The organism is Pseudomonas urethralis, assembly GCF_021602465.1.
Lineage (GTDB): Bacteria > Pseudomonadota > Gammaproteobacteria > Pseudomonadales > Pseudomonadaceae > Aquipseudomonas > Aquipseudomonas vlassakiae.
The window spans coordinates 225,412-281,450 of record NZ_BQIJ01000003.1 but is presented as its reverse complement, the minus strand read 5'-3'; the positions used below and the strand labels follow the sequence as shown (position 1 = coordinate 281,450).

Genomic DNA, 56,039 nt, shown 5'->3' with positions numbered 1-56,039 from the left:
CGCGACCAGCGCCAGCTCCGGCAGATAGTTGCGCACTGTCTGGTCCGGGTCGATGTCGATGCGCAGCAAGCTGCCGGGAATCTTGAAACCGCCCTTGAAGGTGACGTCATAGTCGGTCTCGGCCAGCTCGGTACCAATCGCCAGCACCACATCAGCTTCTTCCACCAGCTCACGGGTAGCCACCAGCGATTGGGTCGAACCGATCTGCAACGGGTGGCTGGCCGGCAGCAGGCCCTTGGCATTGATGGTCAGCGCCACCGGTGCCTGCAAGTGCTCCGCCAGCAGCGCCAGTGGCGCTCCGGCAGCCAGTGCACCGCCACCCGCCAGGATCAACGGGCGGCGGGCCATGGCCAGGCGCTCGGCCATGGCGGCTACGGCCTGGGGCGCGGCACCTGCGCGGGCACTGCGCACAGGACGGCCAGGCAGCAGATGGTCGGCGGGCTCGACCAGCACGTCCAGCGGGATCTCGATATGCACCGGCCGTGGGCGGGCGCCATCGAACACGGCAAAGGCCCTCGCCAGCACCTGGGGCAGGTCATCGGCGCTCATCAGCGTCTGCGAGAACGCCGCCACGCCCGCCACCAGCGCGGCCTGGTTCGGCAGTTCATGCAACTTGCCACGGCCCCCGCCCAGTTGATCGCGCGACTGTACGCTGGAGATCACCAGCATCGGGATCGAGTCGGCATAGGCCTGGCCCATCGCGGTGGTGATGTTGGTCATGCCCGGGCCGGTGATGATGAAGCACACGCCTGGTTTGCCGCGAGTACGCGCATAGCCATCAGCCATGAACCCGGCGCCCTGCTCATGGCGCGGGGTGATGTGGCGGATCGACGAGCCCGCCAGGCCGCGGTAGAGCTCCACGGTATGCACGCCGGGAATGCCGAAGACATGGTCCACACCATAGCCTTCAAGGAGTTTGACCAGTACTTCGCCGCAGGTTGCCATCGGGTTTCACCTAAGATCTTGTTGGGGAGAATCTTGTTGCAATCTATGCCCATTGGACCCAAGCCAGTGCTACCGCCACAAGGCAAAAAAACACATACTAGCCATGTCCTGTAATCATGGCTCAGCGCAATGAAACGGCTACCGCCCCTGCCCGCCCTCTACACCTTTCTGGTCACCGCCCAGCATTGCAATTTCACCCGCGCCGCGCAGCAGCTACACATCACCCAGGGCGCCGTGAGCCGGCAGATCGCTGGGCTTGAGGAACACCTGGGCTACGCCTTGTTCCAGCGTCAGGCGCGAGGCCTGAGCCTGACCCGCGAGGGCCAGGACTGGCTGCCACGGGTCCAGCAGATCTTCAGCCTTGTCGAACAGGGCGTGCGTGAAGTGGGTGGGCGCAGCGCTACCTTGCAGCTCAAGGCACCGACCTGCGTGATGCGCTGGCTATTGCCACGGCTGATGGAGTGGCAAGCGCTGCGGCCGGACGTGCCGGTCGAGCTGACCACCACGGTGCAGCACGGTGTGGACTTGCGCCGTGAGGGGTTCGATGCCGCTGTAGTCTATGGCGATGCGCCAAACCACGGGCTGCGGGTGCGCAAGCTGTTCGATGAACAACTGACCCCGGTGTGCGCGCCTTCGCTGTTGAAGGGGCCCGTTGCGCTGCAACGGATCCAGGACCTCGCCCGCCACATGCTGTTGCATCCATCACGGGATGAGCATGACTGGCGGCTGTGGCTACAGGCAGCAGGCGTGGACCTGCAGGCGCAGGGGCCGAAACAGCATTTCGAGACGCTGGACATGGCGATGGCCATGGCTTCGCAGGGAACCGGGGTGGCGATTGGTGACTGGGCGCTGATTGCTGATGACTTGCACGGTGGGCGGCTGTGCACGCCGTTTGCGCTGAAAGTACAGACCGGCAAGGGGTATTACCTGGTGAGTCAGGCAAAGGGCTTGCCGCCAGGCTTGTTGGAGTTGCTCGATTGGCTGGAAAACCGAGCCCGCCTTTGATGGCCTCTTCGCGGGCACGCCCGCTCCCAACGCAAAGTCTTCAAGACATGTGCCGAACCTGTGGGAGCGGGCGCGCCCGCGAAACAGACAACTCAGTAGCCGACGGTGAAACGCTGGCGTGAGTGCGCAGGCTTTTCCAGCTCATCGAGCATGGCAATGGCGAAGTCGGCAAAGGTGATCGTGCTTTTGCCATCCGCACCGATCAGCAGATGGTCCTTGCCCAGCTTGTAGTGCCCGCTGCGCTCGCCTTCGACGAACTCCGCCGATGGCGACAGGAAAGTCCAGTCAAGCGTCGTCTCCTGGCGCAGCACGTCGAGAAAGCGCACGCCGGCACTGGCTTCAGCCTTGTAGGCTTCGGGGAAGTCCGGGCTGTCGATTACACGGTGCCCGGAAGGCAACAGCAGGCTGCCCGCCCCTCCCACGACCAGCAGGCGCTTGACCCCGGCACGTTTGACCGGTTCGATGATGGCGTGAGGTTCGAGGGTGGAAAAGTGTGCTGCACTGAGCACCGCATCGGCCCCCGCAACCGCCTGCTGCAAGGCCGCGCTGTCCTTGGCATCCAGCGCCTGGATGGTGACACCCTCACGCCCCTGCAACTTCGACGGGTCCCGGGCGATAGCCACCACGCTATGGCCACGGCGCAGGGCTTCTTCAAGCAATTGGCTGCCGGCACGGCCGGTGGCTCCGATGATTGCGATTTTGCTCATGGATCGATTCTCCAGCAGTTGAACAACGAGTGCACACAGCTTAGTTGCCCGATCCGTGACAAAAAATGCGATGCTCAGACATAGTTTGTTTCTGAAATCGGGCAAATCATGGACCGTCTCAACGCCATGCGCGTTTTCGTCACCGTTGTCGACCTGGGCAGCCAGTCGGCAGCGGCAGAGCACCTGCAGCTGTCGCGGCCAGTGGTGTCGCGCTACCTGGCCGAACTGGAGGACTGGGTTGGCGCACGGCTGATGCAGCGCACCACGCGCAAGCTCAGCCTGACCGCCGCCGGCCAGGAAACCCTGCCCCGCTGCCGACAGTTGCTGGAACTGGCGGGCGACCTGCAGGCCGCTGTGCAACAACCGGAAGATGCGCCAAAGGGTGCCCTGCGCATCAGCGTCAGTACGTCGTTTGGCCAGGCACAGCTGGTGAATGCGGTTGCCGATTATGTTCGGCGCTACCCAGCCGTGAAGGTTGAACTGCAAATGCTCGACCGCACGGTCAACCTGGTGGACGAGCGGATCGACCTGGCGATCCGCACCAGCAACGATCTGGACCCGAACCTGATTGCCCGGCGCCTGACCGTGTGTCGCTCGGTGATCTGCGCATCGCCCGCCTACCTGCGCGAGCATGGCACGCCGCAACGGGTCGAAGAACTGAGCCAGCACAACTGCCTGACCCATGCCTATTTCGGCCACAGCCTGTGGCATTTCGAGGTGGGCGGCCAGCAGATCGCGGTGCCGGTGCAAGGCAACATCAGCGCCAACGAGGTCATGACCCTGCAGAACGCGACCCTGGCAGGCGCCGGTATTGCCATGCTGCCTACCTACCAGGCGGCCACCGCCCTGCGCAGTGGCGCACTGCAACGCCTGCTGCCCGAAGCACGGCCACGGGAGCTGAACCTGAACGCGGTATACACCTCGCGCAAGCATATGCCGGCAACCTTGCGCAGCATGCTGGATTTTCTGGTGCATCGGTTCAAGGACGAACCGGAGTGGGACCGCGACCTGTACTGACCTTCTCGCAGGTTCAGCTGCCGCCCGTCACTTGAGCGGCGCCACGCCGATCATTCCTCGACGCTCATGTACTCCTTGGCCCAGCGAATATAGTCCTCAGGCTGGGTGTAGGTGTGCGAAAGCTCTGTGGCGCTCAGGTTCTCGGACTTGTTCTGCTGGCCGCGCTGCAGGCGCAGGCAGTCATAGGTGGCCTTGATCGCGGCAAAGTAGGCGGCATGGCCATCGACCACGATACGCACGCCCAGGCGAGCGAGGCGCTCGTCGTCGCGCAGGGCAGGGTTGGCGTAGGTCACCAGCATCAGCGGCACGGTCAGGTGTTCGGCAATCTGCTCCAGCTGCTCGAAATCCTTCACACCGACCATGCAGATACCGTCGGCACCCGCCTTCTGGTAGCTCTGGGTGCGGACGATGATTTCCTCGGTGGAGAGCACCCCGGCGTTGGTCCGGGCGATGACCGACAGCGACGAGTCGACACGCGCTTCCAGGGCCGCACGGATCTTGCCCACCCCCTCCTCGACCGAGATCAGGTCAGTGGACTTGCGCCCGAACTGGGCAGGCAACAAGGTGTCTTCGATGGTCAGCGCAGCTACACCGGCGCGCTCCAGTTCGATGACCGTGCGCATGACGTTGAGTGCATTGCCGTAACCGTGGTCGGCATCGGCAAGCACCGGCAGTTGTGCCACGCGGCCAATGCGGGTGGCCTGCTCGACGAACTCGCTCAAGGTGATCAAGGCGAAGTCCGGTGCGGCCAGCACCTGCAATGAAGCCACCGAACCGCCGAGGATGCCGACTTCGAAGCCCAGGTCGGCAGCGATGCGCGCCGACATCGGGTCGAATACGGAGGCGGTGTGGTAGCAGGCCCCTGAAGCGAGCAGCTCGCGGAAGGCAAAACGCAGATCTTGATGGGAAGCCTTGGGCATGATCACTCCGCTTATATATGTAGAAATTGAACGGTTGCTACCGACCCCTGAATCGGGTCTACCTGACCTGTTCCAACCGTCGCCATCTGGGCGGTCATGCTCGACATGCAGGCAGAGGAATAAAAGGTGTGGGAGACAGTGGCCTGACAACCTGCGACAAATTGCTGCACCAAGCTGGTGCAGGCCGCGGCTTTCAGCCCCTGTGGCATACCAACGATATCACGCAGCCATGCTGCTCTGGATGAATGCGCCAATGCCGATCTTGCATAGGCGATGCAGATAGTACATAGGAAGCTACCTAACTCGGGTTACAATCGCCCTATCGCGTCACCCTTCCAGACAAGGTACTCCCGTGACAGCCGCCCTGCCCCCGACCGTCCTGCGCAACGTGCTGACCGCCCTGATGCTGGCGATCTTCCTTGGTGCCCTTGACCAGACCATCGTCGCCGTGTCGCTGCCGGCCATCTCGGCCCGGTTCAACGACGTCGGCCTGCTTGCCTGGGTGATTTCCGGCTACATGGTGGCGATGACCGTAGCCGTGCCGATCTACGGCAAGCTGGGTGACCTGTATGGCCGGCGGCGGATGATCCTTACAGGCATCAGCCTGTTCACCCTGGCCTCGATCGCCTGCGCCCTGGCTCAGGACATGCAGCAGCTGGTCATGGCGCGCGTGCTGCAAGGCATCGGTGCCGGCGGCATGGTGTCGGTGAGCCAGGCGATCATCGGGGATTTCGTGCCACCGCGTGAGAGGGGCCGTTATCAGGGCTACTTCAGCAGCATGTACGCCGTGGCCAGCGTGGCCGGGCCTGTGCTGGGCGGCTGGCTGACCGAATACCTGTCCTGGCGCTGGGTTTTCTGGATCAACCTGCCGCTGGGCCTGCTCGCGCTGTGGGCGATTCGTCGCGCCCTGGCCGGCATGCCAGCGCAGCACCGCCAGGCCCGGGTGGATTACCTCGGCGCCGTGCTGCTGATTCTCGGCCTGGGCAGTTTGTTGCTGGGCATTACCCTGGTCGGCCAAGGGCAGCCCTGGACCGCCCCTCCCGTGTTGGCATTGTTCGCCTGCGCGGTGCTTGGACTGGCCTTGTTCGTCGGCCACGAGCGTCGCTACGATGAACCGCTGCTGCCCATGGACCTGTTCGGCAACCGGGTGGCCGTGCTGTGCTGGGGGGTGATCTTCTTCGCCAGTTTCCAATCGATCTCGCTGACCATGCTGATGCCGCTGCGCTACCAGGGCATCACTGGCGCCGGTGCCGACAGCGCAGCATTGCACCTGCTGCCTCTGGCCATGGGCTTGCCCCTGGGCGCCTTCACCGGTGGCCGCATGACCAGCCGCACCGGGCGCTTCAAGCCACAGATTCTGGCCGGTGCCGTGCTGATGCCCATGGCAATCTTCGCCATGGCCATCACGCCCCCTCAGTCTGCCTTGCTCAGTGCCGTGTTCATGCTGCTGACCGGTATCGCCTGCGGCTTGCAGTTCCCAACCTCGCTGGTGGGCACGCAAAGCGCGGTGCAAAGCAAGGATATCGGCGTGGCCACCAGCACCACCAACCTGTTCCGCTCGCTCGGCGGGGCCATGGGCGTGGCCTGCATGTCCAGCCTGTTGCTGGCGCTGCTGCAGCAAGGTGGTTTTGAATTGCTGGGCAACCCGCTGCTGGGGAGCCTCAAGGCCGGTGAGGCGGACCCGCTGACGCAGTTGAAGCTGCTGGAGACGTTCCGTCACCTGCTGCTGGGCAGTGCGGGGATCGCGCTGCTGGGGCTGCTGGCCGCCCTGGCGCTGCCGGACCGGCAATTGCGCGGCCGTTGAGGGCGGCGTAGCGGCTAAAAAAGTATTAATACCCACTTAATAGGCAGGGGAAACACTTCCTCACAATCCTTAACAAAGTGTCATTTGCGCAACGCAGGGCTCAAGCGCAGCATATCCAGCCCGGCATCGACCCATTTTTCCGCGTCGGGCAGCAGTTCGAAACTGTCCGGCAGCAGCAACCAGCGCCCGATCAGGCCATCGACATAGGCGAACAAGGCCACGGCTGCTCGCTCTATATCCAGCTCCGTGGGTAGCTGGCCACGGCGCACGGCATTGGCCAATGCCAGCTTGATGCCCACATGGCAATCCAGTACCGCGCCTTGGCGCTGCTGGCGAATTTCACACATGTCGTCGGTGAACTCGCACTTGTGATGCAGGATTTCATTGATACGCCGGGTACGGGCGTCCAGTACCAGCTCGTTGAGTACCTGCAGCAACAGCTTGCGCATGCAGCCGAGCGGGTCCAGTTCGTCTTCACTTTCGCTGGCCCGCGCCAGATGGTCATGGGTTTCATGCAGGCTGTCGAGCAGCGCCTGCACCAACTCCGCCTTGTTGTTGAAATGCCAGTAGATCGCCCCTCGGGTCACGCCCGCCAGTTCGGCGATGTCGGCCAATGTGGTGCGCGCGACGCCGCGCTTGTAGAAGGCCCTTTCCGCTGCCTCGATAATCTGGGCGCGGGTCTCCTGGGCTTCTTCTTTGGTTCGACGGACCATGGCAGTGCAACCTCATCTGGGCCCGCTGCGCTGTGCAGGCGGGGAAAACCGCCGGGGTCACCTCTGCAGGGTGACTCTCGGATGGGCTAATCAAGGGCTGCGGTAGTAGCCAAGTACTACCCAGCGGTATTTACAAACAACCGTGAATGTAAGTATATTCGTTAGTAAGCTATTTATCCACTGGATAGTTTTTTTCTGACAAGACTCTTCCATTACTCTTGAGCGTCTCCCTGCTCTTGCGACCCGAGGATCCTATGCAATTCAAGCCAGCCGTTACCGCTCTGGTTTCCGCCGTCGCCCTGGCAACCCTGCTAAGTGGCTGTAAGAAAGAAGAAGCCCCGCCCGCAGCGCAGGCTCCTCAGGTCGGCGTCGTGACCATCCAGCCACAACCCTTCACCCTGACCTCGGAACTGCCGGGGCGCACCAGCGCCTACCGCGTCGCCGAAGTGCGCCCGCAGGTCAATGGCATCATCCTCAAGCGCCTGTTCAAGGAAGGCAGCGAGGTCAAGGAAGGCCAACAGCTGTACCAGATCGACCCGGCCGTGTACGAAGCCAACCTGGCCAATGCCCAGGCCAACCTGCAGTCCACCAAGTCGCTGGCCGAGCGCTACAAGCAGCTGGTCAACGAGCAGGCGGTGTCGAAACAGGAATACGACGACGCCAATGCCAAACGATTGCAAGCCGAAGCTTCGCTGAAAAGCGCGCAGATCGACCTGCGCTATACCAAGGTCCTCGCACCGATCAGCGGTCGCATCGGCCGTTCCGCGTTCACCGAAGGCGCCCTGGTAAGCAATGGCCAGACCAACGCCATGGCCACCATCCAGCAGCTCGACCCGATCTACGTCGACGTCACCCAGTCCACTGCCGAGCTGCTCAAGCTGCGCCGTGACCTGGAACGCGGCCAGCTGCAGAAGGCCGGCGACAACGCCGCCTCGGTGCAGCTGGTACTGGAAGACGGCAGCCTGTTCAAGCAGGAAGGTCGCCTCGAATTCTCCGAAGTCTCGGTCGACGAGACCACCGGCTCGGTGACCCTGCGTGCGCTGTTCCCCAACCCCGACCACACCCTGCTGCCTGGCATGTTCGTGCACGCGCGGCTCAAGGCCGGGGTCAATGCCAACGCCATCCTGGCCCCGCAACAGGGCGTGACCCGCGACCTCAAGGGCGCGCCGACCGCACTGGTGGTCAACCAGGAGAACAAGGTCGAACTGCGCCAGCTCAAGGCCAGCCGTACCCTGGGCAGCGACTGGCTGATCGAGGAAGGCTTGAACCCGGGCGACCGCCTGATCACCGAAGGCCTGCAATACGTGCGCCCAGGTGTCGAGGTCAAGGTCAGCGACGCCACCAACGTCAAGCAGCCAGGCAAACCTGATCAGGCCAGCGCGGCCAAAGCAGACGCCAAAGCGGAGTAAACCATGTCGAAGTTCTTTATCGATCGCCCGATCTTCGCCTGGGTGATCGCCTTGGTGATCATGCTGGTCGGCGCCTTGTCGATCCTGAAGCTGCCGATCAACCAGTACCCAAGCATCGCGCCGCCGGCCATCGCCATCGCCGTGACCTACCCGGGCGCCTCGGCGCAGACCGTGCAGGACACTGTGGTGCAGGTCATCGAGCAGCAGCTCAACGGTATCGACAACCTGCGTTACGTGTCGTCGGAAAGTAACTCCGACGGCAGCATGACCATTACCGCTACCTTCGAGCAGGGCACCAACCCTGACACCGCCCAGGTCCAGGTGCAGAACAAGCTGAACCTGGCCACCCCGTTGCTGCCGCAGGAAGTGCAGCAGCAAGGTATCCGCGTCACCAAGGCAGTGAAGAACTTCCTGCTGGTGATCGGCCTGGTGTCCGAAGATGGCAGCATGACCAAGGACGACTTGGCCAACTACATCGTTTCCAACATGCAGGACCCGATTTCGCGGACTGCCGGCGTGGGTGACTTCCAGGTGTTCGGTGCGCAGTACGCCATGCGTATCTGGCTCGACCCAGCCAAGCTGAACAAATTCCAGCTGACTCCGGTCGACGTCAAGACCGCGGTGGCTGCGCAGAACGTGCAGGTGTCCTCCGGCCAGCTCGGCGGGCTCCCGGCCATGCCTGGCACACAGCTGAACGCCACCATCATCGGCAAGACCCGTCTGCAGACCGCCGAGCAGTTCGAAAAGATCCTGCTCAAGGTCAACAGCGACGGTTCGCAGGTGCGCCTGGGTGATGTTGCCCAGGTCGGCCTGGGCGGTGAAAACTATGCGGTCAGTGCCCAGTTCAACGGCAAGCCGGCTTCCGGCCTTGCAGTCAAACTGGCCACCGGCGCCAACGCCCTGGACACCGCCAAGGCCCTGCGCAAGACCATTGCCGACCTGGAACCGTTCTTCCCGCCTGGGGTGAAAGCGGTGTTCCCGTATGACACCACCCCGGTCGTCACCGAATCGATCAGCGGCGTGATTCACACCCTGATCGAAGCGGTGGTCCTGGTGTTCCTGGTGATGTACCTGTTCCTGCAGAACTTCCGCGCCACCATCATCACCACCATGACCGTACCGGTGGTGCTGCTGGGCACCTTCGGCATCCTTGCCGCTGCGGGCTTCAGCATCAACACCCTGACCATGTTCGCCATGGTCCTGGCCATCGGCTTGCTGGTGGACGATGCCATCGTCGTGGTGGAAAACGTCGAGCGGGTGATGTCCGAGGAAGGCCTGCCACCCAAGGAGGCAACCAAGCGCTCCATGGAGCAGATCCAGGGCGCCCTGGTGGGTATCGCCCTGGTGTTGTCGGCGGTACTGCTGCCCATGGCGTTCTTCGGCGGCTCCACCGGTGTGATCTACCGGCAGTTCTCCATCACCATCGTATCGGCCATGGGCCTGTCGGTGCTGGTGGCGCTGATCTTCACCCCGGCCTTGTGCGCAACCATGCTCAAGCCGCTGAAGAAAGGCGAGCACCACACCGCCAAAGGTGGCTTCTTCGGCTGGTTCAACCGCAACTTCGACCGCAGCGTCAACGGTTATGAGCGCAGTGTCGGCGCGATCCTGCGCAACAAGGTGCCGTTCCTGCTGGCCTATGCGCTGATCGTGGTCGGCATGATCTGGCTGTTCGCCCGCATCCCTACCGCGTTCCTGCCTGAAGAAGACCAGGGCGTACTGTTCGCCCAGGTGCAGACACCGGCTGGCTCCAGTGCCGAGCGCACCCAGGTGGTGGTCGACCAGATGCGTGAGTACCTGCTCAAGGACGAAGCCGATACCGTATCCTCGGTCTTCACCGTGAACGGCTTCAACTTCGCCGGTCGCGGCCAGAGTTCGGGCATGGCGTTCATCATGCTCAAGCCTTGGGATGAACGTTCCAAGGAGAACAGCGTGTTCGCCCTGGCCCAGCGTGCCCAGCAGCACTTCTTTACCTTCCGTGACGCGATGGTGTTCGCCTTTGCCCCGCCTGCGGTGCTGGAGCTGGGTAACGCCACCGGCTTCGACGTGTTCCTGCAGGACCGCGGCGGCGTCGGCCATGCCAAGCTGATGGAAGCGCGCAACCAGTTCCTGGCCAAGGCCGCACAGAGCAAGATCCTCAGCGCCGTGCGCCCGAACGGCCTGAACGACGAACCGCAATACCAGCTGACCATCGATGACGAACGTGCCAGCGCCCTCGGCGTGACCATCTCCGACATCAACAACACCCTGTCGATTGCCCTGGGTGCCAGCTACGTCAACGACTTCATCGACCGTGGCCGGGTCAAGAAGGTGTACATCCAGGGTCAACCCAACTCGCGGATGAGCCCGGAAGACCTGCAGAAATGGTACGTGCGCAACGGCGCCGGCGAGATGGTACCGTTCTCGTCCTTCGCCAAGGGCGAATGGACCTACGGTTCGCCGAAGCTGTCGCGTTACAACGGCGTCGAGGCCATGGAAATTCTGGGTGCCCCGGCCCCAGGCTACAGTACCGGCGACGCCATGGCCGAGGTCGAGCGCATTGCCAGTGAACTGCCAAGCGGCGTCGGCTTCTCCTGGACCGGCACGTCCTACGAGGAAAAACTCTCCGGTTCGCAGATGCCGGCGCTGTTCGCCCTCTCGGTACTGTTCGTGTTCCTCTGCCTGGCAGCGCTGTATGAAAGCTGGTCGATCCCGATCGCCGTGGTGCTGGTCGTACCGCTGGGTATCATCGGTGCACTGATCGCCACCAGCCTGCGCGGGTTGTCCAACGATGTGTACTTCCTGGTCGGCCTGTTGACCACCATCGGCCTGGCGGCGAAGAACGCGATCCTGATCGTCGAATTCGCCAAGGAACTGCATGAGCAGGGCCGCAGCCTGTACGACTCGGCCATCGAAGCGTGCCGCATGCGTCTGCGCCCGATCATCATGACCTCGCTGGCGTTCATCCTCGGCGTGGTACCGTTGACCATCGCCAGCGGCGCCGGCGCCGGCAGCCAGCACGCCATCGGCACGGGTGTGATCGGCGGCATGATCAGTGCGACCGTGCTGGCAATCTTCTGGGTACCGCTATTCTTCGTCGCAGTGTCGTCGCTGTTCGGCAGCAAAGAGCCGGAAAAGGACGCCACCCCTGAAACTCCACGTTATGAGGCTGGGCAATGACCAAGTCTTTGTTGTCCCTGGCGGTAACCGCTTTCATTCTCGGCGGCTGCTCGCTGATTCCTGACTACCAGACCCCGGAATCGCCGGTGGCTGCGCAGTGGCCGCAAGGCCCTGCGTACTCGCCGACCCAGTCGGCCGAAGTCGCCGCCGCCGAACAGGGCTGGCGCCAGTTCTTCCACGACCCGGCACTGCAGCAGCTGATCCAGACCTCGCTGGTGAACAACCGTGACCTGCGTGTGGCGGCGTTGAACATCGACGCCTACCGCGCCCAGTACCGCATCCAGCGGGCCGACCTGTTCCCGGCGGTTTCGGCCACCGGCAGCGGCAGCCGCCAGCGCGTGCCGGCGAACATGTCGCAAACCGGTGAATCCGGCATCACCAGCCAGTACTCGGCCACCCTGGGTGTCAGTGCCTATGAGCTGGACCTGTTCGGCCGCGTCCGCAGCCTGACCGAGCAGGCCCTGGAAACCTACCTGTCCAGCGAGCAGGCGCGCCGCTCCACGCAGATCGCCCTGGTGGCCAGCGTGGCCAACGCCTACTACACCTGGCAGGCCGACCAGGCCCTGTTCAAGCTGACCGAAGAGACGCTGAAGACCTACGAGGAAAGCTACAACCTCACCCGTCGCAGCAACGAAGTCGGTGTGGCTTCGGCGCTCGACGTCAGCCAGTCGCGCACCGCCGTGGAAGGCGCACGGGTCAAGTACTCGCAGTACCAGCGCCTGGTGGCGCAGGACGTCAACAGCCTGACCGTACTGCTGGGTACCGGCATTCCAGCCGACCTGGCCAAGCCGCTGGATCTCGATGCCGACCAGCTGGCCGAAGTGCCGGCCGGCCTGCCGTCCGAGATCCTGCAACGTCGCCCGGACATCCAGGAAGCCGAGCACCTGCTCAAAGCCGCCAATGCCAATATCGGTGCGGCCCGTGCTGCGTTCTTCCCGAGCATCAGCCTGACCGCCAACGCCGGCAGCCTGAGCCCCGACATGGGCCACCTGTTCGCCGGCGGCCAGGGCACCTGGCTGTTCCAGCCGCAGATCAACCTGCCGATCTTCAACGCCGGTAGCCTGAAGGCCAGCCTGGACTACTCGAAGATCCAGAAGGACATCAACGTCGCCAAGTACGAAAAAACCATCCAGACGGCCTTCCAGGAAGTCTCCGATGGCCTGGCGGCGCGCAAGACCTTCGAAGAGCAGCTGCAGGCGCAACGCGACCTGGTGCAGGCGAACCAGGACTACTACCGCCTGGCCGAACGCCGCTACCGCATCGGTATCGACAGCAACCTGACCTTCCTCGATGCCCAGCGCAACCTGTACTCGTCCCAGCAGTCGCTGATCACCGACCGACTCTCGCAGCTGACCAGCGAGGTCAATCTGTACAAGGCGCTCGGCGGTGGCTGGTACGAGCAGAGTGGCCAGGCCAACCAGCAGGCTTCGGTGGACACACCGAAGGGCTGATCGACCCGCAACAGCCTCAAGCCCAGCCTCGCGCTGGGCTTTTTGTTGGGCACCATTAACCAACCGGAACATAGCGTTCGATTATCGCCCAATACCGTTTGCGGCGAATTGCCTCACCCCCAGCCAGCCCCGCACCATCCCCCACGCAACGCTTCGCACGTTCATCAAAGACCCGCACCTGCAGGCCGCATCCTGCCGAGTAGCGGGTCGCCCATAAAAACAAGAGATTTACGACAGATGAGCACTTCGCAACCCGCACGCCAGCTGCTGCCCGGCCTGTTGGCCATTTCTTGCGCCTTGCCCGTATACGCCGCCGACAACGGCGGGTTCCTGGAGGACGCCAAGGCCAGCCTCAACCTGCGCAACTTCTACATCAACCGCAACTTCGTCGACCCGGCTCATCCGCAAGGCAAGGCTGAAGAATGGACCCAGAGCTTCATCCTCGATGCCCGCTCCGGTTTCACCCAGGGCACCGTCGGCTTCGGCATTGACGTGCTCGGCCTGTACTCGGTCAAGCTGGACGGCGGCAAGGGAACCACCAACACCCAGCTGCTGCCCGTGCATGACGACGGCCGCCCCGCCGACGACTTCGGCCGCCTGGGCGTGGCCTTGAAAGCCAAGGTCTCGGAGACCGAACTGAAAGTCGGCGAATGGATGCCGGTACTGCCGATCCTGCGCTCGGACGACGGTCGCTCGTTGCCGCAGACGTTCCGTGGTGGCCAGCTGACCTCGAAAGAGATCGAAGGCTTGACCCTGTACGCCGGCCAGTTCCGCGGCAACAGCCCACGCAACGACGCCAGCATGGAAGACATGTCGCTCAATGGCCGCGCGGCCTTCACCTCCGACCGTTTCAACTTTGGCGGCGGTGAATACACCTTCAACGACAAGCGCACCATGATCGGCCTGTGGGACGCCCAGCTCAAGGACATCTACCGCCAGCAGTACCTCAACGTGGTGCACAGCCAACCATTGGGCGAATGGACGCTGGGGGCCAACCTGGGCTATTTCTGGGGCAAGGAAGATGGCGCCGAACGCGCAGGCCAGCTGGACAACAAGACCGCCTCGGCGATGCTGTCGGCACGCTACAAGGGCAACACCTTCTACGTCGGCCTGCAGAAAGTCAGCGGAGACAATGCCTGGCTACGGGTCAACGGCACCAGTGGCGGCACCTTGGCCAACGACAGCTACAACTCAAGCTTCGACAATGCCAAGGAGCGCTCCTGGCAGGTACGCCACGACTTCAATTTCGTCAGCGTCGGTATCCCCGGCCTGACCCTGATGAACCGCTACATCAAGGGCGACAATGTCACCGCCGGTGGCGTGACCGATGGCAAGGAATGGGCACGGGAAAGCGAGCTGGCCTATGTGATCCAGTCCGGCACCTTCAAGGATTTGTCGGTGAAATGGCGTAATTCCACCATGCGCCGGGATTTCAGTACCAACGCGTTCGATGAGAACCGCTTGATCGTGAGCTACCCGCTTAACCTTCTCTGAGCCTGCTGGCCTCTTCGCGGATAAATCCGCTCCTACAGGTACCGCACCGTTTTCAGAACCTGTGCGGTACCTGTAGCAGCGGATTGATCCGCGAAAGGCCAGCAGCCCTCACAAATAACCAGTATGCATAAACAAATCAAAAAACCTTCTTTGACGACATAAGAAACAATCGCTTAAATCGAACCCTGTTCCACCGCAGAGCCTCGACATGGACCTTCGCCAACTGCGCTACTTCATCGCCCTCACCGAATACCGCAGTTTCGTCCGCGCCGCCGAAGCCATGGGCATCACCCAACCCGCCTTCAGCCGGGCCATCCAGAGCCTCGAACAAAATTTCGGCTGCCCTCTGGTCGACCGCGCCAGCAAAGCCCTGCACCCTACTCCCGAGGGCCTGGTGGTGCTGCAGCACGCCCGCCGCCTGGTGCAAGGCGCCAATCAGCTGAGCAATGAAGTGCTGCAGATGACCAAGCTCGACGCAGGTGAACTGCATTTCGGCAGTGGCCCGGCCCTGGCCGTACGCCTGGTCCCACAGGCACTGCAGCATTTCATCGCCAGCCACCCCGGCATCCGCACGGCGCTGATGGTGGACAATGCCGAGCGCCTGGGTCAGGCCCTGCGCCGCGAACAGATCGAGTTCTTCGTCGACGACATCCGCCCCTTCGAAGCCGACCCCAACTTCCATACCGAACCACTCACCCCCCGCCCCGGGCTGTTCTTCTGCCGCCCCGGCCACCCGCTGCTGGCCAAGGACAGCCTGTCGACCAACGACCTGTTCGCCTACCCCTTGGCCAGCGCCCTGCTCGCCCCCGGCGTGCGCAAGCGCCTGGCCAACCTCAGTGGGCGCAGCGACTTCATCCCGCACCTGCAGACCGAGCACCTGGCGGTATTACGCAGCGTGGTGCTGGCCAGCGATGCCGTGGGCACGGCCAGTGAAGAGGCCGTGGCCGAGGACCTCGCCAGCGGGCGCCTGGTGCGCCTGCACTGGCGCAACCTGCCACCGGCACTGGAAGTGCTGAGCGTGAGGTGTGGCGTGGTCAGCCGCAGCGGCTACCGGTTGTCACCGGCGGCACGGGCCATGATCGAGACCTTGGTGGGGCTGGATGCCCCCCTGCGCGCTGCTGCCATTCGCTAAGCTGATGATGGTGGCGGTCACGCCTGTTCTCGGCTATATCGAGGCATCGGCCATCCAGGGAGGCACAACAATGAAAAACCTCGTCGAACACCTGAGCCAGTACGCCAACTATCACCGTGATCCGCGCAACATCGCGACCCACTTCGTCGGCATTCCGCTGATCGTGGTGGCTGTCACGGTCCTGCTGTCGCGCCCCGGCTGGGACGTTGCCGGTATCTGGCTATCACCTGCCCTGCTCGCCGCAGCCGCTGCCGTGCGCTTCTACCTGCGCCTGGACCTGCGCTTCGGCCTGGTCATGGGCCTGCTGCTGGGCCTGTGCCTGTGGCTCGGCCAGGCACTGGCCACGCACACCACCGGCCTGTGGCTCGGCGCCGGGCTGGGTGCGTTCGTGGTGGGCTGGATCATCCAGTTCGTCGGGCATCATTACGAAGGCCGCAAACCGGCATTCGTCGACGATATCAGCGGGCTGATCATCGGCCCGCTGTTCGTGGTGGCTGAAGCGGCATTCATGCTGGGCCTGTGCCCGGCTCTGAAACAGGCTGTGGAAGCCAATGCCGGGCCGGTGGCCGTGCGCGGGGTTTAACCGCGCGACTCTACGCCCAGCTCATCCCACACCGACTCGGCCAGGTGGAAGGTGGCATTGGCTGCCGGGATACCGCAGTAGATCGCGCTTTGCATCAGCACTTCTTTGATCTCGTCGCGGGTCACGCCGTTGTTGGCTGCCGCGCGCAAGTGCAGCTTGAGCTCGTCATTGCGGTTCATGCCGATCAGCATGGCGATGGTGATCAGGCTACGGGTGTGCCGCGGCAGGCCCGGGCGGGTCCAGATGTCACCCCAGGCATGCCGGGTGATCATTTCCTGGAATTCGCCGTTGAAGTCGTTGAGCTTCTCCAGGCTGCGGTCCACATGGGCATCACCCAGCACCGCACGGCGAACCTGCATGCCAGCGTCGTAACGTTGTTTCTCATCCATGGCCAAATCCTCAGCGAGCCAGCAGGAAGTCGAGCACGCGGCGGCTGAATGCCTCGCCGATCTCGACGTTGGACAGGTGCGCGGCCGGGAACTCGGCGTAGGTGGCACCGATGATGCCGGCTTGCAGGAAGCGGCCGTGCTCCGGCGTGGTGACCACGTCTTCGGTACCGGCGACGATCAGCGTCGCCACCTGGATGCGACCCAGTTGCTCGCGGAAGTCGGCGTCACGCACAGCCGCGCAGTTGGCGGCATAACCTTCTGGGCTGGTTTGCGCCAGCATCTGGCAGATGCGCTGGGCTTCTTGCGGCTGGTGTTCGGCAAATGCGGGGGTGAACCAGCGGGCGATGGAAGCATCGCGCAGGCCGACCATCGCTTGCTGGCCACCCTTGAGCACGGTGTCGATGCGGGTGTTCCACACCTCGTCATTGGCGATCTTGGCTGCGGTGTTGCACAGGGTCAGGCTGTGCAGGCGCGCGCCTGCATGGATACCCAGCCACTGGCCGATCAGGCCGCCCATGGACAGGCCGACGAAGTGCGCGTGCTGGATGTCCAGTGCGTCGAGCAGCGCCAGTACATCCCGGCCCAGTTGCTCGATGCTGTACGGGCCCTCGGTGACCTGCGAAGCGCCGTGGCCACGGGTGTCGTAGCGCAGCACGCGGAAGTGTTCGCTCCACAGCGGGATCTGGCTGTCCCACATGCCAAGGTCGGTGCCCAGCGAGTTGGACAGGACCAGCACCGGAGCATCGGCCGGGCCGTCGAGTTGGTAGTTCAGTACGCCATCGGCCAGTTGCAAGTGCGCCACAGCGGTCTCCTTCAGGCAATCAAACGTTGATGTTCGGCCACGGCGCGCGCCACCCAGACGCGCGCCTGGCCGAGGTAATGGGCAGGGTCGAGCAAGCGGTCGAGTTCGTCCGCGCTCAGCTCGGCGCTGACCTGCGGCTCGTCACCCAGTACGGCGCGCAGATGACGCTGTTCGGCCACGGCCCGCTGGCAGCATTGCTCCAGCAAGTGATGGGCGCGGTCACGGCCCAGGCGCTGGGCGAGCACGATGCTGACCGCTTCGGCCAGCACCAGGCCCTGGGTCAGGTCGAGGTTGCGGCGCATGCGCTCGGCATCCACTTGCATGCCTTCGGCGATCACCTGGGCCTGGCGCAGGGCACCAGAGACCAGGCAGCAGATATCCGGCAAGGTTTCCCATTCGGCATGCCACAGGCCGAGGCTGCGCTCATGCTCCTGGGGCATGGCGGCGAACAGCGTCGACAGCAGGCCCGGCACGCGGGTAGCGGCGCCGATCAGCACCGCCGCACCCACAGGGTTGCGCTTGTGCGGCATGGTCGAGGAGCCACCTTTGCCCGGTGCGGAAGGCTCGAACACCTCCCCGGCTTCAGTCTGCATCAACAGGCTGACATCACGGCCGAACTTACCCAGGCTGCCGGCAACCAGGCCCAGTACCGAAGCGAACTCCACCAGCCGATCCCGCTGGGTGTGCCAAGGTTGCTCGGGCAAGCTCAGCTTGAGTTGTTCGGCCAGCGCTTCAGCCACCGGCATGGCCTTGCTACCCAGGGCCGCCAGGCTGCCCGAAGCACCGCCGAACTGCAGCACCAGCAGACGCGGGCGCAGTTCCTGCAGGCGCTGGCGATGGCGAGTCAAGGCCCCGAGCACACCCGCCAGCTTCATGCCCAGCGTCACAGGTGTGGCATGTTGCAGCCAGGTGCGCCCCACCAGTGGCGTGTCGGCATGCAGCAAGGCCTGGCGAGCCAGGGTCTCGGCCAGCTTGCCGAGATCGGCTTCGATCAGCTCCAGTGCAGCGCGCAACTGCAAGACCAGCCCGGTATCCATCGCATCCTGGCTGGTGGCGCCCAGGTGCACGTAGCGTTCGGCTTCGGGCACACCACTGGCGATCACCTTGCCTAGCGCCTTGACCAGCGGGATCGCCGAGTTGCCGGCAGTGGCGATGGCATCGGCCAGGGCCTGCACGTCATAGCGCTCGGCCTGGCAAGCTGCCTCGATGGCCGCCACGGCGCTGTGCGGTACCAACCCGGCGGCGGCCTCGGCACGCGCAAGCGCGGCTTCGAAATCGAGCATGCCCTGCAGCCGGCCACGGTCGGAGAACACATCGCGCATGGCCGGCGCGGTGAAGTAGGCGTCGAACAATTGGTTGCTCATGCAACGTCCTTAATCATCGTGGTGCAGGTACTCCGCCTGCTTGGGCAGGCGCAAGCTGAACAGGAAAGCGATTGCCATCATGGCCGTCACGTACCAGTAGAACGTGTTTTCCATGCCCATGGTCTTCAGGCCCAGGGCCACGTACTCGGCCGAGCCACCAAATGCCGCGTTGGCCACTGCATAAGCCAGGCCCACGCCCAGCGCACGGACCTGCGGCGGGAACATCTCGGCTTTTACCAGGCCACTGATCGAGGTGTAGAAACTGACGATGCACAGCGCCAGGGTGATCAGCACGAAGGCCATGAACGGACTGCTCACGGTCTTCAGCGCCATCAGCAGCGGTACGGTGAAGAGCGTGCCCAGCGCCCCGAACAGCAGCATCGAGTTACGCCGGCCGATGCGGTCGGAGAGCATGCCGAAAAACGGCTGCATCACCATGTACAGGAACAGCGCGCCGGTCATCACGAAACTGGCGGTCTTCGCCGGCATCCCGGCCGTGTTGACCAGGTATTTCTGCATGTAGGTGGTGAAGGTGTAGAAGATCAGCGAACCGCCGGCCGTATAACCCAGTACGGTGATGAACGCTGCGGTGTGGTGACGGAACAGCCCTTTGATGGTGCCGGCGTCCTTGTCCTGGCGGGTTTCGGCGCTGCTGGTCTCGTGCAGCGAGCGGCGCAGCATCAGCGAAATCAGCGCGGCGATGGCGCCAACCACGAACGGAATGCGCCAGCCCCAGGCGCGCAACTCTTCATCGCTGAGCAGTTGTTGCATGATCACGACCACCAGTACCGCCAACAACTGGCCACCGATCAAGGTCACATACTGGAACGACGCGAAGAAGCCGCGCTGGCCGCGCAGGGCCACTTCACTCATGTAGGTCGCGGTGGTGCCGTACTCGCCTCCCACCGACAGGCCCTGGATCAGCCGGGCGAGCAGCAGCAGCGCTGGTGCCCAGGCACCGATGCTCGAATAGGTCGGCAGGCAGGCGATCATCAGCGAGCCGAAGCACATCATCAGCACCGAGATCATCAGGGAATTCTTGCGGCCATGGCGGTCGGCCAGGCGGCCGAACAGCCAACCACCGATCGGGCGCATGAGGAAACCGGCAGCGAAGACACCGGCCGTGTTGAGCAACTGCACGGTGGGGTCGTCGGAGGGGAAGAACGATGCGGCGAAGTAGATCGCGCTGAAGGCATAGACGTAGAAGTCGAACCATTCAACCAGGTTGCCCGATGAGGCCCCGACGATAGCGAAAATGCGCTTGCTGCGCTCTTCACCGGTGTAATAGGTTGAGGTCATGGTGTGTTTACTCCTGAGGGGTCACAGGTAAGTCTAGACATACCCGGTAACACACTCGTTCAGCTTGCGGGCTGGCAATTGGCCTTGTGTCGAAAGTACCGGCCTCTTCGCGGGTAAACCCGCTCCCGCAGAGGGAGGCGTGGTTCCCCCTGTGGGAGCGGGTTTACCCGCGAAGAGGCCGGCACTGATCAAACGCGCTCGATGGCCAACGCCAGGCCTTGGCCAACGCCCACACACATGGTCGCCAGGCCCTTGCGGCCGCCGCTCTTCTCCAGCTGGTGAAGTGCAGTCAGCACCAGGCGCGCACCGCTCATGCCCAGCGGGTGGCCGAGGGCGATGGCGCCGCCGTTGGGGTTCACCTGCGGTGCATCGTCGGCCACGCCCAGCTCACGCAATACCGCCAGGCCTTGGCTGGCAAACGCTTCGTTGAGCTCGATCACATCGAAATCACTGACCGCCACACCCAGGCGCTCGGTCAGCTTGCGCACCGCCGGCACCGGGCCGATGCCCATGACACGCGGCGCGACGCCGGCGCTGGCCATGCCCAGTACCCGGGCACGTGGGGTCAGGCCGTGTTTCTTCACCGCCTCGGCCGAGGCCAGGATCATTGCCGCAGCGCCATCGTTGACGCCCGAGGCATTGCCGGCGGTAACCGTCTTGTCCGGGCCGTTGACCGGCTTGAGCTTGGTCAGCGCTTCCAGCGTGGTTTCCGGGCGCAGGTGCTCGTCACGCTCGACGATGGTTTCACCCTTCTTGTGGGCGATACGCACCGGCACGATCTCTTCGGCGAAGAACCCGGCGGCCTGGGCCGCAGCCGCCTTCTGCTGGCTGCGCAGGGCGAAGGCGTCCTGGTCAGCGCGGGACACTTTGTAGTCGTCAGCCACGTTGTCGGCGGTTTCCGGCATGGCGTCGACGCCATACTGGCTTTTCATCAGCGGGTTGATGAAACGCCAGCCGATGGTGGTGTCTTCCAGCTTCATGTTGCGCGAGTAACCGCTTTCGGCCTTGCCCATGACGAACGGCGCACGCGACATCGACTCGACGCCGCCGGCAATCACCAACTCCATCTCGCCGCTGGCAATGGCACGGAAGGCAGTGCCGATGGCATCCATGCCCGAAGCGCACAGGCGGTTCAGGGTCACGCCCGGCACGCTCTCTGGCAGGCCGGCCAGCAACAGGGCCATGCGCGCGACGTTGCGGTTGTCTTCACCGGCCTGGTTGGCGCAGCCGAAGAACACTTCGTCGAGCTCGCCCCACTGTACCGACGGGTTGCGTTCGATCAGCGCCTTCAGCGGCACGGCCGCCAAGTCGTCGGCACGCACGCCGGCCAGGGCGCCGCCAAAGCGGCCTATCGGGGTGCGGATGGCGTCACAGATAAATACTTCACGCATCAGGCTTCTCCTGCCAGGGGTGCTACGTTGAGCCCAGATTAAGGAGACAAAGGGGTCGCTTACAATTCGATAATCGACTATATGTGCGATTATCGAACTAAATGTTGCTCTGCTATCCATCACCGCTTACGGGGCCGCAGTGCAGCCCCGCCGGATCAGGTCGCGTCGGCGTGGCTCACCAGCCCTTTGACGATCACCCCCACCGTCGCCAGCGCCGCCGGCACCAGCAAGGCGGTCAGGACCTGCTCGAAATTCCAGCCCAGGCCCAACAGCGTTGCACCACTCCAGGCCCCAAGGATGGCGCCGAAGCGGCCGATACCCAGCATCCACGATACGCCTGTGGCGCGGCCTTGGGTCGGGTAGAAGCGTGCGGCAAGCGACGGCATGGCCGACTGCGCGCCGTTGACGCACATGCCAGCCACCAGCACCAGGGTCGCGAGCACGGTGATATTGCCCAGGCTCTGGCCCACGGCGTAGGCAAACACCCCGGCCAACAGGTAGAAGATGCCAATGACCTTGTGCGGGTTGAAGCGGTCCATGGCCCAGCCTACCGCTACAGCGCTGAGCACACCGCCGAACTGGAACAGCGCACCGATGAACGCAGCCTGCTCCATGCTGGCACCGCTGTCGCGCATCAGCGTCGGCAGCCAGCTGGTCAGCAGGTAGACGATCACCAGGCCCATGAAGTAGGTCAGCCACAGCAGGACCGTGCCCAGGCCATAAGTACCCGAGAAGATCACCGCAAACACGTTGCGCGCAGCCACGGCCTTCTGCTCCGGCACGCTGAAGCTGGCCGCCTGGGCCACCACCGCCGGCGCGATCGGCGCCAGGGTCTTGCGCACCTTGTCGTTACCGCGGTTGCGCACCACCAGGAATCGCGCCGACTCCGGCAACCAGACCATCAGCACCACGGCCAGCAGTAGCGGCAACACGCCACCGACCACCAGCAGACTGTGCCAGCCGTAGGCCGGGATCATCTTCGCCGAGATGAAGCCACCGCCGGCCATGCCCAGGTTGAAGCCGCAGAACATGCTGGTCACCAGCAGTGACTTGAGGCGCTCCGGGGTGTATTCGGACAACAGCGTGGTGGCATTGGGCATCCCCGCCCCCAGCCCCAGGCCCGTGAGGAAGCGCAGCACCAGGAGCTGGTCAACGTTGCTGGCATAGGCCGAAGCCAGGCTGAAACCACCGAACACCAGCACCGCACCGACCAGCACGCCCTTGCGCCCGAAACGGTCGGCCAGCGGCCCGGAACCCAGGGCACCGAAGACCATGCCGATCAATGCGGCACTCATTACCGGGCCGAGGCTGGCACGGTCGATCCCCCACTCTTGCGACAGGGCTGGCGCGATGAAGCCCATTGCAGCCGTGTCGAGGCCATCGAGGAAGACAATCAAAAAGCAGAGGATCACCACCCGCCACTGATAGCGCGACAGCGGTTGTTCATTGATGAAGGACTGAACGTCGAGATTGTTCCCGACAGACTGTGGTTGGTTCATTGTTGTTATCCAGAAAGGGGGCACGGTCCGGCCACTGCACCAGGGTCAACTGTACAGGGCTTGATAGCGATGAAATGCGGCCTGAGTCAGCCTGGATACAACGGTACTGCGAACGGGTGCGGCCGCGGCAGTCGAGTGACAGTGGTCATGGGATGCGCCTCTTATGTTTTTCTTGTATCGGTCGGCTGAGCCGACCGTTGCGAGAGACATTAATCAGCGATTGGAGGAGGCGCAATTGACCCGGAGCGACACTGTGCGTTTATCGAACAGGAAACAGTGTCGCCAATGGCGTCAGCCGAACAACTGGTGACAAAGATCGCGGCTGGCCGCCAACAGGATCGGCAGGAAGCGTTGCTCCAGTTCACTGCGCGTCACCCGCCCGACGTGAGTGCTCACGTTCAGCGCCGCCAGCACCTGCCCGGACGCATCATAGATAGGCACGGCGATCGAGCGCAGCCCTTGTTCCAGTTCCTGGTCGACCACGCACCAACCCTGTTCCCGCACTTGCTGAATGCAGGCGAACAATGACTCCGGGTCATTCAGGGTACGACTGGTGCGCGCCTTGAGGTCGGCGCGGTCGAGGTATTCGCGCAGGCTGGTGTCGTCCATCGCCGCCAGCAGGATACGGCCCATGGACGTGCAATAGGCCGGCAACCGCCCGCCGACCGACAGGTCGACCGAAATCAGCCGCTCCACCGTAGCCGAGCGGGCTATATACAGGATGTCGTCGCCTTCGAGGGTTGCCATGTTGGCAGCCTCGTGCAACTGGTCGCTGATGCGGTCCAGGTATGGCTGGGCCGACACCGCCAGCGGTGTTGACGACAAGTAGGCGTGGCCCAGGGTCAACACTTTCGGCAACAGCGAATAGGTACGCCCATCGGTGGTGGCGTAACCCAGCTTGATCAACGTGTGCAGGCAGCGGCGCACGGCAGCCCTGGGGATTTCCGTGCGATGGCTGATCTGGGCGATGGTCAGGTGGCGCTTGCGCTCCTGGAAGGCCTGGATCACCGCCAGGCCACGCGCCAGGGAGGTCATGAAATCAGGATCACCGGTAAACGCCTGGATACGCTTGGCCGGCGAAGCCACGATCGGCGGTGCCAGCGCAGGTGCGCTCGGGCGGGCCGCTTCTGGGCTGGCAGTTTCGTTGGCCGTGGTTTCGTCGTTCATCGCTCACCTCAAATAAATCGCTGGCTCGTGCGATTATCGAACGAACGGCCGATAATCGCAATTGACCGCCGACAAATTTACTTATACCTTTCTCCTGCCACATGTGGCTTCTTTGGAGAGACTGGTCAGGTACCCACCGTAGAAGTCCCCAGGCAACGGCCTCGCCTCGTGCGGGGCCGTTTTATTTCTGCTTTTGGTTTAAAAAAACAGTGAACTGCTGCAGGTACTGTTTGCTCAGAGTTTGTACGAACCGCCAAGGTTATTGAAACTTTGCACGCCATTGCATAAACACCCCCTGTTTGACGATTTACTGATTGCTATAATCGATTCCGCTGGCCCGGATCGACACGCTGCCATGCAACCCTGGCCCGGTTTCGTTCGCCCACCAGCACGTCGCATGTATGGACAATTCGTCCTGTGCACAACACCCACCCACGACTACTCATTCAGGTATTACTGTGACGAAAGATGAACTGCGCGCAGAACTCGAGCGCCAGGCAGAACGTTACAAGGAAGTTTACGGTGGTGAAGTCACCACCTATGCCGCGCAACCGGAACCGGAACGCAAGCCGTGGCGCAAACGTGCCACCGTCCAGGACCAGGCGTTCAGCCAGGAACTGGAAAAAATGGAAAAGGAACTGCGCACCGAGCAATCCTGATCTGCCCGCTGCACGGCCATCACGTCGCGGGCGCAGCGCCCTCGACGCGGCTTATCTTTACTGAAAAGCCGAGGATGAAATGGAATCACACAAATTTCATACAACCGTTTTAAGACTGGCCGCTCCGATATTTTCGCGGACATTTGCCGTTTTTTCGCCTTTTTCTCGTTTTTTTGCGGCATTTATTCCGCCAGATCTCGCCGCCTGCCAGGCTGAGAGCGCACTCACAACGTTGCCATCGGTCAGCAGTGGGTGCATCGATTGCCAAGGTTTTCTGGCATAATCCCGCCCCCCTATGACCGCCAGACAACCTTCATGATCGATTTATTCAGCGGACTGGATGCCTGGGTATTGGTGAGCCTGCTGCTCGCCCTGACCTTCGTGCTCGCATTCGAGTTCATCAATGGCTTTCATGACACCGCCAACGCGGTAGCCACCGTCATCTATACCAAAGCCATGCCACCACACCTGGCCGTGTTCTTCTCCGGGGTGTTCAACTTCCTCGGCGTTCTGCTCGGTGGTGTCGGGGTGGCCTATGCCATCGTGCACCTGCTGCCGGTCGAGCTGCTGATCAATGTGAATACCGGGCATGGCCTGGCCATGGTCTTCTCGTTGCTGGCCGCCGCCATCACCTGGAACCTCGGGACCTGGTACTTCGGCATCCCCGCCTCCAGCTCGCATACCCTGATCGGCTCGATCCTCGGGGTGGGCCTGGCCAATGCACTGATCAACGACATCCCGCTGGGCGATGGCGTCAACTGGCAGAAGGCGATCGACATCGCCATGTCGCTGGTGGTCTCGCCGATCGCCGGCTTCGCTGTCGCAGCCCTGGTGCTCATCGGCCTGAAATGGTGGCGCCCGCTGTCGAAGATGCATAAGACGCCTGAACAGCGCCGCAAGCTCGACGACAAGAAGCACCCACCGTTCTGGAACCGCCTGGTCCTGGTGATTTCGGCCATGGGCGTGAGCTTCGTGCACGGCTCCAACGATGGCCAGAAAGGCATCGGCCTGATCATGCTGGTGCTGATCGGTATCGTTCCGGCCAAGTTCGTCCTCGACCTGAACAGCACCACCTACCAGATCGAGCGCACCCGCGACGCCACCTTGCACATGAGCCAGTTCTACCAGCGCAACGTCGCCACCCTCGGCGAGTTCCTGGCACTGGGCAAGGCCAAGTCGACCGACTTGCCGGAGCAGTTCAGCTGCAACCCGCAACAGACCGAACCGACCATTGCCGCCCTGCAGTCGTCGCTGCAAGGCGTGACCGACTACCATGCGCTGGATGCCGAGAAGCGTGTTGAAGTGCGCCGCTATTTGCTGTGCCTGGACGACACTGCGAAGAAAGTAGGCAAGCTGCCTGGCCTGGAGGCCCGGGAAAAGGCCGACCTCGAGAAGCTGCGCAAGGACCTGACCGCGACGACCGAATACGCCCCGTTCTGGGTGATCGTGGCCGTTGCCCTGGCCCTGGGCCTGGGCACCATGGTCGGCTGGAAGCGTGTGGTACTGACCGTCGGCGAAAAGATCGGCAAGCAGGGCATGACCTATGCCCAGGGCATGTCGGCCCAGATCACCGCAGCCTGCGCCATCGGCATGGCCAACGTGTTCGCCCTGCCGGTGTCGACCACCCATGTACTCTCGTCCGGCGTTGCCGGCACCATGGTCGCCAACAAGAGCGGCCTGCAGGGTGGCACCGTGAAGACCATCCTGCTGGCCTGGGTCCTGACCCTGCCGGCCTCGATGGGCCTGGCGGCCGGGCTGTTCTGGTTAGCCTCCAAGGCACTGGCCTGAGCGATCCTGCTGTCCTGAAAAAGGCCCTGTGGGAGCGGCCTTGTGTCGCGAAAGGGCCGCTAAGCGGCCCCAGCAATTTGTGCTGTAGCATAGATCCTGGGGCCGCTGCGCAGCCCTTTCGCGACGCAAGGCCGCTCCCACAAAAGCCGCGCTGCCTTCACTTCTTCTTGCCACCCAGCAACGACCCCATCAACCCGCGCACCAACTGCCGCCCCAACTGGTTGGCTGCCTGGCGCACCGCCGACTTGATCGCCTGCCCCGCCGCACTCTGCAAAAAGTCCCCTGCCTTGTCGGCGAAACTCTCTTCATCGGCTTTCGGCACCGGCACCGGCTCCACCGCTTCACCTTTGCGCTGAGTCAGCATTTCATAGGCCGACTCCCGATCGATCGCTTTGTCATAGCGCCCCAACAAGGGGGACGCCGCAATCAACGCACTGCGCTCCGGCCCACTCAACGGCCCGATCCGCGATTGCGGTGGCGCGATCAGCACCCGCTGGACCATCGCCGGCGTGCCCTTGTCTTCCAGGGTGCCCACCAATGCCTCGCCAATCCCGAGTTCGGTCAGCACCGCCAGGCTGTCGAACGCCGGGTTGGGGCGAAAGCCATCAGCCACGGCCCTGAGTGACTTCTGCTCCTTGGCGGTAAAGGCGCGCAAGCCGTGCTGGATACGCAAACCCAGCTGGGCCAGGACACTGTCGGGCAAGTCCCCCGGCGACTGAGTGACGAAATACACGCCAACGCCCTTGGAGCGGATCAGCCGCACCACTTGCTCCAGACGGTCCTGCAGCGCCTTCGGCGTGCCATTGAACAACAGGTGGGCCTCGTCGAAGAACAGCGCCAGTACCGGCTTGTCGGCATCACCGCGTTCCGGCAACTGCTCGAACAACTCGGCCAGCAGCCACAGCAGGAAGGTCGCGTACACCTTCGGCGCCTCATGCACCAGCCGGCTGGCGTCGAGCAGGTGGATACGCCCGCGGCCGTCGGCATCCGGCCGCAACAGGTCCTCCAGTTGCAGCGCAGGTTCGCCAAACAGCGCCTCGGCCCCTTGCTGCTCGAGCGTTGCCAGCCGGCGCAGCAAGGCCTGAGTCGAGCCAGTGGTCATCAACGCACTGTCTTCGCCGAGCAGTTGCGGATTGTCCTTCAGGTGCGCCAACAGGGCCTTGAGGTCTTTCAGGTCGAGCAGCAGCAAGCCTTCGCGATCCGCCACCTTGAATGCCGCATACAGAGCGGCCTGCTGGCTGTCGGTCAACTCCAGCAGGTTGCCAAGCAGCAGCGGGCCCATTTCGCTGAGCGTGGTCCGCAACGGGTGGCCGGACTGCCCCGCCACATCCCAGAGCGTTAACGGATACGCTTTGGGGGTATGCGCAAGCCAAGGCATGCCAGCGATCCGCTCGGCCACTTTGCCTTGTAGCGCGCCTGCAGCACCCAGGCCGCACAGGTCGCCTTTGACGTCTGCCGCGAACACCGCCACCCCGGCATCGCTGAACACCTCCGCCAGGTGCTGGAGCGTCACGGTTTTGCCAGTACCCGTAGCACCGGCGACCAGGCCATGGCGATTGGCCAGGCGCATGGCTTGCTGGACTGGCTGACCGCTTGGGTCAGCACCTACAACTATGGTCGAAGTATCCGACATCTCTCTCATCCCCCGCTCAAGCTTTGGCTTAATTCGGCCGATACCATTGGGTGATATTCGCCTTAATAGACAGGAGCAACCGAAAAGGACTTTTCGGGAAGTTGCACTGTTTGCAGCGATACCGTGCGAACGCCCGATAAAACCTTAGCGGAATCGATTACGCCATGAACAAAAACCTGCGTTTCAGCCACAAGATCCTTCTGGCTGCATCATTGATCGTGATACTCGCCTTCAGCCTGTTCACCTTTTACAACGATTACCTTCAGCGTAATGCGATCCGCCAGGATCTGGAGAATTATCTGGCTGAAATGGGCGAGTCCACTTCGACCAACATCCGCAACCTGTTCGATGGCCGAATCAAACTGGTCGAAAACCTGGCGCAGAACATTGCCCAGCAACCGGCCGGCGCTGAAACACTGATGGGCCAGAATGCCCTGATCTCGAGCTTCCTCACGGTCTACCTGGGCAAGGTCGATGGTGGCTTCAGCGTGCGCCCTGATTCCAAGATGCCCGATGGCTACGACCCACGCACCCGCCCCTGGTACAAGGACGGCATGAACGCGCAGGGCACCATTCTCACCGAGCCGTACATCGACATGGCCACCAACAAGATGGTCATCGGCATCATCAGCAAGGTTTCCGCCAGCGTCGGCGTGGTCGGTGGCGACCTTGCCCTCGATGGCCTGGTACAGATCATCAACTCGCTGAACTTCGGCGGCATGGGTTATGCCTTCCTGGTCAACGACCAAGGCAAGATCCTGGTCCACCCGGACAAGGATCTGGTGATGAAGTCGCTGTCGGACCTGTTCCCACAGGACACACCGAAACTGTCCGGCGCGCTGACCGAAGTCAACGCCAACGGCCAAGCCCGCCTGCTGACCTTCACCCCGATCAAGGGCCTGCCCTCGGCCAACTGGTACATCGGCCTGTCGGTGGACAAGGACAAGGCCTTTGCCATGCTCAGCACCTTCCGCACCTCGGCGGTGATCGCCACGCTGGTGGCGGTGGTGATCATCATCGGCCTGCTCGGCCTGCTGATCCGCGTGCTGATGCAGCCGCTGCTCACCATGACCCGGGCCATGGAAGACATCGCCGAAGGTGAAGGCGACCTGACCAAACGCCTGAGCATCCACAGCGACGACGAGTTCGGCATCCTCGGCAAAGCCTTCAACCGCTTCGTCGAACGCATCCACGGCTCGATCCGCGAAGTGTCGTCGGCGACCGAGCAGGTCAATGAAGTGGCCCTGCGCGTGATCAGCGCCTCGAATTCATCGATGGCCAACTCCGACGAGCAGTCCAACCGCACCAACAGCGTCGCCGCAGCCATCAACGAACTCGGCGCCGCTGCCCAGGAAATCGCCGGCAATGCCGCTCAGGCCTCGCAGCACGCCAGCTCCGCGCGCCTGCTGGCCGAGGAAGGCCAGCAGGTGGTGGAGCGCAACATCGCCGCGATGAACCGCCTGTCCGACCTGATCGTCACCTCGAGCGCGCACATCGAGACGCTCAACAGCAAGACCGTGAACATCGGCCAGATCCTCGAAGTGATCACCAGCATTTCCCAGCAGACCAACCTGCTGGCGCTCAATGCTGCGATCGAAGCGGCCCGCGCCGGTGAGGCCGGGCGTGGTTTCGCCGTGGTTGCCGACGAGGTACGCAACCTGGCGCACCGCACCCAGGAGTCGGCACAGCAGGTGCAGACCATGATCGAAGAGTTGCAGGTCGGCGCCCGCGAGTCGGTCGATACCATGAGCCAGAGCCAGCGCCACAGCCAGGACAGCATGCAGATCGCCAACCAGGCCGGCGAGCGCCTGGACAGCGTCACCGTACGTATTGGCGAAATCGACGGCATGAACCAGTCGGTGGCCACTGCCACGGAAGAGCAGACCGCAGTGGTCGATTCGATCAACATGGACATCAACGAAATCAACATGCTCAACCAGGAAGGTGTCGAGAACCTCCAGGCCACCCTGCGCGCCTGCTCGGACCTGGAGCAGCAGGCCACCCGCCTGAAGCATCTGGTCGGCAGCTTCCGGATCTGACCGTCAGACCGCGTCGCCTGCTTCGCGGCTGAAGCCGCTCCTACAGGACTGGGCAATTCCCTGCAGGAGCGCGGCTTGAGCCGCGAAGAATCCACCCCTGCCCTGCCGCCCAACCCGATCGAACAAACTATCCTTCTGGTAGGTCAACCTTTAGGCGCGTCATCGCCAGATGACAAACCCGAAGACGATCCCGGAGGGATGCTGATCGTGCACATCGCCGACATCACCATGTTCTACGCCCCGGCCAGCGGTGGCGTGCGGACCTACCTCGACGCCAAACACCATCGCCTCGACGCGCTTGCGGGCGTACGCCACAGCCTTCTGATCCCCGGCCCCAGCGCCAGCCATGCCGATGGCATCTACCAGGTCCCTGCACCGCCCCTGCCTTTCGGCAACGGCTACCGCTTCCCGGTGCGCCTGGCGCCCTGGTGCAACGTGCTGCGCCGCCTCAAGCCCGACCTGATCGAAGTCGGCGATCCTTACCTCACCGCCTGGGCGGCGCTGGAAGCCCGGCGCAAGCTCGACGTGCCAGTGATCGGCTTCTACCACTCCGACCTGCCACTGCTGGTGAGCAACCGCATGGGTAACTGGTTCACACCCAATGTCGAAGCCTATGTGAGCAAACTTTATGGCAACTTCGACCGGGTGCTGGCGCCGAGCCTGGTGATGGCCGACAAACTGCGCCGCCTCGGCGTGCGTGACGTGCACGTACAGCGCCTGGGTGTCGACCTGCAGACCTTCCACCCTGACCGGCGCGACCCGCAACTGCGGGCCCAGCTGGGCATCGCCGATACCAGCCGCCTGCTCATCTATGCCGGGCGTGGCTCACGGGAGAAGAACCTGCCCGTGCTGCTCGAATGCATGCAACACCTTGGGCAGCCCTACCACCTGTTGCTGGTCGGCTCGAACATGCCGGCCGGCGTGCCCGGGAACGTCACCGTCATCGACCATTTCCGCCCGCCGCAAGAAGTTGCCCGGCTGATGGCCAGCGCCGACCTGCTGGTGCACGCCGGCGACCAGGAAACCTTCGGTCTGGTCATCCTCGAAGCCATGGCCAGTGCCACCCCGGTGGTCGCGGTTCGCGCCGGGGCGTTCGGCGAGATCGTCAACGAACAGTGTGGCCGCCTGTGCCCGGCCAACGATGGCCGGGCCATGGCCTTGGCGGTGCGCGAAGCGTTCGAAGCCGGCGTGCGCAAGCTGGGTGCCCAGGCTCGCCGCCATGTGGAGCAACATTATTCATGGGACAACGTGGTCTCCGGCCTGCTGCAACACTACCAGGCAGTGCTCGGCCACCAACCTCAGGTCCGCGCCCATGGCTGAGGCCGCTATCGCCTCGGGCAGCCTGATGCTGGTGCTGCACGATGTGGCGCCCGAGACTTGGCCGGACTACCAGCCGTTCGTGCAGGCCGTGGACGAGAGGGGTGACGTGCCAATGACTTGGCTGGTGGTGCCGGACTTTCATCACCGCAACCCGCTGACCCGCTCACCCACCTTCTGCCGCCTGCTCGAACGGCGCCTGGCGCGGGGTGACGAGTTGGCCCTGCACGGCTTCTACCACGCCGACGATGGGCCCACCCCGCGCAGCCTCGGCGAGTACTTCATGCGGCGTATCTACACCCACGAAGGTGAGTTCTATGGCCTGGACCAGGCGCAAGCCCTGCAGCGCCTGGAACGAGGCCTGGCGCTGTTCGCCGGGCAAGGCTGGCCGGTGGCCGGCTTCGTCGCTCCGGCCTGGCTGATGAGCCAAGGCACCCGGCAGGCCCTGAGCCAGCTCCCCCTGCGTTACACCAGCACGCCCCAGCACCTTTACCGCTTGCCGGACTTCACCGCGTTCGAGGCGCCGGGGCTGGTATGGAGCGCACGCAGCGCGTGGCGCCGGGGGCTGTCGAAGGTGGTCTGCGACTGGCAGTGCCGGCGCTGGCGCAGCGCTGACACCCTGCGTCTGGGTTTGCACCCTGTCGACATGCGCCACCGCTCAGCGCGCAATTACTGGCTGCGCACCCTCGATCACTTGCTGCAGCAAGGCCGGGAGCCACTGACCAAGTCGGCGTGGCTGGAGCGCCAGGTGAGCGCATGAACCGCTTCGGCTGGCTGGCCCTGGCACTGGCCGGCGCCCTGCTGGTGCCGGCATGGCTCGGCGGCGACGAACTGCTGCCCAGGCTGGCGGCCTTCGATACCCGGTTATTGCTGGCCCTGCTCGGCATGATCCTGCTGTGCTGGGTGATCAATGCCGTGCGCCTGCGCCTGCTGCTCGGCCAGCAGGCGGCGCAGCTGGGTCGGGTGCGCAGCCTCGGCGTGGTGATGGCCACCGAGTTCGCCATCTGTACCACCCCAGGCGGCAGCGGCGGGCCGATCACGCTGATGGCCCTGCTCGCTCGCGACCGCATTGGGCCGGCTCGCAGCGGTGCGGTGTTTGCCATGGATCAGTTGAACGACCTGCTGTTCTTTTTCTGCGCAATGCTCGCGATCGCCGGCTATGCGCTGTTCCACAGGCTTGGGCACAGCCAGCAAAGCATGCTGCTGGGCAGTGCGCTGCTGCTGTGCGCTGCCCTGGCCATCATCGTGGTAGTGCTACGTTATCGCCGGGCGCTGATGCGCTTCAACGGGCGCCTGCTGCGACGCCTGGGCATGCCTGGCAAACGCAGACGCCGCTGGGCCCGCAAGGTGTTGCATTTCATCGATGCGCTGGCACAGACCTGGCAGTTGCCAAAACGCACCCTGGCGCTGGTGTTCACGCTCACCTGCCTGCACTGGAGCCTGCGCTACAGCGTGCTGTACCTGGTGCTGCAAGGGCTGGGGGTGGAGCTGTCGTGGATCCCGAGCTTCCTGGTGCAGATGCTGGCGCTCAGTGCCGGCCAGTTCAGCCTGCTACCCGGTGGCGCCGGTGCCGCCGAGCTGACCTCGGCCAGCCTGCTGACACCGCTGGTGGGCAGTTCGACCGCCGCCGCGGCGATCCTGGTCTGGCGAGCGGTCACTTACTATTTTTATCTGCTGGCGGGGGGGCCGGTGTTTTTCTGCCTGCTGGCGCGTCCGTTGCTGGAGCGCTGGCGGCGTCAGGCGGGTTGAGCTGGCGCCACAATTGGGCGACATCGGGGAAGTCGGTACCGTCGTCGTCGCTCAAGGCTTCGGGGTCGTAGCGGGCCAGGCAGCCTTCGCCGAGGGTGGGAGGAGCTGAAGCGGTGGGTTTATTGCGCTTGGCCATGAATCCCTCCCGTTGAAAACGAGGGGCCGCCGCGCAGCCCCACTCAGTTCAGTCGAAAACCACTGTCTTGTTGCCATGCACCAGCACGCGATCTTCCAGGTGATAGCGCAGGCCACGGGCCAGCACCATCTTCTCGACATCACGGCCGAAGCGGACCATGTCTTCGATGCTGTCGGCGTGGCTCACACGCACCACGTCCTGCTCGATGATCGGGCCGGCGTCCAGCTCCTCGGTCACGTAGTGGCAGGTTGCACCGATCAGCTTCACGCCACGCAGGGCTGCCTGGTGATACGGCTTGGCGCCGACGAACGACGGCAGGAAGCTGTGGTGGATGTTGATGACCTTTTCGGCATAGTCCTGGCACAGTTGCGGCGGCAGGATCTGCATGTAACGCGCCAGCACCACCACGTCAGCCGCGTGCTCCTGAACCAGGCGCGACACTTCGGCAAAGGCCGGGGCCTTGTCCTTGGGGTCGACCGGCACGTGGAAGAACGGAATACCGTGCCACTCGACCATGCTGCGCAGGTCGTTGTGGTTGGAAATCACACACGGGATCTCGCAGTCCAGTTCATCGGTATGCCAGCGGTGCAGCAGGTCAGCCAGGCAGTGCGATTCGCGGCTGGCCATCAAGACCACACGCTTCTTCTGCGCCGAGTCGGTAATACGCCAGGTCATGGAGAACTCTTCGGCGATCGGCGCGAAGGCCTCGCGGAACGCCTCGATACCGAATGGCAGCGATTCGGCGCGGATTTCATGGCGCATGAAGAACCAGCCGCTCTGTTCATCAGAGTGGTGGCTGGCTTCGTTGATCCAGCCATTGTACAAGGCCAGGAAATTACTGACTTTCGCCACGATGCCAACACGGTCGGGGCAGGCGATCACCAGACGATAGGTGCGCATGAATTAAGACTCCAGAACTTCGCAAAGGCGCTCATTCTAGCGGCCCGACCAGAAAAACGCAGTAAGCATCGCGCCCGTCGGCCGTGACATGCCCGGCCGCCCAGGCCGTGAGCCCGGCGGCTACAGCCTGATGGCAACCAGGGCAAAGTGCAGGGGCCATATGTAAATTTTTCTTAATCTTGAGATGTTTTGTCACAGGGTTAATAACAGTTAAGTACTGAATAATATGTTTACTTGAGAGTATCGCCTGTCTATTATTGCCTCACACATTTCTGAACACGCATTAAAGGAACACTCCATGTCCCTGATCAACGAGTACCGCGCTACCGAAGAAGCCATCAAGGAACTTCAGGCCCGCCTGGCCAACCTGTCGCAGGATGACAAGCTGAAGAAAGAACTGGAGTTCGAAGGCAAACTGCGCAACCTGATGGGCGAATACTCCAAGTCGCTGCGCGACGTCATTGCCCTGCTCGACCCAGAGTCGAAACTGAGCAAAGGCCCACGCGGTGCAGCGAAACCTGTTGCTACCAAGCGTGCGCGCAAGGTCAAGCAATACAAGAACCCGCACAACGGTGAAGTGATCGAAACCAAAGGCGGCAACCACAAGACCCTGAAAGAATGGAAAGCCAAATGGGGCGGCGACGTGGTTGAAAGCTGGTCGACCCTGCTGGACTGATTGTCCGCCGCAACGCGCTACATATACCAACAAGAACGCCGGCATGATGCCGGCGTTTTTGTTTGTTCACTCGACGCTGATGGCAAACTGATCAGCCAAGTTGCGGGCATGCGCCTGCCACGCCTCCAACACCCGCCGTCCGGCCTCGTCGGCGTTGGCCCAGGCGCTCAGCCTGGCCTGCTCGAAATCCCCCAGGGTGTTCGGGGCGCCCCACTGCGGGTCGCTCAGGCGTTGCTGGCAGAAGCCATACCAGCGTTGGCGCTCTTCGCTGTTCAAGGTCTCCGGGAAGTTACGGGCGCGATACCGGAACAGCAACTCCGGCAGGCGCGGATCATCGAACATCCAGTGGCCATGCGCTAATTGGGCAGGGTCCAGCGTGCGAACTTGCTCGCACAAGCGACGGTCGCGATCACCGATGAAACCGGCATACAACTGCTGTTCCGGGTCTTCCACCGCAGCGAAATCTTCCTGGCCATAGATAAACTCCAGCTTGTCTTGCCACAGCGCCTGTTGTTTAGCCAATTGTTCAGCACGTGATTGCAGCAGTGGCAAATCGATGCCCAGTCGCTGCTGATCGGCAGGGCGCAATACCGAAAGCGGAGCCACTACCGGGCAGCGATTGATCTGCACCAACTTGAGCGGAACCGGTAATTGCCCCTCGGACAATTCCTCATGCCGCGTGTACAAACGCTCGCGCAGTACCTCGGCACTTTCCCTTATTAACGGTAGGGTTTCCTGATGCAGATCGCACACAATCAGTGCATTGCGATTACGCGGGTGCCAGGCCAACGGCAAGACCACGCCCAGATAATTACGCGCCGCAGAAAAGCGCCCGGATATATGCACCATCGGCTGCAACAGGCAGATCTGTTCCATCACTTTTTGCTTGCTGCGCAACTGGAACAGCCATTCGTACAACTTGGGTTGTTTCTGCCTGATCAGGCGTGCCAGAGCAATGGTGGCCCGTACGTCGGAAAGCGCTTCATGGGCATGCCCGTGGTCGATGCCATTGGCCTGGCTGAGCAATTCCAGGCGCAGGCTGGTGCGCCCGTCCTGTTGTGGCCAGACGATCCCCTCCGGGCGCAGGGCATAGGCAGTGCGCACCACGTCGATCAGGTCCCAGCGGCTGTTGCCGCCCTGCCACTCGCGGGCATAAGGGTCGAAGAAGTTGCGGTACAGGCTGTAGCGGGTGACTTCATCGTCAAAACGCAGGGTGTTGTAGCCGGCGCTGCAGGTGCCGGGGCGGGCCAGTTGCGCGTGCACGCGGGTCATGAACTCGGCTTCGCACAAGCCCTGCCTGGCGAGTTGCTCGGGGGTGATGCCAGTGACCAGGCAGGCCGCCGGGTGCGGCAGAATATCGTCCGAGGGGCGGCAGTAGAGGTTGATCGGCTCTTCGATCTCGTTGAGTTCGAAATCGGTGCGCACACCTGCAACCTGCAGCGGCCGGTCGCAGCGCGGGTTGATGCCTGTGGTTTCGTAGTCGTGCCAGAAGATGCTGGAAGTCACGGGGTCGTCCTGTTTCAAGGTCGACCGATTCTAGCGGAGACAGGCTCAGGCGGAAGCGTTGGCGGGGCGGAAACTGAAATAGTCGCGCAGCGAGCGGACGAATTCATCGTATTCGCGCGGCGCCTGCAACAGCATGAAGCCAGAATCGTAGTGGCCCGGGGTCTGGTCTTCCCGGCACCACAGGCAGCTGGCGGTCAGGTTGATGAACTGAAACCCGCCACCCGCCAACGGCAGGCGCAATTGCAGTTCGAAGTCCGGCCCGACCAGCACAGGTAGCGAGCTGATCAGCATGATGCCGTCTTCGGAGGCATTGCCCAGCTGACCGATCGGCTGATCGGTGAAACGGTTGTAGACCGTCAGCACACAAGGCAACTGATGGCGTTCGATATGGCGCTGGATGAACATGATAGCGAGTGCAGTCCTGTACCTGATGCCAGGAATGCGAGGTACTGGCGGTTGCTGTAACGACTGAGTTACAGATTAGCGCAGCAGCCCGGGCAAATCCCGTGAAATTAAAGACACCTTGGTGTTAACGCCAAGTGGGGGTAGTCACCGGGTTGGCCACCGCCGCTTCCCCACCCCGGTAGTGACCGAGCTTCTGCAGGGTCTCCAGCCGCGCCTTGGCGCGATAGGCATATTCATTGCCCGGGTACTGCTGGATCAGGTACTCGTAGGTTTGCGCGGCATCCACATAAAGCATGTCACGCTCAAGGCACTGACCACGCAACAGCGACACTTCCGGGTGGATGAACGGCCGCGCACGGCTGGTACGGTCGACCTGCGACAACTCCAGCATGACCTTCGAACAATCGCCACGGTCATAGGCGCGGTAGGCGTTGTTCAGGTGGTGGTCCATGGACCAGCGGGTGCAGCCGACGGTGCTGGCCGCCAGGGCAATGATGATCAGGGCGCGCATGGGGTATCTCCTTTGATGCCAGTGTATCGGCCATTGCCGGCAAATCTTCACAGCGTTTTGCAAGGATACTCCCGCCCGTTCAAATGCCACCCTGCATTGGCCGCAGGTAGTGCAACGGAACAATGACTACAGCGTAATTGAGGAGTAGCCTTTCGCTGCGCTTCACTATAGGAGTCTGTGCATGAGCATCCGCCGTACCAAAATCGTCGCCACCCTTGGCCCCGCCAGCAACTCGCCGGAAGTGATCGAACAGCTGATCCTCGCCGGCCTGGACGTGGCACGCCTGAACTTCTCCCACGGCACGCCGGACGAGCACAAGGCACGCGCCCGCCTGATCCGTGACATCGCCGCCAAGAACGGCCGCCATGTCGCACTGCTGGGCGACCTGCAGGGTCCGAAGATCCGCATCGCCAAGTTCGCCAACAAGCGCATCGAACTGAAGATCGGTGACAAGTTCACGTTCTCTACCGCCCACCCGCTGACCGAAGGCAACCAGGACATCGTCGGTATCGACTATCCCGACCTGGTCAAGGACTGCGGCGTCGGTGACGAACTGCTGCTCGACGACGGCCGTGTGGTCATGCGCGTCGAGACCGCCACCGCAGATGCCCTGCACTGCGTGGTGATCATCGGTGGCCCGCTGTCGGATCACAAAGGCATCAACCGCAAAGGTGGCGGCCTGACCGCTCCGGCCCTGACCGAAAAAGACAAGGCCGACATCAAGCTCGCCGCGGAAATGGACCTGGACTACCTGGCCGTCTCGTTCCCGCGTGACGCCAGCGACATGGAATACGCCCGCAAGCTGCGTGACGAATCTGGCGGCAGTGCCTGGCTGGTGGCCAAGATCGAACGCGCCGAAGCCGTTGCCGACGATGAAACACTCGACAAGCTGATCCTCGCCTCCGACGCCGTCATGGTTGCCCGTGGCGACCTGGGTGTGGAAATCGGCGACGCCGAGCTGATCGCCATCCAGAAGAAGATCATCCAGCACGCCCGCCGCAACAACAAGGCGGTGATCGTCGCGACCCAGATGATGGAGTCGATGATCCAGAACCCGATGCCGACCCGCGCCGAAGTGTCCGACGTGGCCAACGCCGTACTCGACAACACCGATGCGGTGATGCTGTCGGCCGAGAGCGCCGCAGGTGCCTACCCGATCGAAGCCGTACAGGCCATGGCGCGTATCTGTTCCGGTGCCGAAAAGCACCCGACCAGCCAGAAGTCCAGCCACCGCCTGCACACCACCTTCGAGCGCTGCGACGAAAGCATCGCCCTGGCGGCCATCTACACCGCCAACCACTTCCCGGGCGTGAAGGCGATCATCGCCCTGACCGAAAGCGGTTACACCCCGCTGATCATGTCGCGCCTGCGTTCGCACGTGCCGATCTTCGCACTGTCACCGCACCGCGCCACCCAGGCCCGCGCCAACATGTTCCGCGGCGTCTACCCGATTGCCTTCGACCCGGCTTCGCTGCCGGCCGACAAGGTCAGCCAGGCGGCCGTCGACGAGCTGCTCAAGCGCGGCCTGGTGGAGCAAGGTGACTGGGTAATCCTGACCAAGGGTGACAGCTACCACACCATCGGTGGCACCAACGGCATGAAGATCCTCCACGTCGGTGACCCGCTGGTGGGCTGATAGCCTTTGAGGCCTCATCGCGGCCTGCGTTCGCGCCTACAGGAAATTGCATTTCCCCGTAGGCGCGAACGCAGGCCGCGATGAGGCCCGCACAGGCACCACACACACCTCAGGCATGCTCGACGAACACATCGGCAAACACCTGCCCCCGCGGCACCCCGGCAATGAACAGCCGCCGGGCAAACCGCTCGACACGCCCCGGCGCCCCGCACACCAGCGCCACTGTCTGCCGCGATGACGGCCGCAACCCCGCCAGCGCCTCCTCCATCTGCTCCGCCAGTACCAGCTCGACCGTCACGCCCTGCAGTTGCATCAGCGACTCAGCCATGTAGTGCCCAGCTTTGTCCCGCGCCACATGCACTACCCGGATCTCCGCCTGATGCCCCTGGCGCAACGCTTCGCGCAAGATGCCCCATAACGGCGCCAGGCCAGTGCCCGCTGCCAGCAGCCAGAGCGGCCGCGCCTGCCAGTCCGGGTCGTAATGCAGCGCCCCGCCCCGCAACTCGCCCAGGCGCAACTCGTCGCCCACCTGCAGCCCACGCGCCTTGTCGCAAAAGGCACCGGGATGCTGGCAATCGATATGAAACTCGAGGAAGTCATCATCCCCCGGCAAGCTGGCAAGTGAGTAAGGCCTGGCAACAGCGCCATTCCACAACACCACATGCTGCCCCGCCTGATAACGCAGCGCACGCTCCGGTCGCAGCCGCACGCGCAGCACGTCGCCAGACCAGTCCACCGCGCACACCTGTGCCGGCACCCCGTCCTGCTGCGGGTCGAACACGGCCACACGCAGGTCCTCTACCACCTGGCACTGGCAGGCCAGGCGCCAGCCCAGGGCATGCTTGTCGAGCGCCAGGGCCTCGGGCAAGGCATCCGCCGGCTGCCCTTCCAGGCAATGCACCAGGCAGGCGTGGCAACTGCCGGCACGGCAGCTGTAGGGCACATTCAGCCCGGCACCGTTGAGGGCATCGAGCAGGTTGCTGCCGTTCGGCACCGCCCAGCGGCGCTCGCCCACGCAAAGTTCGGGCATGGTAAGTCTGTCTCCGTCGATCATCGAGTCACTGTATGCCAAGCGCGCACCGGCAGCAAAAAGGATGCCTGCCAGCTGCCGACCATGGTCCTGACCACGCGCAGGTGTTTCGCGCGGTGAGGCGCGCTATACTGCCGCGCCCTTTTGCGTCGGCCAGTCTGCCGGCGCGCCTTGCAAGGCGCTTCGACACGCTGGTCGGCACCGTCGGGCGTCTTTTTGAATGTTCCCGTCTTTAAGAGGAGCGCGCTGCATGACCGTGATCAAGCAAGACGACCTGATTCAGAGCGTCGCCGACGCCCTGCAATTCATTTCGTACTACCACCCCGTCGATTTCATCCAGGCGATGCACGAGGCCTACCTGCGTGAAGAGTCGCCTGCGGCACGCGATTCGATCGCCCAGATCCTGATCAACTCGCGCATGTGCGCCACTGGCCACCGCCCGATCTGCCAGGACACCGGTATCGTGACCGTGTTCATCCGCGTGGGCATGGACGTGCGCTGGGACGGCGCCACCATGAGCGTCGACGACATGATCAACGAAGGTGTGCGTCGCGCCTACAACCTGCCTGAAAACGTCCTGCGCGCTTCGATCCTGGCCGACCCGGCCGGTGCCCGCAAGAATACCAAGGACAACACCCCGGCCGTCATCCACTACTCCATCGTCCCTGGCGACAAGGTCGAAGTGGACGTTGCAGCCAAAGGCGGCGGCTCGGAGAACAAGTCGAAGATGGCCATGCTCAACCCGTCCGACTCGATCGTCGACTGGGTGCTGAAGACCGTTCCGACCATGGGCGCTGGCTGGTGCCCGCCTGGCATGCTCGGCATCGGCATCGGCGGTACCGCCGAGAAGGCTGCGGTCATGGCCAAGGAAGTGTTGATGGAGTCCATCGACATCCACGAACTGAAAGCCCGTGGCCCGCAAAACCGCCTCGAAGAGATCCGCCTGGAGCTGTTCGACAAGGTCAACCAGCTGGGCATCGGTGCCCAGGGCCTGGGCGGCCTGACCACCGTGCTCGACGTGAAGATCATGGACTACCCGACTCACGCCGCCTCGCTGCCGGTGTGCATGATCCCGAACTGCGCCGCCACCCGTCACGCCCACTTCGTGCTCGACGGCAACGGCCCGGCCGAGCTGGAAGCGCCGTCGCTGGACGCCTACCCGGAAATCGTCTGGGAAGCCGGCCCAAGCGCCCGTCGCGTCAACCTCGACGACATCACCCCGGAAGAAGTCGCCAGCTGGAAACCGGGCGAGACCATCCTGCTCAACGGCAAGATGCTCACCGGTCGCGATGCGGCCCACAAGCGCATGGTCGAGATGCTCAACCGCGGTGAACAACTGCCGGTCGACCTCAAGGGCCGCTTCATCTACTACGTCGGCCCGGTCGATCCAGTCGGTGACGAAGTGGTAGGCCCAGCTGGCCCGACCACCGCTACCCGCATGGACAAGTTCACCCGCCAGATCCTTGAGCAGACCGGTCTGCTGGGCATGATCGGCAAGTCCGAGCGTGGCCCGACCGCGATCGAAGCGATCAAGGACAACAAGGCCGTGTACCTGATGGCCGTTGGTGGCGCTGCCTACCTGGTGGCCCAGGCCATCCGCAAGTCGAAGGTCCTGGCCTTTGCCGAACTGGGCATGGAAGCGATCTACGAGTTCGAAGTCAAGGACATGCCGGTGACCGTCGCTGTCGACAGCAACGGTGAGTCGGTACACATCACTGGCCCTGCCCTGTGGCAGAGCAAGATTGCCCAGAGCCTGGCCGTCGAAGTGAAGTAAACCTGATGCAGTGGCGTCGCCTGCTACGCGGGCAACGCCGCTCTCACAGCAGCCTCTCGAACTGCTCCGGCCAGTCCCTGCGGGTAAACACCTGCCCTTCCCGCCTCACTCGCCGCACTTGCTCAAGATCCACCTCACACACCATCCACCGGCTGCTCTGCGGGCTCAACGTCTCGCTCAACGCGACCACGCCGTCCCCCGGCATCCCGTGATCCGGCGGAACGAACAGCCCAGCCCGGCCAATGTTCTCATCCAGTGCCGGTGACCAGGGCGCCACCCCTACCGTCGAGCTTTGCAACACGGCTACCTGGTTTTCCAATGCCCGCGCCTGTGCGCCAATGCGCACCCGGTGGTAACCCGCCTCGGTGTCGGTACAGCTCGGCGCCAGGATCAGGTCGGCACCCCCTTCGGCCAGGCGCCGCGCCAGCATCGGGAACTCGTTGTCGTAACAGATCAGGATGCCCAGGCGCCCAAGATCAGTGTCGAACACCTGCAGCCCCTCTCCGGCGGCAATGCCCCACTGCTCCCGCTCGAAGCGGGTCATCATCAGCTTGTCCTGATAACCGAGTTTGCCCTTGGGACCGAACAGCCAGGCCCGATTACGGTACTGCCCATCAAGGTCGAGCACCGGCAAGCTGCCCGGCTGCAGGTAGACGCCCCAGCGCCTGGCAATCCCTTCGCACAGCGCCAGCCACGGCTCGATGAGCGGCTGGATGCCGGCGATCGAAGCCTGGAGATGACCCCGCTGCTCGGTCGGCAACTGGCCGCTGAGTACCAGCCCGGCGTATTCCGGCAACAGCAGCAACCGGGCGCCCGCTTCCACCGCCTCCGCGCACAACGCCTGCAGATGGTCGGCATAGGCATCCCAGGTTTCATGCAACTCGATGGCGTACTGGCAGGCTGCGAGACAGATCAAATCGGCAGCTCCTTGGTCCAGAACGACAGGATCTTTTCCGAGCTTTCCTGCTCGTCCAGGTCACGCCAGGCATAACGGGTGCGCAGGGAGGGGTCGTGCAGGAAGCCACGATTGCGCCAGAACCCATGCAGCGGCTTGTAATCCGCAGGCCGACGCGGGTGTCCTCCCGGTCGCTCGACGGCACAGAACGCGCAGAAGTCGAACTCGGCCAGCTTGTGAGCATAGGATTCGCGCTCGATGAAGAAGCGCACGCCCAGGCCGCGGCCACGGTATTCGGGCAGCACCAGCGACTCGCCGAAGTAGTAGACACTCGCCGGATCGCGCCCCAGGGCCAGGAACGGCTGCTGGAACTCCGGGGCTACGTCCACCAGCGGCAGGGCGGTCGAGGCGCCAATGACCTGGCCGTCATCCAGGGCCAGCACCACCAGGCTGCGCCCGGAACGGGCATAGCTGGCCAGGTAGTCGGCCTCGTACTCCGGGGTACCGTCGTAGAGGTAGGGAAACTCGCGAAACACGGTCAGGCGCAGGCGAGCGAGGTCATCGATGTAAGGCGCGATAGCGGCGCCGTGCAACAGGCGTATTTCCATGCTTGGCGGTCGTTTTGTCGATGTGGATGACGCGCTCGGCTAAGCCGGGCTTGAGGGGAAACCCTATCATCCGAGCCAACGCACCGCCTTTTCCCTACACGACAGGTATTGTTCCATGACCGCTACCGAACTGGTAAATGCTTACTACGCCGCCTTCAATGCTGGCGACATGCCTGCCTTCCTGGCACTGCTCAGCGAAGACGTGATCCACGACATCAACCAGGGCGAGCGGCAGATGGGCAAAGCCAGGTTCGCTGCGTTCATGGACAAGATGAACCGCTGCTACCGCGAGCGCCTGGCCGACATCGTGGTGATGCAGAACGCCGACGGCAGCCGGGCGGCTGCGGAGTTCACCGTGCATGGCCAATACCTGGCCGACGACGAAGGGCTGCCGGCAGCCAATGGCCAGACCTACGTGCTGCCGGCGGGGGCCTTCTTCTACATTCACTGCGGCAAGATTGCCCGGGTGACCAATTACTACAACCTCAACGACTGGGTCGAGCAAGTCGGTTAAGCGATACGGGTGCCCAGTACCTTGAGGAAAGCGGCCAGCCATGCCGGGTGCGCCGGCCACGCCGGCGCGGTCACCAGGTTGCCATCGACGTGCGCCTGGTCCACCGCGATATCGATGAACGTGCCACCGGCCAGGCGTACTTCCGGCGCACAGGCCGGATAGGCACTGCACTGGCGCCCTTCCAGCACACCCGCTGCCGCCAGCAACTGCGCGCCATGGCACACTGCGGCAATCGGCTTGCCCGCCTGGTCGAACGCCCGCACCAGTTCCAGCACCTTCTCGTCCAGGCGCAGGTATTCCGGCGCACGGCCACCCGGGATCAGCAACGCGTCGTAACCCTCGGCCCGCACCCGCACGAAATCATAGTTGAGGGCAAAATTGTGCCCGGGCTTTTCGCTGTAGGTCTGCTCGCCTTCGAAATCATGAATCGCCGTGCGCACGGTCTGCCCCGCGACCTTCTCCGGGCACACCGCATGCACCGTGTGGCCGACCATGCTCAGTGCCTGGAACGGCACCATGGCCTCGTAGTCTTCGACATAGTCGCCCACCAGCATGAGAATCTTCTTGGCCGTCATCGCACCCACTCCTTCGATTGCCTTGGACAGTCACTGCACGATAGCCGCTCTCAGTCGCGCCGGTCGAGCAAGTTGACCACCAGTCGGTCCAGCCAGCCCCATATGCGCTGCTTCACCCGTCGCCACAGCCGGCGGGCATGCCAGTGGTGAAGGTCGACCACCTCGCTCAAGGCGAAATCGCGCTCGAAGCTGGCCTGCACGGCAGCCGTCAACGGCGGGTCCAGGGCCTCGATGTTGGCCTCCAGGTTGAAGCGCAGGTTCCAGTGGTCGAAATTGCACGAGCCAATACTGACCCAGTCGTCGATCAGTACCATCTTCAGGTGCAGGAAGCACGGCTGGTATTCGTAGATGCGCACCCCGGCGCGCAACAAGCGGGGGTAATAGCGATGCCCGGCATAACGCACAGAAGGGTGGTCGGTGCGTGGCCCGGTCAGCAGCAGCCGCACATCGACGCCCTTGCTGGCGGCGCGGCGCAACGACCGGCGCACGCTCCAGGTCGGCAGGAAATAGGGCGTGGCCAGCCACACCCGCTGTTTGCCACTGTTGATCGCCCGCACCAGCGAATGCAGGATGTCCTGGTGCTGACGGGCGTCGGCATAGGCCACGCGACCCATGCCTTGGCCCTGCGCCGGCACCTTGGGCAGGCGCGGCAGGCCAAAGCCTTCAGCCGGGCGCCAGGCGGTGCGGCGGTTGTTGGCTTGCCACTGGCGATCGAACAGCAACTGCCAGTCGCTCACCACTGGCCCTTGCATCTGCACCATCACTTCGTGCCAGGCACTGGCCGGCTCACCTGGCGTCCAGAACTCGTCGGTAACGCCCGTGCCGCCCACCACCGCCCAACGTTCGTCCACCAGCAAGAGCTTGCGATGGTCGCGGTACAGGTTGCGAAAACCCCGCTTCCAGCGCAGTCGGTTATAGCAGCGCAAGTACACCCCGGCTTCCACCAGGCGCTGGCGCAACGCTGCGGTAAAGGCCAGCGAGCCATAGTCATCGAACAGGCAGCGCACGCGTACCCCACGCAAAGCCACCTGCTCCAGCGCCTCCACCACAGCCTCGGCACACGCACCCGCCTCGACCAGATACAGTTCGAGGTCGACCTGGAACTCGGCGCGCATGATCGCCTGGAGCATGCGCGGAAAGAACTCGGGGCCGTCGATCAGCAGTTCGAACTGATTGCCACCCCGCCATGGGAAGACCGGCCCCGACATGTCAGCGGGCGTTGAAGATCAGTACCGCATTGACCGGTACCGACGGGTTGATGGATTTCAGCTTGGCGAACGTGCGCAGGCTTTCCAGCCCCGGCAGCAGGCCGAAGTCCGAGGCCCGCAACACCAGCGGTTCGAGGGTCACCACCTGAAAGCGCCGCTCATCCAGGCGAGTGGCCAGCAACAGCGCGTTGTAACTGTGCGACTGGCCATGCAGGGTGACCGTCAGCGGCAGGCGCAGCTCGATTTGTGCGCCATCGGCCAGGTCGTTGATCGGCCGCAGGTCGATCTGCGCCTTCACGTTCGCCTCGGCGAAGCGCTGCACCTCGAACAGCTTGTCGCGCATCTGCTCGTCACGCAGCGGGATGCCGCTGCTCACCGAGTCCATCTCGATACGCAGCGCTGCCGCACCTTTGCGGTCGACGCTGCCGTGCAAGACCAGGAAGCGATGCACCTCGGCAGTGTCACCGTTCTTGCCGGTGACGAACGACAGGCGTGAGGACTCGCCATCGAGGTGCCAGTTGGCGTGGGCGGGCAGGCACAAAGCCAGCAGCAGGGCAGGCAGGATACGGGGCAGCTTGAACATGGCAGGTCTCGTGAAACTTGACCGCCAACCTTACCCGCCCGTCCTCATGGCAGCAAGCGGCAGCCCGCCTGCGCGCCCTGCCAGGCCGCCTGGTTGCGCTGGCCAAGGCCTTCGGCGCGGACACGCCGTTGTGGGCCGTCTTCCTCCAGCCGGCTCAGGGGCAACCATTGCTTCACATATCCCCGGCAATAGGCTTCGTCGAAGCCCATCACGAAGCGGCACGAGCAGTACTCCTTGGCCGAATAGGCCGAAAGGATGCCCGGGAAGTCCGCCAATGCCTGGCGCTCCAGCCATGCCCAGCCAAGCAAGGCGACGATCGTCAGCAACAGCACGCGCTTCATGCGCCCTCCCTGGTCAGGGCTGCGAGCACCCGCTTGAGCAGTTCGTTATGGCGGTAGCTGCCGTCGCGGTCATCGGCATAGCGCACGATCACCAGCTTCTGCGACGGCACGATATACAACGCCTGGCCCCAGTGGCCGAGCGCCGCATAGGTATCGGTCGGGGCGTCGGGCCACGGTGTCGGGCTTCCTGGCAGTGGCAGGTTGAGCCACCAGTGGCCGCCCGGGGTGGGTTCACCGGCTACTGCGGCGGCCTGGGTGAACGCTGTGCGGTTGAACGCAACCCAGCTTGCTGGCAACAGCGGGTGCCCTTGCCAGCGACCATCGCGTTGCATCAACAAACCGATGCGCGCCAGGTCGCGGGCACTGAGGTAGAGGTAAGAGGAGCCGACGAACGTGCCCGCGCCATCACGCTCCCACACCGCGCTGCCGATGCCCAACGGGGTGAACAGCGCTTGCCAGGGGTAGCCGGCATAGGTACTGGCATCGAGCATGCCGCGCAGTGTGGCAGCCAGCACGTTGCTGTCGCCGCTGGAGTAGAGAAAGCGCCGGCCAGGCTTTTCGGCACTGGCGCGGGCAGCGGCATAGGCCGCCATGTCGTCGCGCCCGCGGGTATAGAGCATGGCCACCACCGAAGACTTCAGCGGTGCGTACTCGTAGTCTTCCTGCCACTCCAGGCCGCTGGCCCAGTGCAGCAGGTCGGCCAGCTGCACATCAGGGTGGGCCTGCATCGGCGGGTAGAAGCGTGCGGCCGGGTCGTGCAGCTGAAAGCGGCCTTCACCCTGGGCCACGCCGAGCACGGTGGCCAGCACGCTCTTGCTGACCGACCAGGTCAGGTGCGCGGTATTGGCGGTGGTGGGGGCGGTGTAGCGTTCGTGGAGGATGCGACCGTCACGGATGATCAACAAGGCGTCGGTGCGGATGCCGCTGCGCTCGCTGGCGTTGCCCTCCGGGAAAGCGTAGGCATCGACGGCCTGCCAGTCGAGGGCAGTGTCGTCGACTGGCCAGTCCGGTTCCGGCCAGACCTCGGCCCAGGCGGGGCACACAGTTAATGCAAGGCTCAGAAGCAGTGCTTTCATCGTTATCGCCCAAGGGGGGCTGCGAAGCGGCCCCGGGATCTGAAAGATCGCCCAGTTTTTCAGGCTTTCATGACAGCCCTGCTGCCAACCAGGCCTTGGCCAGGCGCTTTTCGCGCGCCGCAGTGGCCAGTGCCAGCACCCCCTGATCGCGCTGCCAAAGTTGCGCCCACTGCTCCGGCCCTGCCAGCAGCGCCTTGTCGACTGCCCCGCGCAGCTCCTGAAACTGCGAAAACAATCCCCCCAGCAGCAGGTGGCAGCCGACGCTGTCAGGGCACTGTCGGCTACCCTCGGCGCATGCCGCCAACAGCGCCAGTAGACGCAGGCGCAGCTCCTGCGGCCAGCCACACTCTTGCCCTACCCCGTAAAGCCAGGCGGTCAGCGCCGCGAGCACGTACAAGTCTTCCAGCGAGCGGAACGGTTTGACGTAAGCGTCCCAGCCATCGCCAGCCAGCAGCTCGCACGCCGCGTCCTGCAAGTGCAGGCGACCATGCCCGACTTCGGGCATCAGCGGCAGGGTCGGCAATGCGTCCAGCGTAACCCCGGCCTCCCCCGGGTAGACCACCGCCAGACTCAAGCGCGGCGCTTCACCCAGCGCTTCGCTGCGTGCGGCCACCAGCAGCCACTCGGCATCCAGGCCGGCGGTGACGAAATCCTTGGCGCCATTGAGGCGCAAACCGACCAGCCGGGTATGCATGTCTGCCGGGCGCACGCTACGCCGCTCGGTGGCGCACAGCGCACCCAGGCTGGCCGGTGCACTGGGCCAGAGCACGCGCAAGGCAGCCTGGTAACCGATGAGGAACGCCAGGCCCGGCGTGGCCATGGCGCGGCCGCCCAGCACCGCCAGTTCGAACGGGGCTACCGCGCCAAGGCGTTCGAGCTGCGCGGCATAGGCCTCGCCCAAAGTGCCGGCAAGGGGCTGGCGGAGGGGGTCGTTGAGTCGTTGCAACCAAGCCATCGGGCGCTCCTTCACGGGGGCTGTCGGGGTGTGTCATGCAAGCATCACCAAAGGTTCACGGGGGTGACACCGCGCCTACCTAGGCTGACTTTGCACAACAAAGCCGACCGGCCGCAACCTTTCATGGCTGGCTTATGGAGACTCGTAATGACTCGGATCGCTCACTCTGGCGACAACAGCACTGAACGCCGTCTGCAAGCCGAACGCCTGGTCGGCGCTGCGGCCCTGCAGGAAGCCCAGGCCCTGCGCTACAAGGTGTTCAGCGCGGAGTTCAAGGCCAAGCTCAAAGGCGCCGAACTGGGCCTGGATATGGATGACTACGACGTACACTGCCGCCACATCGGCGTGCGCGACCTGAGCACTGGCGAGTTGGTGGCCACCACGCGCCTGCTCGACCACCAGGCAGCCAGCAGCCTGGGGCGTTTCTACAGCGAAGAAGAATTCAGCCTGCACGGCCTGCTGCAACTGCAGGGCCCGATTCTCGAACTCGGCCGCACCTGCGTCGCCGCCAACTACCGCAACGGCGGCACCATCGCCGTGCTTTGGGGTGAGCTGGCGGAGGTGCTCAACGAGGGGCGCTACAGCTACCTGATGGGCTGCGCCAGCATCCCCATGCAGGACGGCGGCATGCAAGCCCACGCGGTCATGCAGCGCCTGCGCGAGCGCTACCTGTGCACCGAGCACCTGCGTGCCGTGCCGAAGAACCCGCTGCCCAGCCTGGCCCTGCCGAACAACGTCATCGCTGAAATGCCGCCACTGCTCAAGGCCTACATGCGCCTGGGCGCAAAAATTTGCGGCGAGCCGTGCTGGGACGAGGATTTCCAGGTCGCCGACGTGTTCATCCTGCTCAAGCGCGACGACCTCTGCCCGCGCTACGCCCGCCACTTCAAGGCAGCGGTCTGATGCCTGGCCTGCGGGTAGTCGCCCGCCTCTCGCGGCTGCTGCTGGTGTTGTCGCTGGGCATGCTCATGGCCGGTGTCATTGCCGTGGGCGAACGCTTGGGCATCAAGGCCTCGATCGACCTTCGCCAGCGCTGGTCCTGCTGGTTCATGAAACGCCTGGTCGCCGCCTTGCCCTTCGAGGTACGGGTAATCGGTGAGCTGCCGCAACAGCCGATGTTGTGGGTCAGCAACCACGTTTCCTGGACCGACATTCCCCTGCTCGGCATGCTGCTGCCGCTGTCGTTCCTGTCCAAGGCCGAAGTGCGTCACTGGCCGGTGGCCGGCTGGCTGGCGGAAAAGGCCGGCACGCTGTTCATCCGCCGCGGTGGCGGCGACGGCCAACGCCTGCGCCAACAGATCGGCGAGCAACTGGGCCAGGCACGGCCGCTGCTGATCTTTCCCGAAGGCACCACCACCGACGGGCGCCAATTGCGCACTTTCCACGGCCGCTTGCTGGCCGGAGCCATCGATCGAGGTGTGGCTGTGCAGCCGGTGGCCATTCAGTACCTACGCCATGGCGAAGCGGACCCGGTTGCGCCGTTCATTGGTGACGATGATCTGGTTTCGCACTTGCTGCGCTTGTTTGCCGAGCCTCGGGGTGAGGTGTGCATTCACTTGCTGAAGCCAATTGGCAGTGGCGGGAAGGAACGTGCGGCGCTGGCGTTTCAGGCGCAGCAGGCGATTCACATGGCGTTGTTCGGGGCTGAGGAAGTGGCGGTAGTGCCACGGCGTCAAGCGCGGGCTGCGTGAACCTGACGTTGGAGCAGCGTGGAATGCGAGATCGAGCGCCGCACGGGCGGCGCTCGATCCAACAGACGCCAAAGCGCTGAGGTCATGCCCTCCCTGCCGCCGCAAACGCCTGCAGCTGTGGGTAAAACTCGCGAAAATCCGCCAGCAACGGCTCATACAACCGCTCCAGCTCATCCATCACCCCAGCCATGCCTTCAGGCCGCGACAAGCGCCGGGCAATGCCGTTGAATACCTGCTCCAGCGTGGCGAAATCGCCATACGCCCCCAGCCAGTCGTCCGCCGCCATGAACGGCGCAATCCGTGCCAGCCGCCCTGGCAGTTCGGGCTCGGCGAGCAGCACCCGGTAAAAATCTCGGGTGAACTGCCCCAGCGGCTGCTCGGCGTAATCCCCCCAGTGCCGCGCCAGGCAATGGTCGAAAAACACATCCATGACGATCCCGGCAAAACGCCGCCGCTCCCGTGGGAAGCGCGCCATTGCCGCCAGCACCACCGGATGCTGGTCGGTGTAACTGTCGATATGCCGATGCAGCCGGATGGCCGCCTCCAGCGCAGGCGGAAAGCGCCCCTCCAGCGAGCCTTTGACGAAGTCGCCATACAGGCTGCCAAGCAGTTGCTGCGGCGCCGGGCCGCCCAGGTGCAGGTGTGCGAGGTAGTTCATGGGCGCAGTCTAGCACTGCCGGCACATATATCGTTATAACGCGATATAGCGATTCGCGCTCAGCTCAGAACTTCTTCATATTTGTATATCGCGAAATAACGATGTTAGTTTCGCCCTATCGCGATATACCGCTACAGCACGAGCCTCCACCCATGCCACTCGATCTCGACGAAATCATAAAAGCACTGGCCCATCCGGTCAGGCGAGAAATCCTCAGCTGGCTGAAAGACCCGGCAACGCAGTTTCCCGACCAGTACCACAGCACCGAGAACGGTGTCTGTGCCGGGCAGATCGACCAGCGCTGCGGGCTGTCGCAGTCGACCGTCTCTGCCCACCTGGCCACCTTGCAACGGGCCGGCCTGATCAGCAGCCAGAAGGTCGGCCAGTGGCACTTCTTCAAACGCAACGAAGCCACCATCGAGGCGTTCCTCGAACAACTGCGCCAAGCGCTTTGACAAGGCAGGTAACCGTTATGACCACGCTTTTCGATCCAATCCAACTGGGCGACGTACAACTGCCCAACCGCATCATCATGGCCCCGCTGACCCGCTGCCGCGCCGACGAAGGCCGCGTGCCCAATGCGCTGATGGCCGAATACTACGTACAGCGCGCCAGTGCCGGCCTGATTCTCAGCGAGGCGACATCGGTCAGCGCGATGGGCGTCGGCTACCCCGACACGCCCGGCATCTGGAACGACCAGCAGGTGCGCGGCTGGCATAACGTCACCCAGGCCGTGCACGGCGCTGGCGGGCGCATTTTCCTGCAGCTGTGGCACGTTGGCCGTATCTCCCACCCTAGCTACCTCAATGGGGAGCTGCCCGTAGCGCCCAGCGCGATCCAGCCCAAAGGGCACGTCAGCCTGGTGCGCCCGCTGAGCGACTACCCGACCCCGCGCGCCCTGGAAACCGAAGAGATCGCCGACATCGTCGAGGCCTACCGCAGCGCTGCCGAGAACGCCAAGGCCGCCGGTTTCGACGGCGTGGAAATCCACGGCGCCAATGGCTACCTGCTGGACCAGTTCCTGCAGAGCAGCACCAACCAGCGTACCGACCAGTACGGCGGCTCGCTGGAAAATCGTGCGCGGTTGCTGCTGGAAGTGACCGATGCGGCTATCGACGTGTGGGGCCCAGGTCGCGTCGGCGTGCACTTGGCACCACGTGCCGATGCCCATGACATGGGCGATGCCGACCGCGCCGAGACCTTCACCTACGTGGCGCGCGAACTGGGTAAACGCGGCATTGCCTTTATCTGCTCGCGGGAGAAGGAGGCCGACGACAGCATCGGCCCGCTGATCAAGGCGGCATTCGGTGGCCCCTATATCGTCAACGAACGCTTCGACAAGGCCAGCGCCAACGCTGCCTTGGCGGCGGGCAAGGCCGATGCGGTGGCGTTCGGCGTGCCGTTCATAGCAAACCCGGACCTGCCGGCGCGGCTGGCGGCGGATGCTCCGCTGAACGAGGCACATCCGGAGACGTTCTATGGCAAAGGGCCGGTGGGCTACATCGACTATCCGCGCCTGTAACCGAGCTCGTCGGGGGCCGCTTTGCGGCCCCCTGCAGGTTCAAGGCCGGGAATTGATCTGCTGCTGCAGGTTCTGAATCTGACTCTGCAGGGTATTCAAGTTGCGCGTGGTCTGCCCGCGGAACGCATCGAACTCCTGCACCGTCGCCCCACTCGATGACGCCGTGCGGTTTTCCATCTGGGTCTTGAGCACCAGCACATCCTGCTCCAGGCTTTCCACTGCAGCCTTCTGGTTGCCCTGCTTTTTCAATGCGGCCACTTCATCGCTCAGGCTCTTCAGTTGGCCATCGAGCTTGCCGCCATCCACTTGCCCCGACTTCAGCGCCGCCAACTCCGCATTCACGGCCTTCAACTGGGCCTGCAGTTGCGTCTGCAGCTCGGTCACCGCTTTCTGCTGCTCACGGGTATCGGCCAGCACCTGCTCCAGGCGCTTGCCCAGGTCACCCGCCTGCCCGGCCACACCTTGCTGCTGCTTGCCCTGCTCGGCCAGGCTGGCCTGCAACTGACGGATCTGCAGCTTCAATGCTTCACTGCCGGTGGCAGTCGATGACTCGCTGGCCTCGACCTTGCCGCTGATGGCCTGCAAACGCCCGGCAGCTTCTTCGCTGATCCGCGCGAAGCTTTCCTGGGTGGCCACCAGTTGCTGCTCCATCAGCGAAATCTGCTGAAAGCTCCACCAGCCCAGCCCTGCCAAAGCGATGAACGACGCGCCCAGCAATGCCCACAGTGGCCCATTGCTGGCGGGCCTGGCAGCCTTTTGGCGGCTGCGCGAGACGTGCGCGGGCAGCAACTCGTCGTCATCGGGGGTACCCGCCCGCAAGGTGGGCACATCATCGAAATCGTCGTGGGCATCGTTACGCATAGGTGGCTTCAACCGCGGTGGTAGCAAAGAGACATGAGTATAAACCGCTCGTACGGCGCACTGATGACCATCATACGTCGATCGGGTTCACTGGCCCGGCGGTTGATGCTTCCACCAGGCACAGAATTCATCCAGCGCGGTCCACAGGCTGACCTTGGGCTGGTAATCCAGATATTGACGGGCGCGGCTGATGTCCAGGGTGAAGTCACGGCTCATGACCTGCATGCCCAGACGCGACAAAGTTGGCTGCGGGCGCCCGGGCCACAGCATGCAGGCGGCTTCGTTCAGCGCCGCAAGGCTGTAGGCCAGGCCGTAAGGGCGGTAGCGGGTAACCTGCGGCAGCTGCATCTGGCGCATCACGTAGTTGACCACGTCCCACAGCGGCAGCGGCTGGCCATTGCTGATGTTATAGGCCTGGCCCAGTGCACGGTCTTCGGCGAACAGCGCGCTGAGCAGCGCCTCGTTGAGGTTGTGCACGCTGGTGAAGTCGACCTTGTTCAGGCCGTTGCCGATGATCGCCACACGGCCCTTGCGCTGCATCTGCATCAAGCGCGGGAAGATACTTGCATCACCGGCCCCGGTAACGAAGCGTGGCCGCAACGCCAACACCTCCAGGCCGAACTCCTGGGCACCGAAGACTTTCTGCTCGGCGATATGCTTGGTTTGCGCATAGTGGTCGTGAAAACGACGCGGTACCTGGTCTTCCCGGATACCCAGGCGCGAACGCCCATTGAAATAGATCGACGGCGACGACAGGTGCACCAGCCGTCGCACATGCTCCTTGAGGCAGCCCTCGACGACGTTTTCCGTGACCACCACATTGCCTTGGTGGAAGTCCTGGTAGCGCCCCCAGCTGCCCACTGCGCCCGCGCAATGCACCACCGCCTCGACGCCTTGGCACAGGCGGCGGGCCAGTTCAGGGTCACCCAGGTCGCCAGGGATGAACTGTGCACCACGTTTGACCAGGTGCTCCACGCCTTCGGCGCGCCGGCCGCTGACCCGCACAGCCAGGCCTTGCTCCAGGGCAAAGCGCGCAAAACGCCCGCCAATGAAGCCGCTCGCGCCGGTGACCAGAATTTGCATGTATGACTCCACCTTGATTTCAGATGCAACAGACGCCAGCCGCCGCTACAAGGGCACCAGCCAATGCCGTGCCGTGTGCCGCAGGTGTTCGGTCAGTTGCGCGAGCAGGTGCCCGCCGTTGCGCCAATGATGCCAGTACAACGGCACATCGATGGGGGTATCGCTGCAGATTTCCACCAGTTGGCCATTGGCCAATTGCTCACGAGCCTGCAATTCGGGCACCAGGCCCCAGCCCAGGCCGGCTTCGGTCATGCGCAGGAAACCTTCGGACGACGGGCACAAATGGTGCAGGAAGCCATCCTCGATCCCCAGCGAAGCCAGGTAACGGTGCTGCAGGAAGTCGTCTGGCCCGTAGACGATGGCCGGTGTGCGGGCCAGCCGTTGCGCCGCGAAACCCTGCGGGAAATGCCGCGCCATGAACCCTGGGCTGGCGAGCGCCCGATAGCGCATGGCACCTAGCGGCAGGCTGCGTGCGCCAGCCACCGGCCGCTCGCTGCCACACAGGCAGGCCGCCACTTCGCCCGCCCGCATGCGCTTGAGGCCAACCTCCTGATCTTCCACCACCAGGTCGGTGAGTAACTGATGCTCGGCGCAGAATGCTCCCACCGCACCGGCCCACCAGGTCGCCAGGCTGTCGGCGTTGAGGGCGATACGCAGGCGTTCCGGCATGCCCTCCTCGTCCAGCGCCGGCACCTGGCGTTGCAAGTCACGTTCGAGCAGCCGTACCTGCTGCACATGGTTGAGCAGTTGCCGGCCGACTTCGGTCGGACTCGGCGGTGCAGCACGCACCAGTACCGGTTGGCCGACCCGCGCTTCGAGCAGCTTGATGCGCTGCGAAATGGCCGACTGAGACAGCCCAAGCACCTGCGCGGCACGTTCGAAACCGCCTTGCTCGATCACCGCCGCGAGGGCAGCCAGCAGCTTGTAGTCGAACATCGATTTTCCTAATGACGGATCAGCGTTATTTGTTTTTCTTATACAGCGTACCTCGCCACACTATCCAGCATCTTCTTTGGAGTCATTGCCATGTGGCAAAGCTATCTCAACGGCATGCTGGTGGCCTTCGGCCTGATCATGGCCATCGGTGCACAAAACGCTTTCGTCCTCGCCCAGAGCCTGCGCCGCGAGCACCATTTGCCCGTGGCTGCGCTGTGCATCATCTGCGATGCGATCCTGGTGGCAGCCGGGGTGTTCGGCCTGGCCACGGTGTTGGCGCACAACCCGACGTTGCTGGCGATCGCCCGCTGGGGCGGGGCAGTGTTTCTCATCTGGTATGGCGCCAAGGCACTGCGCAGTGCCTGTTCCAAGCAGAGCCTGCAACACCAGGAGGGCCAGGGCATGCGCTCGCGCAAGGCGGTCCTGCTGAGCGCGTTGGCGGTGACCCTGCTCAACCCGCATGTGTACCTCGACACGGTCCTGCTGATCGGCTCGCTCGGGGCCCAGCAGACAGCGCCAGGGGCTTA

General features: G+C 63.6%; 54 protein-coding genes and 1 pseudogene (2 of these 55 only partly in view). 25 read left to right on the top strand and 30 right to left on the bottom strand.

All coding sequences use genetic code 11. The features are described 5' to 3' along the window. Positions 1–945, bottom strand: partial view of a 5-guanidino-2-oxopentanoate decarboxylase gene (locus tag L6D64_RS06830; protein WP_176505961.1) — the 5' portion only. Its footprint begins 693 nt before the window's first position; the window shows 945 of its 1,638 coding nt (coding positions 1–945); it begins with the start codon at positions 943–945; the stop codon falls past the left edge of the window. Positions 946–1,074: 129 nt separating this feature from the next. On the opposite strand from L6D64_RS06830, the gene L6D64_RS06825 reads away from it, so the two are divergent. Beyond that, the gene (locus tag L6D64_RS06825) at positions 1,075–1,950 is read left to right on the top strand and encodes a LysR substrate-binding domain-containing protein (protein WP_176505960.1); all 876 of its coding nucleotides are present in this window, start codon (positions 1,075–1,077) and stop codon (positions 1,948–1,950) included. A 92-nt stretch (positions 1,951–2,042) separates the two neighbouring features. On the opposite strand, the gene L6D64_RS06820 is transcribed toward L6D64_RS06825, so the two are convergent. Then, positions 2,043–2,657, bottom strand: coding sequence for an NAD(P)-dependent oxidoreductase (locus tag L6D64_RS06820; RefSeq protein ID WP_176505959.1), 615 nt, complete (start codon positions 2,655–2,657; stop codon positions 2,043–2,045). Between the two features lie 108 nt (positions 2,658–2,765). On the opposite strand from L6D64_RS06820, the gene L6D64_RS06815 reads away from it, so the two are divergent. Continuing rightward, entirely contained in the window at positions 2,766–3,674 is a 909-nt protein-coding gene (locus L6D64_RS06815) for a LysR family transcriptional regulator (protein WP_176505958.1), read from the top strand. A 50-nt stretch (positions 3,675–3,724) separates the two neighbouring features. Here L6D64_RS06815 and L6D64_RS06810 read toward each other — a convergent pair whose 3' ends face one another. Then, positions 3,725–4,594 carry an isocitrate lyase/PEP mutase family protein gene (locus L6D64_RS06810; RefSeq protein ID WP_176505957.1) on the bottom strand — a complete coding sequence of 290 codons (870 nt, stop codon included), beginning with the start codon at positions 4,592–4,594 and terminating at the stop codon, positions 3,725–3,727. A gap of 352 nt (positions 4,595–4,946) precedes the next feature. Here L6D64_RS06810 and L6D64_RS06805 point away from each other — a divergent pair, with 352 nt between their 5' ends. Beyond that, complete coding sequence (locus tag L6D64_RS06805) at positions 4,947–6,398, top strand: MDR family MFS transporter (protein WP_176505956.1); 1,452 nt, start codon at positions 4,947–4,949, stop codon at positions 6,396–6,398. A gap of 80 nt (positions 6,399–6,478) precedes the next feature. Here the strand turns inward: L6D64_RS06805 and ttgR are convergent, their stop codons facing one another. Then, positions 6,479–7,111: an efflux transport transcriptional regulator TtgR gene (ttgR, locus tag L6D64_RS06800; RefSeq protein WP_176505955.1), complete on the bottom strand. Its 633-nt coding sequence runs from the start codon at positions 7,109–7,111 to the stop codon at positions 6,479–6,481. A gap of 254 nt (positions 7,112–7,365) precedes the next feature. Between ttgR and ttgA the strand changes: the two genes are divergently transcribed. From ttgA to L6D64_RS06770, 6 genes are all read left to right on the top strand, one after another. Continuing rightward, positions 7,366–8,520: a toluene efflux RND transporter periplasmic adaptor subunit TtgA gene (gene ttgA, locus L6D64_RS06795; RefSeq protein WP_176505954.1), complete on the top strand. Its 1,155-nt coding sequence runs from the start codon at positions 7,366–7,368 to the stop codon at positions 8,518–8,520. A 3-nt stretch (positions 8,521–8,523) separates the two neighbouring features. Next, on the top strand, positions 8,524–11,676 hold the full coding sequence (ttgB, locus tag L6D64_RS06790) for a multidrug efflux RND transporter permease subunit TtgB (protein ID WP_176505953.1): 3,153 nt from the start codon (positions 8,524–8,526) through the stop codon (positions 11,674–11,676). After that, entirely contained in the window at positions 11,673–13,127 is a 1,455-nt protein-coding gene (locus L6D64_RS06785) for an AdeC/AdeK/OprM family multidrug efflux complex outer membrane factor (RefSeq protein ID WP_176505952.1), read from the top strand. Before ttgB ends, L6D64_RS06785 begins: the two co-directional genes overlap by 4 nt. A gap of 237 nt (positions 13,128–13,364) precedes the next feature. Further along, complete coding sequence (locus L6D64_RS06780; protein WP_176505951.1) at positions 13,365–14,621, top strand: OprD family porin; 1,257 nt, start codon at positions 13,365–13,367, stop codon at positions 14,619–14,621. Positions 14,622–14,829: 208 nt separating this feature from the next. Then, the gene (locus L6D64_RS06775) at positions 14,830–15,753 is read left to right on the top strand and encodes a LysR family transcriptional regulator (RefSeq protein WP_176505950.1); all 924 of its coding nucleotides are present in this window, start codon (positions 14,830–14,832) and stop codon (positions 15,751–15,753) included. A 70-nt stretch (positions 15,754–15,823) separates the two neighbouring features. Beyond that, positions 15,824–16,336 (top strand): Mpo1 family 2-hydroxy fatty acid dioxygenase, encoded by a 513-nt coding sequence (locus L6D64_RS06770; protein WP_176505949.1) that lies wholly within the window; start codon positions 15,824–15,826, stop codon positions 16,334–16,336. Here L6D64_RS06770 and pcaC read toward each other — a convergent pair. The 7 genes from pcaC to pcaR all read right to left on the bottom strand — a co-directional run bounded on the left by pcaC (position 16,333) and on the right by pcaR (position 24,247). Further along, the gene (pcaC, locus tag L6D64_RS06765; RefSeq protein ID WP_028635111.1) at positions 16,333–16,725 is read right to left on the bottom strand and encodes a 4-carboxymuconolactone decarboxylase; all 393 of its coding nucleotides are present in this window, start codon (positions 16,723–16,725) and stop codon (positions 16,333–16,335) included. The genes L6D64_RS06770 and pcaC overlap by 4 nt on opposite strands. Positions 16,726–16,735: 10 nt before the next feature. Next, complete coding sequence (pcaD, locus tag L6D64_RS06760; RefSeq protein WP_176505948.1) at positions 16,736–17,527, bottom strand: 3-oxoadipate enol-lactonase; 792 nt, start codon at positions 17,525–17,527, stop codon at positions 16,736–16,738. Positions 17,528–17,538: 11 nt separating this feature from the next. Beyond that, positions 17,539–18,891 (bottom strand): 3-carboxy-cis,cis-muconate cycloisomerase, encoded by a 1,353-nt coding sequence (locus tag L6D64_RS06755; RefSeq protein ID WP_176505947.1) that lies wholly within the window; start codon positions 18,889–18,891, stop codon positions 17,539–17,541. 9 nt (positions 18,892–18,900) lie between these two features. Beyond that, a complete protein-coding gene (locus tag L6D64_RS06750) occupies positions 18,901–20,190 on the bottom strand; it encodes an MFS family transporter (RefSeq protein WP_176505946.1) in 1,290 nt (429 codons plus the stop codon). Positions 20,191–20,378: 188 nt separating this feature from the next. Then, positions 20,379–21,584, bottom strand: a complete 1,206-nt coding sequence (gene pcaF / locus L6D64_RS06745) for a 3-oxoadipyl-CoA thiolase (protein WP_176506044.1) — start codon at positions 21,582–21,584, stop codon at positions 20,379–20,381. A gap of 152 nt (positions 21,585–21,736) precedes the next feature. Continuing rightward, positions 21,737–23,080, bottom strand: coding sequence for a 4-hydroxybenzoate transporter PcaK (gene pcaK / locus L6D64_RS06740; protein WP_176505945.1), 1,344 nt, complete (start codon positions 23,078–23,080; stop codon positions 21,737–21,739). A gap of 291 nt (positions 23,081–23,371) precedes the next feature. Continuing rightward, the gene (pcaR, locus tag L6D64_RS06735) at positions 23,372–24,247 is read right to left on the bottom strand and encodes a pca regulon transcriptional regulator PcaR (RefSeq protein ID WP_176505944.1); all 876 of its coding nucleotides are present in this window, start codon (positions 24,245–24,247) and stop codon (positions 23,372–23,374) included. A gap of 458 nt (positions 24,248–24,705) precedes the next feature. Between pcaR and L6D64_RS06730 the strand changes: the two genes are divergently transcribed. Both L6D64_RS06730 and L6D64_RS06725 read left to right on the top strand, forming a co-directional pair. Then, positions 24,706–24,906, top strand: a complete 201-nt coding sequence (locus L6D64_RS06730; RefSeq protein WP_176505943.1) for a hypothetical protein — start codon at positions 24,706–24,708, stop codon at positions 24,904–24,906. Positions 24,907–25,221: 315 nt separating this feature from the next. Further along, entirely contained in the window at positions 25,222–26,694 is a 1,473-nt protein-coding gene (locus L6D64_RS06725; RefSeq protein WP_176505942.1) for an inorganic phosphate transporter, read from the top strand. A gap of 157 nt (positions 26,695–26,851) precedes the next feature. Here the strand turns inward: L6D64_RS06725 and L6D64_RS06720 are convergent, their stop codons facing one another. Beyond that, on the bottom strand, positions 26,852–28,327 hold the full coding sequence (locus L6D64_RS06720; RefSeq protein WP_176505941.1) for a helicase HerA-like domain-containing protein: 1,476 nt from the start codon (positions 28,325–28,327) through the stop codon (positions 26,852–26,854). Positions 28,328–28,491: 164 nt separating this feature from the next. On the opposite strand from L6D64_RS06720, the pseudogene L6D64_RS28435 reads away from it, so the two are divergent. The 5 genes and pseudogenes from L6D64_RS28435 to L6D64_RS06700 all read left to right on the top strand — a co-directional run. Further along, positions 28,492–29,508: pseudogene (locus tag L6D64_RS28435) on the top strand (HAMP domain-containing protein); the annotation flags it as partial. 93 nt (positions 29,509–29,601) lie between these two features. After that, positions 29,602–30,366: a methyl-accepting chemotaxis protein gene (locus L6D64_RS28430; protein WP_371870285.1), complete on the top strand. Its 765-nt coding sequence runs from the start codon at positions 29,602–29,604 to the stop codon at positions 30,364–30,366. Between the two features lie 198 nt (positions 30,367–30,564). Beyond that, entirely contained in the window at positions 30,565–31,686 is a 1,122-nt protein-coding gene (locus L6D64_RS06710; protein ID WP_176506043.1) for an N-acetylglucosaminyl phosphatidylglycerol synthase, read from the top strand. Beyond that, a complete protein-coding gene (locus L6D64_RS06705; protein WP_176505939.1) occupies positions 31,679–32,443 on the top strand; it encodes an N-acetylglucosaminyl phosphatidylglycerol deacetylase in 765 nt (254 codons plus the stop codon). Before L6D64_RS06710 ends, L6D64_RS06705 begins: the two co-directional genes overlap by 8 nt. Beyond that, complete coding sequence (locus L6D64_RS06700) at positions 32,440–33,432, top strand: glucosaminyl phosphatidylglycerol flippase (RefSeq protein ID WP_176505938.1); 993 nt, start codon at positions 32,440–32,442, stop codon at positions 33,430–33,432. The genes L6D64_RS06705 and L6D64_RS06700 overlap by 4 nt, the downstream gene beginning before the upstream one ends. Here L6D64_RS06700 and L6D64_RS06695 read toward each other — a convergent pair. After that, a complete protein-coding gene (locus tag L6D64_RS06695) occupies positions 33,338–33,568 on the bottom strand; it encodes a hypothetical protein (RefSeq protein WP_236192359.1) in 231 nt (76 codons plus the stop codon). The genes L6D64_RS06700 and L6D64_RS06695 overlap by 95 nt on opposite strands. 48 nt (positions 33,569–33,616) lie before the next feature. After that, entirely contained in the window at positions 33,617–34,468 is an 852-nt protein-coding gene (gene purU, locus L6D64_RS06690) for a formyltetrahydrofolate deformylase (protein WP_023378897.1), read from the bottom strand. Positions 34,469–34,766: 298 nt separating this feature from the next. Between purU and mvaT the strand changes: the two genes are divergently transcribed. After that, a complete protein-coding gene (mvaT, locus tag L6D64_RS06685) occupies positions 34,767–35,144 on the top strand; it encodes a histone-like nucleoid-structuring protein MvaT (RefSeq protein WP_176505937.1) in 378 nt (125 codons plus the stop codon). A 66-nt stretch (positions 35,145–35,210) separates the two neighbouring features. Here mvaT and sbcB read toward each other — a convergent pair whose 3' ends face one another. The 3 genes from sbcB to L6D64_RS06670 form a co-directional block, all read right to left on the bottom strand. Beyond that, positions 35,211–36,650 carry an exodeoxyribonuclease I gene (gene sbcB / locus L6D64_RS06680; protein WP_176505936.1) on the bottom strand — a complete coding sequence of 480 codons (1,440 nt, stop codon included), beginning with the start codon at positions 36,648–36,650 and terminating at the stop codon, positions 35,211–35,213. A gap of 45 nt (positions 36,651–36,695) precedes the next feature. Continuing rightward, complete coding sequence (locus tag L6D64_RS06675; RefSeq protein ID WP_054885065.1) at positions 36,696–37,055, bottom strand: PilZ domain-containing protein; 360 nt, start codon at positions 37,053–37,055, stop codon at positions 36,696–36,698. Positions 37,056–37,179: 124 nt separating this feature from the next. Then, positions 37,180–37,566: a tetratricopeptide repeat protein gene (locus L6D64_RS06670; protein WP_176505935.1), complete on the bottom strand. Its 387-nt coding sequence runs from the start codon at positions 37,564–37,566 to the stop codon at positions 37,180–37,182. 181 nt (positions 37,567–37,747) lie between these two features. Between L6D64_RS06670 and pyk the strand changes: the two genes are divergently transcribed. Next, a complete protein-coding gene (gene pyk / locus L6D64_RS06665) occupies positions 37,748–39,202 on the top strand; it encodes a pyruvate kinase (RefSeq protein WP_176505934.1) in 1,455 nt (484 codons plus the stop codon). A gap of 109 nt (positions 39,203–39,311) precedes the next feature. On the opposite strand, the gene L6D64_RS06660 is transcribed toward pyk, so the two are convergent. Then, positions 39,312–40,232: an iron-sulfur-binding ferredoxin reductase gene (locus tag L6D64_RS06660; protein WP_176508362.1), complete on the bottom strand. Its 921-nt coding sequence runs from the start codon at positions 40,230–40,232 to the stop codon at positions 39,312–39,314. Positions 40,233–40,482: 250 nt separating this feature from the next. Between L6D64_RS06660 and L6D64_RS06655 the strand changes: the two genes are divergently transcribed. Continuing rightward, positions 40,483–42,006: a fumarate hydratase gene (locus L6D64_RS06655; RefSeq protein ID WP_176508361.1), complete on the top strand. Its 1,524-nt coding sequence runs from the start codon at positions 40,483–40,485 to the stop codon at positions 42,004–42,006. Positions 42,007–42,049: 43 nt separating this feature from the next. Here the strand turns inward: L6D64_RS06655 and L6D64_RS06650 are convergent, their stop codons facing one another. Both L6D64_RS06650 and L6D64_RS06645 read right to left on the bottom strand, forming a co-directional pair. Continuing rightward, positions 42,050–42,922, bottom strand: coding sequence for a carbon-nitrogen hydrolase family protein (locus tag L6D64_RS06650; RefSeq protein ID WP_176508360.1), 873 nt, complete (start codon positions 42,920–42,922; stop codon positions 42,050–42,052). Beyond that, the gene (locus L6D64_RS06645; RefSeq protein ID WP_176508359.1) at positions 42,919–43,509 is read right to left on the bottom strand and encodes a GNAT family N-acetyltransferase; all 591 of its coding nucleotides are present in this window, start codon (positions 43,507–43,509) and stop codon (positions 42,919–42,921) included. The genes L6D64_RS06650 and L6D64_RS06645 overlap by 4 nt, the downstream gene beginning before the upstream one ends. 115 nt (positions 43,510–43,624) lie before the next feature. On the opposite strand from L6D64_RS06645, the gene L6D64_RS06640 reads away from it, so the two are divergent. Further along, a complete protein-coding gene (locus tag L6D64_RS06640; protein ID WP_054885072.1) occupies positions 43,625–44,023 on the top strand; it encodes a nuclear transport factor 2 family protein in 399 nt (132 codons plus the stop codon). Here the strand turns inward: L6D64_RS06640 and L6D64_RS06635 are convergent. The 6 genes from L6D64_RS06635 to L6D64_RS06610 all read right to left on the bottom strand — a co-directional run bounded on the left by L6D64_RS06635 (position 44,020) and on the right by L6D64_RS06610 (position 48,761). Beyond that, on the bottom strand, positions 44,020–44,598 hold the full coding sequence (locus L6D64_RS06635; protein WP_176508358.1) for a DJ-1/PfpI family protein: 579 nt from the start codon (positions 44,596–44,598) through the stop codon (positions 44,020–44,022). The two genes, L6D64_RS06640 and L6D64_RS06635, sit on opposite strands and share 4 nt — an antisense overlap. A gap of 50 nt (positions 44,599–44,648) precedes the next feature. Further along, positions 44,649–45,806, bottom strand: coding sequence for a phospholipase D-like domain-containing protein (locus L6D64_RS06630; RefSeq protein WP_176508357.1), 1,158 nt, complete (start codon positions 45,804–45,806; stop codon positions 44,649–44,651). Between the two features lies 1 nt (position 45,807). After that, entirely contained in the window at positions 45,808–46,389 is a 582-nt protein-coding gene (locus L6D64_RS06625; RefSeq protein WP_176508356.1) for a YceI family protein, read from the bottom strand. A gap of 44 nt (positions 46,390–46,433) precedes the next feature. Then, positions 46,434–46,730, bottom strand: coding sequence for an amidase (locus L6D64_RS06620; RefSeq protein ID WP_176508355.1), 297 nt, complete (start codon positions 46,728–46,730; stop codon positions 46,434–46,436). Further along, positions 46,727–47,806: a serine hydrolase domain-containing protein gene (locus L6D64_RS06615; protein WP_176508354.1), complete on the bottom strand. Its 1,080-nt coding sequence runs from the start codon at positions 47,804–47,806 to the stop codon at positions 46,727–46,729. Before L6D64_RS06615 ends, L6D64_RS06620 begins: the two co-directional genes overlap by 4 nt. Positions 47,807–47,873: 67 nt before the next feature. Next, positions 47,874–48,761, bottom strand: coding sequence for an acyl-CoA dehydrogenase middle domain-containing protein (locus L6D64_RS06610; RefSeq protein WP_176508353.1), 888 nt, complete (start codon positions 48,759–48,761; stop codon positions 47,874–47,876). A gap of 147 nt (positions 48,762–48,908) precedes the next feature. Between L6D64_RS06610 and olsB the strand changes: the two genes are divergently transcribed. Both olsB and L6D64_RS06600 read left to right on the top strand, forming a co-directional pair. Continuing rightward, positions 48,909–49,664, top strand: coding sequence for an L-ornithine N(alpha)-acyltransferase (gene olsB, locus L6D64_RS06605; protein ID WP_054885079.1), 756 nt, complete (start codon positions 48,909–48,911; stop codon positions 49,662–49,664). Further along, positions 49,664–50,452 (top strand): lysophospholipid acyltransferase family protein, encoded by a 789-nt coding sequence (locus L6D64_RS06600; RefSeq protein ID WP_176508352.1) that lies wholly within the window; start codon positions 49,664–49,666, stop codon positions 50,450–50,452. The genes olsB and L6D64_RS06600 overlap by 1 nt, the downstream gene beginning before the upstream one ends. Before the next feature lie 82 nt (positions 50,453–50,534). Here L6D64_RS06600 and L6D64_RS06595 read toward each other — a convergent pair whose 3' ends face one another. After that, positions 50,535–51,110: an acyl carrier protein phosphodiesterase gene (locus L6D64_RS06595; RefSeq protein WP_176508351.1), complete on the bottom strand. Its 576-nt coding sequence runs from the start codon at positions 51,108–51,110 to the stop codon at positions 50,535–50,537. A gap of 152 nt (positions 51,111–51,262) precedes the next feature. Here L6D64_RS06595 and L6D64_RS06590 point away from each other — a divergent pair, with 152 nt between their 5' ends. Then, on the top strand, positions 51,263–51,565 hold the full coding sequence (locus L6D64_RS06590; RefSeq protein WP_054885082.1) for an ArsR/SmtB family transcription factor: 303 nt from the start codon (positions 51,263–51,265) through the stop codon (positions 51,563–51,565). A gap of 17 nt (positions 51,566–51,582) precedes the next feature. Further along, complete coding sequence (locus tag L6D64_RS06585; RefSeq protein WP_176508350.1) at positions 51,583–52,632, top strand: alkene reductase; 1,050 nt, start codon at positions 51,583–51,585, stop codon at positions 52,630–52,632. Positions 52,633–52,671: 39 nt separating this feature from the next. On the opposite strand, the gene L6D64_RS06580 is transcribed toward L6D64_RS06585, so the two are convergent. The 3 genes from L6D64_RS06580 to L6D64_RS06570 form a co-directional block, all read right to left on the bottom strand. Continuing rightward, positions 52,672–53,493 (bottom strand): ATPase, encoded by an 822-nt coding sequence (locus L6D64_RS06580; protein ID WP_176508349.1) that lies wholly within the window; start codon positions 53,491–53,493, stop codon positions 52,672–52,674. Between the two features lie 87 nt (positions 53,494–53,580). Next, positions 53,581–54,576 (bottom strand): NAD-dependent epimerase/dehydratase family protein, encoded by a 996-nt coding sequence (locus tag L6D64_RS06575; RefSeq protein WP_054885085.1) that lies wholly within the window; start codon positions 54,574–54,576, stop codon positions 53,581–53,583. Between the two features lie 45 nt (positions 54,577–54,621). After that, positions 54,622–55,512, bottom strand: coding sequence for a LysR family transcriptional regulator ArgP (locus L6D64_RS06570; RefSeq protein WP_176508348.1), 891 nt, complete (start codon positions 55,510–55,512; stop codon positions 54,622–54,624). Between the two features lie 90 nt (positions 55,513–55,602). On the opposite strand from L6D64_RS06570, the gene L6D64_RS06565 reads away from it, so the two are divergent. After that, on the top strand, positions 55,603–56,039 hold the 5' portion of the coding sequence (locus L6D64_RS06565; RefSeq protein WP_176508347.1) for a LysE/ArgO family amino acid transporter. It continues 163 nt past the right edge of the window; the window shows 437 of its 600 coding nt (coding positions 1–437); it begins with the start codon at positions 55,603–55,605; its stop codon lies off the right edge, out of view.

Bases quoted from the DNA above. Each gene is read 5' to 3' on its own strand.
- L6D64_RS06775 (WP_176505950.1), top strand. From the start codon at position 14,830: ATGGACCTTCGCCAACTGCGCTACTTCATCGCCCTCACCGAATACCGC.
- L6D64_RS06755 (WP_176505947.1), bottom strand. From the start codon at position 18,891: ATGAGCAACCAATTGTTCGACGCCTACTTCACCGCGCCGGCCATGCGC.
- ttgA (WP_176505954.1), top strand. From the start codon at position 7,366: ATGCAATTCAAGCCAGCCGTTACCGCTCTGGTTTCCGCCGTCGCCCTG.
- mvaT (WP_176505937.1), top strand. From the start codon at position 34,767: ATGTCCCTGATCAACGAGTACCGCGCTACCGAAGAAGCCATCAAGGAA.
- L6D64_RS06810 (WP_176505957.1), bottom strand. From the start codon at position 4,594: ATGCCCAAGGCTTCCCATCAAGATCTGCGTTTTGCCTTCCGCGAGCTG.
- L6D64_RS06625 (WP_176508356.1), bottom strand. From the start codon at position 46,389: ATGTTCAAGCTGCCCCGTATCCTGCCTGCCCTGCTGCTGGCTTTGTGC.
- L6D64_RS06655 (WP_176508361.1), top strand. From the start codon at position 40,483: ATGACCGTGATCAAGCAAGACGACCTGATTCAGAGCGTCGCCGACGCC.
- pcaK (WP_176505945.1), bottom strand. From the start codon at position 23,080: ATGAACCAACCACAGTCTGTCGGGAACAATCTCGACGTTCAGTCCTTC.
- L6D64_RS06635 (WP_176508358.1), bottom strand. From the start codon at position 44,598: ATGACGGCCAAGAAGATTCTCATGCTGGTGGGCGACTATGTCGAAGAC.
- L6D64_RS06710 (WP_176506043.1), top strand. From the start codon at position 30,565: ATGCTGATCGTGCACATCGCCGACATCACCATGTTCTACGCCCCGGCC.
- L6D64_RS06595 (WP_176508351.1), bottom strand. From the start codon at position 51,110: ATGAACTACCTCGCACACCTGCACCTGGGCGGCCCGGCGCCGCAGCAA.
- L6D64_RS06720 (WP_176505941.1), bottom strand. From the start codon at position 28,327: ATGTCGGATACTTCGACCATAGTTGTAGGTGCTGACCCAAGCGGTCAG.
- ttgB (WP_176505953.1), top strand. From the start codon at position 8,524: ATGTCGAAGTTCTTTATCGATCGCCCGATCTTCGCCTGGGTGATCGCC.
- L6D64_RS06705 (WP_176505939.1), top strand. From the start codon at position 31,679: ATGGCTGAGGCCGCTATCGCCTCGGGCAGCCTGATGCTGGTGCTGCAC.
- L6D64_RS06785 (WP_176505952.1), top strand. From the start codon at position 11,673: ATGACCAAGTCTTTGTTGTCCCTGGCGGTAACCGCTTTCATTCTCGGC.
- L6D64_RS06670 (WP_176505935.1), bottom strand. From the start codon at position 37,566: ATGCGCGCCCTGATCATCATTGCCCTGGCGGCCAGCACCGTCGGCTGC.
- L6D64_RS06640 (WP_054885072.1), top strand. From the start codon at position 43,625: ATGACCGCTACCGAACTGGTAAATGCTTACTACGCCGCCTTCAATGCT.
- L6D64_RS06615 (WP_176508354.1), bottom strand. From the start codon at position 47,806: ATGAAAGCACTGCTTCTGAGCCTTGCATTAACTGTGTGCCCCGCCTGG.
- L6D64_RS06610 (WP_176508353.1), bottom strand. From the start codon at position 48,761: ATGGCTTGGTTGCAACGACTCAACGACCCCCTCCGCCAGCCCCTTGCC.
- pcaR (WP_176505944.1), bottom strand. From the start codon at position 24,247: ATGAACGACGAAACCACGGCCAACGAAACTGCCAGCCCAGAAGCGGCC.
- pyk (WP_176505934.1), top strand. From the start codon at position 37,748: ATGAGCATCCGCCGTACCAAAATCGTCGCCACCCTTGGCCCCGCCAGC.
- olsB (WP_054885079.1), top strand. From the start codon at position 48,909: ATGACTCGGATCGCTCACTCTGGCGACAACAGCACTGAACGCCGTCTG.
- L6D64_RS06630 (WP_176508357.1), bottom strand. From the start codon at position 45,806: ATGTCGGGGCCGGTCTTCCCATGGCGGGGTGGCAATCAGTTCGAACTG.
- L6D64_RS28430 (WP_371870285.1), top strand. From the start codon at position 29,602: ATGGCCAACTCCGACGAGCAGTCCAACCGCACCAACAGCGTCGCCGCA.
- L6D64_RS06675 (WP_054885065.1), bottom strand. From the start codon at position 37,055: ATGTTCATCCAGCGCCATATCGAACGCCATCAGTTGCCTTGTGTGCTG.
- L6D64_RS06570 (WP_176508348.1), bottom strand. From the start codon at position 55,512: ATGTTCGACTACAAGCTGCTGGCTGCCCTCGCGGCGGTGATCGAGCAA.
- pcaC (WP_028635111.1), bottom strand. From the start codon at position 16,725: ATGGATGAGAAACAACGTTACGACGCTGGCATGCAGGTTCGCCGTGCG.
- L6D64_RS06575 (WP_054885085.1), bottom strand. From the start codon at position 54,576: ATGCAAATTCTGGTCACCGGCGCGAGCGGCTTCATTGGCGGGCGTTTT.
- L6D64_RS06660 (WP_176508362.1), bottom strand. From the start codon at position 40,232: ATGCCCGAACTTTGCGTGGGCGAGCGCCGCTGGGCGGTGCCGAACGGC.
- L6D64_RS06820 (WP_176505959.1), bottom strand. From the start codon at position 2,657: ATGAGCAAAATCGCAATCATCGGAGCCACCGGCCGTGCCGGCAGCCAA.
- L6D64_RS06585 (WP_176508350.1), top strand. From the start codon at position 51,583: ATGACCACGCTTTTCGATCCAATCCAACTGGGCGACGTACAACTGCCC.
- ttgR (WP_176505955.1), bottom strand. From the start codon at position 7,111: ATGGTCCGTCGAACCAAAGAAGAAGCCCAGGAGACCCGCGCCCAGATT.
- L6D64_RS06700 (WP_176505938.1), top strand. From the start codon at position 32,440: ATGAACCGCTTCGGCTGGCTGGCCCTGGCACTGGCCGGCGCCCTGCTG.
- L6D64_RS06815 (WP_176505958.1), top strand. From the start codon at position 2,766: ATGGACCGTCTCAACGCCATGCGCGTTTTCGTCACCGTTGTCGACCTG.
- L6D64_RS06600 (WP_176508352.1), top strand. From the start codon at position 49,664: ATGCCTGGCCTGCGGGTAGTCGCCCGCCTCTCGCGGCTGCTGCTGGTG.
- L6D64_RS06590 (WP_054885082.1), top strand. From the start codon at position 51,263: ATGCCACTCGATCTCGACGAAATCATAAAAGCACTGGCCCATCCGGTC.
- L6D64_RS06750 (WP_176505946.1), bottom strand. From the start codon at position 20,190: ATGACCTCAACCTATTACACCGGTGAAGAGCGCAGCAAGCGCATTTTC.
- L6D64_RS06620 (WP_176508355.1), bottom strand. From the start codon at position 46,730: ATGAAGCGCGTGCTGTTGCTGACGATCGTCGCCTTGCTTGGCTGGGCA.
- L6D64_RS06825 (WP_176505960.1), top strand. From the start codon at position 1,075: ATGAAACGGCTACCGCCCCTGCCCGCCCTCTACACCTTTCTGGTCACC.
- L6D64_RS06695 (WP_236192359.1), bottom strand. From the start codon at position 33,568: ATGGCCAAGCGCAATAAACCCACCGCTTCAGCTCCTCCCACCCTCGGC.
- purU (WP_023378897.1), bottom strand. From the start codon at position 34,468: ATGCGCACCTATCGTCTGGTGATCGCCTGCCCCGACCGTGTTGGCATC.
- L6D64_RS06780 (WP_176505951.1), top strand. From the start codon at position 13,365: ATGAGCACTTCGCAACCCGCACGCCAGCTGCTGCCCGGCCTGTTGGCC.
- L6D64_RS06770 (WP_176505949.1), top strand. From the start codon at position 15,824: ATGAAAAACCTCGTCGAACACCTGAGCCAGTACGCCAACTATCACCGT.
- L6D64_RS06645 (WP_176508359.1), bottom strand. From the start codon at position 43,509: ATGGAAATACGCCTGTTGCACGGCGCCGCTATCGCGCCTTACATCGAT.
- L6D64_RS06580 (WP_176508349.1), bottom strand. From the start codon at position 53,493: ATGCGTAACGATGCCCACGACGATTTCGATGATGTGCCCACCTTGCGG.
- L6D64_RS06725 (WP_176505942.1), top strand. From the start codon at position 25,222: ATGATCGATTTATTCAGCGGACTGGATGCCTGGGTATTGGTGAGCCTG.